The organism is Pseudomonas sp. FG98 (genome assembly GCF_057808595.1).
Genome location: NZ_JBMDIJ010000031.1, coordinates 1 through 57671 on the forward strand (window position 1 = coordinate 1; position 57671 = coordinate 57671).

Consider the following 57671-nt stretch of genomic DNA (forward strand, 5'->3'; position numbering starts at 1 on the left):
GCGATTACGTTGGTGACTTCACTACTGTAATCGCGGGTGAACCCGCTCCCACAGGGGCCGCGTCTTAAATCTCCTCGAACATCTCCATGAACGTCGCCACCAACCGCCGCGAGCGCTGTTCGTTGAGGCACACCAGGGTCTCCTTGAGGCGGCGCTGGCAATCGACGATGGGCAGGGCGCAGACCCGTGCATCGGCGCCGAACTCGGCAGCCGACACCACCCCCACGCCAATCCCCACCACCACTGCCTCCCGCGCTGCTTCACGGCCTTCCACCTGGATCGCCGGGCGGATGCGCAGCCCGGCGCGGCGCATTTCCTCCTCCAGGGTCTGCCGGGTCACCGAGCCGGGTTCGCGCAGCACCAGCGGGGTGTCGTCGAGGTCTGCCAGGCGGATCGATTCGCGTCCAGCCCAGGGATGGCTGCGGGAGACGAAGGCGACCATCGCCTCGTCGCGCAACGGCAGACAGTACAGCCGCTCGTCCTCGACATCACGGCCGAGCAGGGCGATATCCGCCTGGTAACTGAACAGCCGGGCCAGGGACTCGTCGGTGTTGCCGGTCTCGATCTTCACGCTGATCCCCGGATATGCCAGGCAGAACCGCGCCACCTGGCCAAGCACATGCACCGGCGCGTCGACCGCCAGCACCAGGGTGCCGGTCTGCAAGGCACGGGAGTCGCGCAGCAGTTCATCGGCCTCGGCCTCGCAGGCGAACAGGCGCTGGGTGATGCCGAGCAGGCGCTCGCCAAGGTCGGTCAGTTGCACCGAGCGCTTGTTGCGATGAAACAGCAACACGCCGTAGCGCTCCTCCAGCTTGCGCACCTGGTCGGAGATGGCCGGTTGGGTGAGGAAGAGTTTTTCCGCCGCACGGGTGAAGCTGCCGTGCTGGGCCACGGCGTGGAATGCCTTGAGTTGAGCCTGGGAAACCGACATCGGAGCACCTGTAACAAGCTGAACTTATATTTGAAATACGATAAATCGATTTTATTTATCAGTGTGCAATTTGTTTCCATCTTCCCACCCGCCGACAGCCAGGGAGTGACTGTCCGGTCATGGGGAACTGGCCGCAGTGCCGGACACCCATCTGACCCGGTGACGGCCACTCGTCACCGGAGTGCGCAACACAACAACAAAACAGGCGTTTTTTTCAATTCTGCCGGCACACTCAGCTCCGAGGTCAGACTCATGAACAAGCACACCCCCGATATCCAGCGTTGGCGCGTGCAGATCTTTGCCATCACCTGGCTCGCCTACGCCGCGTTCTACTTCACCCGCAAAGCCTTTTCCGTGGCCAAGCTCGGCATCGGCGAAGACCCCGATTTCACCCTCGACAAAATGGCCATGGCCAATCTCGACGCCATCTACCTGGCCGCCTATGCCGTGGGCCAGTTCACCTGGGGTATGCTCGCCGACCGTTTCGGGCCGCGCGTGGTGGTGCTCGGCGGCCTGCTGATTTCCGCGGCGGCGGCACTGGTGATGGGCAGCTACGCGACCTTCCCGGTGTTCGCCAGCTGCATGCTGGTCCAGGGCCTGGCGCAGTCCACCGGCTGGGCCGGGTTATGCAAGAACATCGGCAGCTTCTTTCCCGCCGCGCAGCGTGGCCGGGTGCTCGGGCTGTGGAGTTCCTGCTATGCCTTCGGCGGCCTGGTGGCATCGCCTTTCGCCGGCTGGTGGGCCTATACCCTGGTCGGCACCTGGCACGCGGCATTCTTCTCCAGTGCCGCCGTGGTGGCCGCAGTGGCGCTGCTGTTCTTCTTCCTGCAACGCAACAAGCCCGAGGATGTCGGCCTGCCGGCGGTGGAGCCCGAGCCGCAGAGCATGGCTCCGGCCGGCCAACTGTGCAGCATCTGGGCGCCGCTGCGCGACATTCTGCGCAACCGCACGGTGCTGGTCCTGGGCCTGGCCTACTTCCTGCTCAAGCCGGCGCGCTACGCCATCCTGCTGTGGGGGCCGGTGATCGTCTTCGAGCAGATGCCCTCTGTGGGCAAGGTCGGCGCGGCGATCATCCCGACCGCCTTCGAACTGGCCGGGCTGCTCGGCCCGATCATGATCGGCCTGGCTTCGGACAAGCTGTTCGGTGCCCGGCGCATGCCCGCCTGCGTGATCAGTCTGCTGGTGCTGACCCTGGTCCTGGCGCTGTTCATGGGCGCCCTGCATACCGGCAGCGTGGCGCTGGTGGTGGCTCTGCTGTTCGTCATGGGGCTGACCCTGTACGGGCCGGACTCGATGATCAGCGGTGCCGCCGCCATCGATTTCGGTACGGCGAAAGCGGGGGCCACTGCTGCCGGGTTCGTCAACGGCTGTGGCTCGGTGGGGGCGATACTTGGTGGCTTGCTGCCGGGCTACTTCGATGGGGTCACGGTGTTCATCATTTTCGCCGGCTGCGCGCTGTTTTCCGCGCTGGTGCTGGTGCCGCACTGGAACAGCCGGCCGGCAACACCCGAGCATGACCCCGAAGTCGCACCGAATACCGCCATGGCGATCAAGCCGCTGCGCACCTGAGGCGGGAAGCGGGGCGGGCACTCATATTTTTTGTCGATTGCCCGCCTTCGCGCGTATAAACTGCTCGCCACTTTGTCGGTCGTTTCCTGAACCGACACCTGAAACAAGAGAGTCGAAATGGGCGCACAGTGGAAAGCCAAGCATAAAGAAGCAGCTGCCAATGCCAAGGGCAAGATCATGGGCAAGCTGGCCAAGGAAATTCAGATCGCCGCGCGCAGCGGTGCCGACCCGGACATGAACGCGCGTCTGCGTCTGGTGATCGAGCAGGCCAAGAAGGCTTCCATGACCCGCGAGACCCTCGAGCGCGCAATCAAGAAAGGCGCCGGTCTGCTGGGTGAGCAGGTGCAGTACCACGCGGTGAAATACGAAGGTTTCGCCCCGCACCAGGTGCCGCTGATCGTCGAGTGCCTGACCGACAACGTCAACCGCACCGTCGCCGAAGTCCGCGTGCTGTTCCGCAAGGGCCAGCTGGGCGCCGAGGGTTCGGTGTCGTGGGACTTCAACCATGTCGGCCTGATCGAGGCCACCCCGGACAGCGCCGATGCCGATCCTGAACTGGCGGCCATCGAAGCCGGTGCCCAGGACTTCGAGCCTGCCGATGAAGGCGCGACCCTGTTCATCACCGAAACCACTGACCTCGACAGCGTGCAGAAAGCCCTGCCGGAGCAAGGTTTCACCGTGATCTCGGCGAAGATCGGCTACACCCCGAAAAACCCGGTCAGCGCCGCTGGTCTGAGCGCCGAGGCCCTGGCCGAAGTGGAAGCCTTCCTCGATGCCATCGACGGGCATGACGATGTGCAGAACGTCTATGTCGGTTTGACTGCCTGACTCTGGATTGCATGACAAAGGGGCCGCTTGCGGCCCCTTTGTCATTGGGTCTTGTGGTGCCTGTCGCGGCCTCATCGCTGGCAAGCCAGCTCCCACAGGTATTGCACAAGATTCAAAGTCTGTGCTGACCCTGTGGGAAGCTGGCTTGCCAGCGATTAGGCCATCAGTTCAAACGCAGGACGACCTCGGCAAACCCAGGCCGCTCCAGCCCATCTTCCTGCACGCACTCGCGCTGCAACTCCCGCACCCACGCCAGTTCCTCGTCACAGCGCTCCAGCAACTCGCCCAGCAGAATGCCGAACGCCCGCACTTCGATGCGCTCCAGCAGCCTGGCCTCAAGACCGCCATCCCGCGGATGGAACGACGCCGCGCCAAAGTCGCCGAGCAGGCTGTGCCCGTGGGCGTCGCAGAGGATGTTGTGGGCGTACAGGTCGCCATGACTCAGCCCCCGACCATGCAGATGCTCCGCCACCGAGGCAATCGACAGGGCCAGGCGGCGCAGGCCGGGGCCATCCAGGCGGCGCTCGGCGGGGTAGATGTCGCGGGTACAGCTGTCCAGGCTCGGTGGACCGGCGAGGTTGAACCAGGCCGGGTCGATCAGTTCCATGACCAGCGCCGGAATGCCCTGGGGATGGTCGTCGATACGGCCGAGCAAGGGGATCAGGTGCGGGTGATCGCCGGCCTGCATGCAGGCGCTCATTTCGTCGAGGGGTGTGCCGTCGCTGGTGATATCGCCCTTGTACAGCTTGACCGCCACGGCGTCGTCGCGACCGGCCAGGTGCGCACGATGGATGATGCCCGAGGCACCCTGACCAAGACGTTGTTCGAGGTGAATGTCCGACCAGGCGATGCGCTTGAAGGCGGCGGGCGCTTCGGGCGTGCGCAGGCCCGGCGGCAGCGGATTGCCGGCGTAGGCCAGCCAGGCCAGCCTGGGCATGCGCAGCAGCCACTCGGGCAGGTGCTCCAGGCGGTTGGCGGCCATGCGCAGCAGTTCCAGCCTGGTGCAGCGTTGCAGGCTGTCCGGCAGGCCGGTCAGGCGGTTGCCGGAGAGCATCAGCTTTTGCAGCTCGGCGCAGTCGCCAATGGTCTCGGGCAGGCTTTCCAGGCAGTTGTCGGTGAGCACCAGGGAGCGCAGGCGCGGCGGCAGGGCGGCGGCGTCAACCCGCTCGATACGGTTGCTCTTGACCCCGACCACCTGCAACTGCGCGCAACCACCGATGCCGCGCGGCAACTCGCTTAAGCGATTCTCCGAACAAAACAGCACTTTCAGCTTGTGCAGGCGGCCGAGGTCGTCGGGCAGGCTGGTCAGGGCATTGCCGGTGAGGTTGAGCACTTCGAGGCTGTCGGCCAGGTCGTAGATTGCTGGCGGAAACCGCTCAAGGCCGCAGGCCAGGTCGAGGCGGGCGGTGCCGGCCAGGCGGCCTGATTCGAGGTCGTCGAGGCTGTGCATGGGAGCTGCCTTAGGAAAAAAGGCCGCCATCATAGCGGCAAAGCCCGCCGGCCATGCGACTTAAGTTCGATAGCGGGCTGGTGCCAGCGGGCCATACTGCGGATTCGCCCTTTAATAACAACAAACGTAGGGTTATTCATCGATGAGTTATCAGCAGTGCTATGACCGCTCCATCGCCGCGCCCGCCGATTTCTGGGCCGAGCAGGCCCATGAGCTGGGCTGGTTTCGCAAGCCCACGGAAATCCTCCGCGACAACCCTGACGGCACCCACCAGTGGTTCGCCGACGGCCGCCTGAACAGCTGCTACCTGGCCCTCGACCAGCAGATCGAGGAGGGCCGTGGCGATCAGTTGGCGCTGATCTACGATTCGCCGGTCACCGGCAGCCAGCAGACCTTCACCTTCAACCAGATGCGCGACGAAGTGGCGCGCCTGGCCGGCCTGTTGCGCGAGCTGGGCGTACGGCAGGGCGACGGTGTGGTCATCTATATGCCGATGGTCCCCCAGGCGGCGATGGCCATGCTGGCCTGCGCGCGGATCGGCGCGGTGCATTCGGTGGTGTTCGGCGGCTTCGCGCCCCACGAGCTGGCCCTGCGCATCGACGACGCGCGGCCGACCCTGCTGCTGACCGCCTCCTGCGGCCTGGAATTCGACCGGGTCATCGAATACAAGCCGCTGGTGGACCGCGCCCTGGAGCAGTCCGCGCACCAGCCGCGCCAGGTACTGGTGCTGCAACGCCCGCAGGCCCGGGCGACGCTGATCGAAGGACGCGATCTCGACTGGCAGGCGGCTATGGAAAACGCCGTTGCGGTACCTCCGGTCGAGCTGCGTGCCGGCGACCCGCTGTACATCATGTACACCTCCGGCACCACCGGGAAACCCAAGGGCATCGTCCGTGAAAACGGCGGCAACGCCGTGGCCCTGCGCTTCGCCATGAAGAACATCTACGGCATGCAGGCGGGGGAGGTGTGGTGGGGCATTTCCGATGTCGGCTGGGTGGTGGGGCATTCGCTGATCGTCTACGGCCCGCTGATGAGTGGCTGCACCACGGTGTTCTACGAGGGCAAGCCGATCCGCACCCCGGATGCCGGGGCCTATTGGCGGGTGGTCGAGCAGTACCGGGTCAACGGGCTGTTCTGCGCACCGACGGCGATGCGCGCGATCCGCAAGGAAGATCCGGACGGCCTGTTGCTGCGCCGCTACGACCTGAGTTCGCTACGCCAGTTGTTCCTCGCTGGCGAGCGTCTCGACTCCAGCACTCACCAATGGCTGGAAAACGTCAGCGGCAAGACCGTCCACGATCACTGGTGGCAGACCGAGACCGGCTGGCCGGTGACCGCCCCCTGCCTGGGCCTGCATGGCAGCGGCGGGCGCGCCGGTTCCAGCAACCGGGCGGTGCCGGGTTATCACGTGCAGGTGCTGGACGAGGACGGCCAGGTACTCGGTGCCAACCAGCAGGGCGCCATCGTCATCGCCCTGCCGTTGCCGCCGGGGTGCAGCCAGACCCTGTGGGGCGATCATCCGCGCTACCTGGAGTCGTACCTGCAGGCCTATCCGGGCTACTACCACACCGGGGACGGCGGCTATCTCGACGACGACGGCTTCGTCTACATCATGGGCCGCACCGACGATGTGATTAATGTCTCCGGGCATCGCCTGTCCACCGGCGAGATGGAGGACATGGTGGCTCGTCATCCGGCGGTGGCCGAATGTGCCGTGGTGGGTGTGCGCGACGAGATCAAGGGCCAGGTGCCGCTGGCCTTGCTGGTGTTGAAGGATGGGGTGGACAGCAGCGAAGCGCAGTTGCAGGCGGAGCTGGTGGCCACGGTGCGCGAGCAGATTGGTGCGCTGGCCTGTTTCAACCGGGTGCGGGTGGTCAAGCGCCTGCCCAAGACCCGTTCGGGCAAGATCCTGCGTGCGGTATTGCGCAAGATCGCTGACCAGCAGCCTTATGTGGCGCCGTCGACCGTGGATGACCCGGCGGTGCTGGTGGAGATCGAGGAGGTGCTGGCGGGGCTGGCGAGGAGTGCCTGAGGCTTTTCGGTGAGCTTGATGGCCTGATCGCTGGCAAGCCAGCTCCCACTGGGATCGCGTCGAGCACCGGTACTGTGGTTGACGCAGAACCCTGTGGGAGTCGGCTTGCCGACGATAAGGCCATTAGCCGCGCCACATCACTCCGGCCCAACCTGCTGCAATTGCCCCAGCCGGCTGCGGGTCCGCGCCAGGTCGGCGACGCTGCCGCCCAGGCTCTGTGCCAGCGGCCGTTCGCCGATCAGCAACAGTTGCTTGTCGCGGTCATACAGCACGTCGACCAGGTTGATGAAGCGCTGCTGGGCGGCGATGGTGCAGTCCTCCAGGTCCGGCAGCCCTTCGAGGGTCCAGTGCTCGAAACGCTGGATCAGCTCCAGGTAGTCGATCACCGCCGTGGCCTGCTCGCAGAGGCTGGAGAAGTCGAACACCACGCTGCGCTCGTCACGGATCCGGGCGCGCAGTTCGCGTTTGTTGACGTGCAGGACCGTGTCCCGGGCCGGGGCGTCGAAGCCGAGGCGCTGCAACTGCTCAGGAGTGCCGGGCCAGAGGTAATGCCCCTGGGTGAAGCGCTGCTGCCGACCGGCGTCGGGAAGGGCGCGGTAGTCCTGCTCGCCGCCGACCTCGAGGACCTCCATGCGCTCCTCGATCAAGCGGATCACCGGCTCGAAGCGCTGGTGATAGAGCGGGTTGGGCAACAAACCCTTGGGTGGGTAGTTGGAGGTCACCAGTACCAGGATGCCCCGGGCGAACAGGGCCTTGTACAGGCGCGTGAGCAACATGGCATCGCCGATATCGTGGACATGGAACTCGTCGAAGCACAGCACCCGGCAATCGCCAAGCAGCGCTTCGAGGGTCAACGCCAGGGCGTCGTCTTCCCGACGGTGCTCGAACATGCCCTGGTGCAGGCGGGCGAAGAAATCATGGAAGTGCAGGCGGCGCTTGGGAATGTCGCCGAGGGCGTGGAAGAAGCCGTCCAGCAGCCAGCTTTTGCCGCGTCCGACCTGGCCGTACAGATACAGGCTGCGGGCCTGGCCGGTGGGGAGGCGGGCGGCCTGCTCGGCCATGGCGGCGACGACCCGCTGCTGGCCCTGGCTCAGGGTGTAGCCCTGCTGTCGGGCCTTGTCGGCGAAGAAACGCTGGATCCCGCTGTCGGCATCCGGCCCGCTCGGGCGAGCGGCGGTCAGGCGGTGACGCAGGGCGCGCAGGGGCGAGCGGATCCAGGCGGGCAAGACGGGCTCCTCAGGGGTAATGGCATGAGCGGCGGCAATATTAACCAGATAGTGAAAAGTGCCGCCAGCCACGCCTTGGATGTTCGTCGGATATTTCCTGTACAAGAGCTGTACATTTCTTGATCGACTGGCAGCATTTTTCTCGGCTGCTAACCTGAATTTTCAGTCACTCCTGCAAGGAAGGGAGGGAAGGTGAAGGGACGGTCACTGGTAGCGCTGTTTGGACTTTGTACAGCCCAAGGCGTTGCTGCCACGGATTTTCTCGTCGAAGTGCGTATCGACGTGCAACGCGGTTGCCTGCTCATCCACGAGCCAAGGTCAGCCTCCGCGCAGGCCCTGGGTGTGCTGGATTTCGGCCAGGGTCCGCGTCTGGACGCGCCTGCCGGACCGTTGAGCAGCCAGTTGCTGGCACAGCGGCCGCCACGGCTGGAATGCAATCCCGATACTGCTTACCAGGTGCAGGTCGATGGCGGCCTGCACGGTGGTACCGGTGATGTTCGTTACCTGGTTTCTGCCGATCCCCGGGCCAAGCCCATTCCCTATCGCCTGTTCCAGGATCCGGGCTGGCGTGTGCCGCTGTCGGTGAACATCGCCCAGCACGGCCGCGTACCGGACAGCGGATCGGTTGAACTTCCCTTGTATGCACGTATCGACACACAGACCGAGCTTCCACGGACGGGGCGCTATTCGGACTTGTTGAAGGTGACCGTCACCTGGTGACGGCCGACAGAGACACTGCTTAAGGAGCGAGCAGCATGCAGACATCGCGCATTCTCCTGCTGAGCCTGGGACCGCTCCTGCTCAGCACCAGCGTCCATGGCGCCATGAGCGGGCATATCCAGGCACGCCTGGTGCTGACCTCGGCGTGCCAGATCAGCAACGATCCGAGTGTCACCTCGCCGGCAGCCGGCGGCGGTGTGCTCGACTTCGGCCAGCAAGGGCCGCTGTGGAACCAGACGTTGCGCGCCGCCGTCGACGACCCTGGTGGCACCGGCAACCTGCAGATCAGCTGCAATCCGCAAGTCCGCGCTTTCACCGTGACCATCAACGGCGGCAGCAATCCCGACGGCGCCACCCGGCGGCTGAGCAATGGCGGCGTGCTGATTCCCTACCAACTGTCCACCGACCCGGCCGGGCGCAGCAACTACGGCATCGGCCAGCAGCTCAATTTCACGGTGAGCAGTGCGCAGCAGATCCCCATCCCCATCTACGGCGTTGTCGTAGCCAACCCCAAAGCCCTGCCTGCAGGCGTATATCGCGACACCTTGACGGTGACGCTGGACTGGTAACAGCCAAGGAGTGAACCATGAAACCGACACTCTCCCGTTTTCTCTTCGCCAGCGTAGGGCTGTTGCTGGCATCCCAGGCCCAGGCGGCATCGGTCACCGGAACGATCAACGCCTCGTTGGTGCTGATCTCCAGTTGCCAGGTGAACGGCTCCACCGCCACCAGCGGCGTCAACTTCGGTGCCCTCAACTTCGGTACCCAGACTGCACTGTTTACCACCGCGGGCGCCCAGGTGCTTGCCACCGGGGGCGGAGCGATGAGCGTGCTCTGTTCCAATGGCGCGATCCCGGTCATCAAGGTCGGTGCCGGGGCCCATGACGGTCAGGGCACTGGTGGTACCCGCGCGTTGAGCGACGGCGGTACCAACTTTGTGGCGTATGACTTCTATACCGATTCCGGGCTGACCACGCCCTTGCCGATCAACGGCACCATCACCCTGCCTACCAGCAGCGGGGCGGCACAGACGGTCAATCTGTACGGCAAGGCCGTGGGCAAGTCCGGCCTGCCGCCGGCGACCTATACCGACACCGTGGCGGTCGAGCTGAGCTTCTAGCCATGCACGGGCGGCTGGCGCTGGCCCTGGCGGTGTGCGCGGTGGCCGCGCCGATGCCGCTGGACGCCGCGCTGACCAGCACCTTCCTGGTCAATGCAACGATCCAGGCCGGGTGCCTGGTGGTGGGCGGGGTGAGCAACTACGGCAATCTGGACTTCGGCAGCTACTCGGCGCTGTCCAGCGCTGCGGTGACCACCCAGCTCAGCGGCACCACGGTGACCCTGCAATGCACGCCGGGGGTGGCCCTGAGCATGAAGATCGGCGGCGGACAGAACAACAACGGCAGCCGCAATCTCAAGCGCAGTACCGGCAGCAACCTGGTGACCTACCAGTTGTACAGCGATTCGGGCTTCAGCCAGGTATTGGGCATCGACCAGACAATCACCGTCAGCTACGCCGATCCCACTGCGATCAAGTTGCCGGTGTATGCCCGGGCGCAATTGACCGGTGTGCTGCCGGCTGGCAGCTACAGCGATGTATTGCAAGTGACGTTGACCTTTTGACGGCGTTCGCGCCCGCATAACAAGAACACGACGAAGGAGAGTTGCATGGTCAGGGACGCGCTGCGTCGTAATGGGGGGAGGCTGGCGCTGGGCATGCTGCTGTGCTGGGCCGGGCTGGCGCAGGCAGCGACCTCGGTGCTGATCTGGCCGATCGATCCGGTGATCGAGGCCGAGCAGAAGGCCGGCGCTCTGTGGCTGGAGAATCGCGGCAACGAAGAAGCGAGCCTGCAGGTGCGCATCTTCGCCTGGCGCCAGGGCGAGTTCGACGATCAATACCAGAGCCAGCGCGAGATCATCGGCAGCCCGCCGGTGGCGAAGATCGCCCCGGGGCAGAAGCAACTGATCCGCCTGGCTCGCACAGGTACCTCGCCGGTGGGCCAGGAGCAGGCCTACCGCATCATCATCGATGAGATTCCCCCCGCGCTGCCGCCGGACACGGCGGAAAAGCCGCAGGCGGCGATCCGTTTCCAGATGCGCTATTCGGTGCCGCTGTTCGTCTACGGCCAGGGCCTGTGGGGCAAGGCCGATCCCAGCGGGCAGCGCAGCGATGCCGGGGTTGGCAAGCCGCAACTGAGCTGGCGCCAGGTCTCGGCACAGGGCCGTTCCTACGTGGAGATCCGCAATACCGGGCCGGTCCATGCGCGCCTGACCGATGTGGTGATGCAGCAGGGCGGGCAGAGCCGTCCGGTAGTGGAGGGCCTGCTCGGCTACGTGCTGCCCGGCGCGACCATGCGCTGGCCTGCACCGGTGCAGGCTTCGGCGTCGACCGTACTCAAGGGCCGCATCAATGGCGGCGACACGGCGCAGACCATCGGTCAGGGTGGCCAGTGAGCTGAGCGGGCAGAGGATGCATCAGGGTTCAGGGAGTACCCGACAATGGTGGGACGAGGTGCGTGAAGGGATTTCCGGGCAGTACCCGCACGCTGGTAGTGGCGGGCGGCATGGCGTTGTGCCTGATGGCGCCGCTGTGGGCCGGCGAGCTGCCACCGCCGCCGTCCGGGCAGGAGGCGGTGAGCGATGCCGAGCTGTACCTCGAACTGGTGGTCAACCAGATGAACAGCGGTAACGTGATCGTCGTGCATCAGCGCTCCGGGCGCATTTATGCGGCGGCCAGCGACCTGCATGCAGTGGGCCTGGAATTTCCCGTGGCGGTGCCGGACGAGGTGGCCCTGGACAGCATCGCCGGGCTGCACGCCGACTACGACAGCCAGGCCCAGCGCCTGATGCTGCAGGTGCCCCCGGCCTGGCTGCCCAACCAGCGCATCGGCAATCGCTCGCTGGGTCCTGGCGGTCAGGCTTTCAGCAGCTTCGGCGCGTTGCTCAACTACGATGCCTACCTGAACGATACCGATGACGTCGGCAGCAGCCTGTCGGTGTGGAACGAACTGCGGGTGTTCGACAGCTGGGGCACCTTCTCCACCACCGGACAGTGGCGCGAGCCGATCAGCGGGCGCAATTTCGCCGATGACCGTCGTGGCTTCCTGCGCTACGACACCACCTTCCGCTACACCGACGAGGAGCGCCTGCTGACCTTCGAGGCCGGTGACGTGATCAGCGGGGCGCTGCCCTGGACCAGTTCGGTGCGCCTGGGCGGGGTGCTGGTGTCCCGGGACTTCTCGGTACGCCCGGACCTGGTCACCTATCCGCTGCCGGCCTTTGCCGGCGAGGCGGCGGTGCCGTCCTCGGTGGACCTGTTCATCAACGGCTACAAGAGCGCCAGCGCCGACCTGCAGCCCGGCCCCTACACCCTGACCAACGTGCCGTACATCAACGGCGCCGGCGATGCTGTGGTGGTCACCACCGACGCGCAGGGGCGTCAGGTGTCCACCACGCTGCCGTTCTATGTCACCAGCAGCCTGTTGCAGAAGGGCATGAGCGATTTCTCCGTGGCTGCCGGCGCCCTGCGGCGCAACTACGGGATCAGCGATTTTTCCTATGGCAAGGCGCTGACCTCTGCCAGCCTGCGCTACGGCGTCAGCGACAGCTTCACCTTGGAGACCCACGCCGAGGCCGCCGAGTCCCTGGCTCTGGGTGGCGTCGGCGGCAACCTGCTGATGGGCACCTTCGGGGTGGTCAACGCGGCGGTCAGCCAGAGCACCTTCGACAGCCGCAGCGGTCAGCAACTGAGCCTCGGCTACCAGTACAACAGCCAGCGCATCGGCTTCAATTATCAGCGCCTGGAGCGTTATGGCGACTACGCCGACGCGTCCTTGCTGGACAGCCCCTGGGTGCGCCTGAGCCAGCGCAGCGAGCAGGTCACCGTCAGCCTCAACCTGGAGCGCTACGGCAGCCTTGGCGCCGGCTACTTCGATGTGCGTGCCGGCGACAATACGCGCACCCGGCTGTTCAACCTGAGCTGGAGCAAGTCGCTGTGGGGCAATACCAGCCTGTACCTGTCGGCCAACCGCGAGATCGGCGGCGAGCAATGGGCGACCCAGGCGCAACTGGTGATTCCCTTCGATCTGCACGGCACCCTCAGCCTGAGCACCGAGCGCAACCAGAGTGGCGAGAATGTCCAGCGGGTCAACTACAGCCGCGCGGTGCCCAGCGATGGCGGCCTCGGCTACAACCTCGGCTATGCCAGCGGCGGCGACCAGGATGCCTACCGCCAGGCCGACCTGACCTGGCGCCTGCAATCGGTGCAGCTCCAGGCTGGTACCTACGGCACCCGCGACGGCATGACCCGCTGGGCCGAGGCCAGTGGTTCGCTGGTGTGGATGGACGCCGGGGTGTTCGCCGCCAATCGCATCGATGACGCCTTCGTAGTGGTCAGCACCAACGGCTTCGCCGACGTGCCGGTGCGCTACGAGAACCAGACCGTGGGTCATACCGATAGCAAGGGGCATCTGCTGGTGCCCTGGAGCAGTGCCTATTACCGCGGCAAGTACGAGATCGACACCCTTGAACTGCCGGCCGATGTCCGCGCCGAGAACGTCGAGCAGCGCGTGGCGGTGCGCCGCGGTGCCGGTTATCTGCTGAATTTCCCGTTGAGCCGGGTGCGTGCCGCGAGCATCGAGCTGGTGGATGCCAGGCACCAGGACCTGCCCCTGGGCAGCCAGGTGCGTCATCAGCAAGGCGGCGGGCTGGCGGTGGTGGGGTGGGACGGGCTGGTCTATCTGGAGGGGCTGGCCGAGCAGAACACCCTCGAGGTGCAGATCGCTGGGGGTGGCAAATGCCTGGTGCAGTTCAACCTCGATGCCGGGCAGTCCGATATACCGCTGATCGGCCCGTTGGTGTGCAAATGAAGCGCTTGCTGCTGGGGCTGCTGCTGGCCTTGGTCATCCAGCGGGTAGAGGCCCAGTGCACGGTAGTCCAGGCCACCAACGCGGCGTTCGGCAGCGTCGCCTCGACCACCCTGGCCTCCACCGTGCAATCCAGTTCCAGCACCAACGCCGGTTTGCGTTGCAGCGGCTCGCTGCTGACGTTGCTGCGCAGCGACGACTTCTTCAAGGCAACTTTCACCTCGACCAACAACACCACCGGCCTGGTCGGGCCTACCGGCGACGTGATCCAGTACACACTCTACGCCGACAACACCACCTCGCACCCCATCACCCGCGGCCAGGCCTACGACTTCGCCCGCAACGGCATTCTCGATGCCCTCGGCATCCTCGGCAACGTGGTGCCCGGGACCATCCCGGTGTACGTGCGCACCCTGACCGGCAGCAATGTCGCCGCCGGGACCTATTCGGAAACCTTCAGCGTGTTCTGGAACTGGGACTATTGCTACGGCATCGGTGTCGGCGGTCTGTGCCTCGGACGCCAGACCACCAGCGGCACCACCACCATGACCGTGACCCTGACGGTCACCGCCGATTGCCAGATCACCACCCCGACCATCAACTTCGGCACGGCGCCGGTGGTCAGCGGTTTTTCCACGGTGAGCCAGAGCGTCAGCCTCAGTTGCACCAAGGGCAGTGCCTATACCGTGGGGTTGAACGATGGCTTGTATGTCTCGGGCGGTCGCCGGCGGATGAAGTCGCCGGCCAACAACTACCTGGCCTACGACATCTTCAAGAGTGCCGGAGTGGTGCGTTGGGGGGCGCTGACCACGGCCCGGCGTTCCAGCAGCGATGCCGATATCAACCCCGGCAATGGCACCGGGACCGGCAGCCAGGTATTCAACTACAACGCCAAGGTCTACACCGACCAGACCACACCGCCGGCGGGGGCGTATCAGGACAGTGTGATTCTCGACGTGGCGTTCTAGTCGCTTGAAATGCGGACACTGTGGGAGCTGGCTTGCCAGCGATGATGTCGGTGAATTCACTACCGCAATCGCTGGCAAGCCAGCTCCCACTGGGTGCGCGTATGCTGCTTTTTGGGTCAGCGCAATTCGCCGACCATCTGCCCGATCGTGTCCAGCACCGCCGAGGCCAGCTCTTTCGAACGCTTGCCCGACCAGCCGGTAGCCGGGTTCGGCGCGTCGTCGTGGTCCTTGAACGGCATTTCCAGGGTCAGCGACAGGCAGTCATGGGCCTGGCCGACGGCATTGCAGGCCAGGGTCAGGTTGGCCTGGCCCGGGGCGCTGCGCGGGTAGCCATGCACATCCTGGAAATCGCTGGTCAGGCTGCACAGGGTCTTGCGGAAGCGCTCTTCGAGGGCGGCGATACGCGGGGTGTAGCCGGGATTACCCTCGCAGGCGGCGGTGAATACGTGGGGGATTTCCTCGTCGCCATGGGCATCGAGGAACAGGTCGACACCATGCAGCTTCATCTGCTGCTGGGCGAACAGCACCTCCGGGGTCTGCTCGCTGCTGGCGTCCTGCCAGGCGCGATTCAGGTCGAAGCCCTTGGCGTTGGTACGCAGATGGCCGCGGAAGGCGCCATCGGGGTTCATGTTGGGGATCAGATAGAGATCGGCGGCGGCCAGCAGCTGTTGCAGTGTGGCATCGTTGCCGGCGACGCGGTCGATCACGCCTTCCATGAACCACTCGGCCATATGCTCGCCGGGATGCTGCTGGGCGATGATCCATACCTTGCGCTTGCCAGCAGCGCCGTCACCGACCCGCAGCAACGGGATATCGCGGCCTTCGACGCTGCGGCCGGTGGCCAGCAGGCTGACGTTGGGCAAGTGCCGGGCACGTTCGATCAACTGGTTGTGGCGGGCGCGGGAGTAGGGTTCGAAATAGGCGAACCAGGCTTGCGGGTGTTGGGCTTCGAGGCTGAAGTGCAGGGCCGTGCCGTCAAAACGCGAGGGCACGCGGAACCAGTTCTGCTGATCGTAGGACGCTACCGCGTGGTAGCCATCCCAGGCCTTGTTGTAGGAGGACTCGCCGGCATTTTCCAGGGAGAAGGTGTAGGTCTGGCCGGGTGTCAGCTCGCTGGCCTTGAAGTGGAACCACTGGAAATGAGCGCTGGCGGTATCGGGGCGGATCGCCAGGCGTACCTGGGCGGGATTGCTGGCATCCCGGACGAGGATGTTGCCGGAGTCGAAGTCGCAGTCGATGCGCAGTGCGGTCATGGCCTGGGTCCTGTGTAGAGTTGTTGTGGGCGACAACTCTACACAACCCGGTCAGGACCAGAAACCCAGGGCCAGCAATGCGGCGAGGCCGAGGCCCATGGCCACGCTGCAGCCGCCGAGGGAAAACGCTGCGCGGCTCTGTCTGTACCAGAGGTTTTCGCCCAGGATCCGGGCCGGGGCGAGCAGGCTGCGCCAGCGCAGTTCGGTGGCATGGAAGGCGGCGAGGTGTTCGGGGGCGGCGTCCAGCCAGCGGCGGAAGTCGATGCGCTCGCTGGCGGTGACCTGCGGGCTCTGTAGGCGCACATACCACTGGCCGGCGGTACGCGCGGCCGGGGTGGACGAGGGCAGGGTGGCGTGCAGGACCTGGTTCATCTGCCGCTCGACCGTGGCGTCGGGCAGATCAAGGCGTTGGGCGATGACGGCATAGGACAACTGGTCGAGGCGGTTCAGCAAGAACACCTGCTGGACCCGGCGTGGCAACTCGTTCAAGCGGTGCAGCAGCGCCAGTTCGGCGGCATCGGTGCATTCGGCGTGATGATCCAGCGGCAGCAACAGACGGGTCATGGTTTAGCTCCTTGCTGTGGAAACGGAGGAGGCGGGGAATGGGGGGCATCTTCCTTGACGCGGTTGAGAGCTTAATCGTAACGAGATTGATTCTCAAGTGCTAATTTCAGCAAAGATTTGTTACGGGGTTACCGCAGCGATAGTCCTTTGCTATCATCGCCACATTCAGTAACACACCGCCTTCATTAGCCTGAAGAGCCCAAAAAAAGACCCGGCAAAAAGCCGGGTCAAAAACCGTGATTAGCCTGATGAGGAGATAATCTGGAGTCCGACCTAAGGGCTCCGGGTTATCCAACCAGTCTCGCGACCAGTTGCGTTCAATAATAATCGTTCTCATTTTCAAGTCAAATGAATTTTCTGTAATTCTACGAAAATTCTTTTTCCTTATGCCTGGGCGCCAGGCAGTCCGGCCCTTCCACGTTGTTGTTATGTCTTCCTGATACCTATCCCGGCAGTTGCGCTTCCTCCTCCCTTTTCGTGCGGTTGTGGCTGTGGTCGCACATCGCGCGCGCCAGATTGACCAGGTGCATCACCATCAGAATCTGATCGCGGGTCCGGTCGCGGGCGTTCTGCGCAGCCTCGTAAGCAGTGGAGGAGGCGCAGCGCAGCAGCCAGGCGGCTTGCTCGTCGGCGGCCTGCGCAGGCAGGTCGTCGCGAGCGACCACCAGTTGCATGTCCTCCAGCCCGGGCGAGGTTTCCGGAGCAGGGTTGAAGTAGTAGTCCAGGGCGCGGCGGACGGAGTCGCTCTGCAGGTGGTCGGCGGTGGTTGCACTCATGGGGATGGCCTTCCTTGTAGGGGTTGGAGGAGTGCGGAAAAATATAGTACTGGTCGTATTTTTTACTTGATTTTAAATACTACAATTTGTGTATTGAGCCGTGATGGGCAGTCCGTATCGTGCCTGCGATGGAAAAATGGATCGCACTAGTCAAAGATCGGATGCGTGAACTCAAGCTCACGCAAGAGAAACTGGCCGAACGCGTCGGGGTCACCCAGGGCTGCGTGGGCTTGTGGTTGCGTGGCGAGCGTGAGCTCACCCTGACCCGCATGAATCACGTGCTGGTGGCCCTTGAGCTGCCGCATATGAGCATGAAGGCCACGCCGGACAGCGAGGAGGAACCGGCCAACTACGGTTTGCCCACCACCTTCCGCTATGCCCTGTCGGACTGGGAACTGCTCGCCGATTACCCCGAGGACGCGCCGGGCGCACCGGAAATCACCGACTACAAGGCCCTGGGCAAGGCGTTCTGGCTGCGGGTAGAGGGCGATGCCATGACCGCACCGAGTGGCCTGAGCATCTCTGCCGGCATGCTGGTTCTGGTGGATACCGGGGTCGAGGCCCAGGTAGGGCGCCTGGTGATCGCCCGGGTGCCGGGTAACCCCCTGGGGCTGTTGCGCCAGTTGGTGGTGGAGGGCGGGCAGCGCTTTCTCAAGCCGCTCAATCCCACTTACCCGATCACCCTGTGCGGTGATGACTGCGAATTGCTCGGAGTGGCCATCCAGGCCGGTATCCGCTTCTGATACCAGCACCAATGAAAACGGCGCCTCCGAGGCGCCGTTTGTGTTTCTGCAAGCATCGCTGGCAAGCCAGCTCCCACAGGGGTAGCGTCGAACACGGATTCTGTGGGGCAGCTCAGCTCCCTGTGGGAGCCGGCTTGCCGGCGATGGGGCCGATACTGACAACCTGTTACCCGGCGCTGTCCTCCAGCGCCACCAGCACGCTGCCTTCACTGACCATCTCGCCTTCCTGGCAGTACAGCGCCGTCACCGTCCCGGCATGGGGCGCGCGGATGCTGTGTTCCATCTTCATGGCTTCCAGCACCACCAGTTGGGTCCCGGCTTCGACCATCTGACCTGGTTCCACCAGCACCCGCACGATGCTGCCGTTCATTGGCGCCGTCAGGCCGCCCTGGTGAGCGTGGCCGGCCTCGGCTTCGGCGATCGGGTCGTAGGCGGTGACCGCATGCAGTTCGCCGTTCCAGCGCAGGTACAGGGTGTCGCCGCGGCGGATCGCCTGGTACTGGCGACGCAGGCCATTGTCATCGACGCGCAGTTGCTCGCCGTCCAGCACGAAGTGCGATGCCGCCGCCCGTTCCAGGCTCACGGCCTGCTGCTCGCCATTGCTGCTCAGGTGCAGGCTGACATGCGCCGGCCGTCCGGCCCTGAAGCCCTGGCGCGAAGCCCAGGGCGAGCAGGCGTCGTCACTGCGCGAGGTCTGTGGCAGCCCTTGTACCCAGGCCTCTGCCGCTGCCTGCCAGAAGTCGGCGGGCAGGGCGCTTGCCGCTGGCAGCAGGTCGTCGTGGTAGCGCGGGATGAAGCCGGTATCCAGCTCGGCCGCAGCGAACGCCGGGTGGGCGAGGATACGCCGCAGGAAGCCGATATTGGTCTTCACCCCGCCGATGGCGAATTCGTCGAGCATCGCCAGCAGCCGCAGGCGCGCTTGCTCGCGGTCCTCGCCCCAGGCGATCAGTTTGCCCAGCATCGGATCGTAGAACGGCGAGATGGCGTCACCCTCGGCCACGCCGCTATCGACCCGGCGCCCGTCGCCAGCCGCGCTTTCGCGGTACAGCGCAAGCCTGCCGGTGGCCGGCAGGAAGTCGTTGCCCGGATCTTCCGCATACAGCCGCACCTCGATGGCATGGCCCTTGAGCGGCACCTGCTCCTGGCTGATCGGCAGGGCCTCGCCACGGGCGACGCGGATCTGCCAGGCGACCAGGTCGAGCCCGGTGATCGCCTCGGTGACCGGATGCTCCACCTGCAGGCGGGTGTTCATCTCCATGAAGAAGAACTCGCCACGGGCATCGAGCAGGAATTCCACGGTGCCGGCCCCGACGTAGCCGATGGCCTGGGCCGCGCGTACCGCCGCTTCGCCCATGGCCCGGCGCAGTTCGACACTGAGTCCGGGGGCCGGGGCTTCCTCGACCACTTTCTGGTGACGGCGCTGGATCGAGCAGTCGCGTTCGTTGAGGTACAGGCAGTTGCCATGCTGGTCGGCGAACACCTGGATTTCCACGTGGCGCGGCTTGAGCACGTACTTTTCCACCAGCATCCGTGCATCGCCGAACGACGACAGCGCCTCGCGCTGCGCCGAGGCCAGGGCTTCGCCGAGCTGGCTTTCCTGCTCGACCACCTTCATGCCCTTGCCGCCACCGCCTGCGGTGGCCTTGAGCAGCACCGGGTAGCCGATTTTCTCGGCGGCCGCGCGGAAGGTTTCCAGGTCCTGGGCTTCGCCGTGATAACCCGGCACCAGGGGAACTCCGGCGGTCTCCATCAGCGCCTTGGCCGCCGACTTGCTGCCCATGGCCTCGATGGCACTGGCCGGCGGGCCGAGGAAGATCAGCCCGGCCTCTTCGATGGCCTTGGCGAAACCGGCGTTTTCGGAAAGGAAGCCATAGCCCGGATGGATGCCCTGGGCACCGCTGGCCTTGGCGGCGGCGATCAGCTTGTCGATGACCAGGTAGCTCTCCGCCGGCTTGGCGCCGCCGAGGTCGACACGGATATCGGCTTCGCGGCTGTGGCGGGCTTCGCGGTCCACTGCGCTGTGCACGGCGACGGTGGTCAGGCCCAGGGATTTCGCGGTACGCATCACCCGGCAGGCGATCTCGCCACGGTTGGCGATCAGCAGGGTAGTCAACGGGGGACGGCTCATGGACGAGGCTCCTTGGCGGATGAGTCGGCCAGCCAGGCCGGTTGGCGTTTTTCCAGGAAGGCGCGCAGGCCTTCCTGGCCTTCGGCGCTGACGCGGATCCGGGCGATGGCGTTTTCGCAATAGCGGCGCAGGGCCGGGGTCAGCTCGCCGGGACCGACTTCACGGAGCAATTCCTTGCTGGCGCGCATGGCTTGCGGGCTGTTCTGCAGCAGGTTGGCGATCCAGTCTTCCAGGCGCTCCTCCAGTTCCGTCGCCGGATAGGCCTCGGCCAGCAAGCCCAGTTCGCGGGCACGGATGCCGCTGAAGCGCTCGGCGGTCAGGGCATAGCGCCGTGCGGCGCGCTCGCCCATGGCCTGGACCACGAACGGGCTGATCACCGCTGGTGCCAGGCCGATGCGCACTTCCGACAGGCACAACTGGGCGTCCTCGGTGCCGATGGCCATGTCGCAGCAGGCGATCAGGCCGAGGGCGCCGCCGAAAGCCGCGCCCTGGACCACCGCCAGGGTCGGCAGCTTGAGTCGGGCCAGGTTGTACATCAGTTCCGCCAGTTCACGGGCGTCGTCGAGGTTGCTCTGGTAGTCGAGGGCAGCGCTCTGCTGCATCCAGGCCAGGTCGGCGCCGGCGCTGAAGTGGCGGCCGCGACCACGCAGGATGACAAAGCGCAGGCTGGCATCGGCGGCCAGTTCGTCGATGGCGATGATCAGTTCGCGGATCATCTGCGCGTTGAACGCGTTGTTCTTGTCCGCGCGGCTCAGCCACAGGGTGGCGAAGCCGCGCGGATCCTTGAGCAGTTCGAGGGTGCTGAAGTCGGTCATCGGTCACATCCGGAAAATGCCGAAGCGGGTGGCTTCGATCGGTGCGTTGAGCGAGGCGGACAGGGCCAGGCCGAGAATCTCCCGGGTCTGCGCCGGGTCGATGACACCGTCGTCCCACAGACGGGCGCTGGAGTAGTAGGGGTGGCCCTGGTGCTCGTACTGATCGAGGATCGGCTGCTTGAGTTTCGCCTCGTCCTCGGCGCTGAACGCCTGGCCGCTGCGTTCGCTCTGTTCGCGCTTGACCTGGGCCAGCACGCCGGCCGCCTGTTCGGCGCCCATCACGCCGATCCGCGCGTTTGGCCACATCCACAGGAAGCGCGGGTCGTAGGCACGTCCGCACATGCCGTAGTTACCGGCGCCGAAGCTGCCGCCGATGATCACGGTGAACTTCGGCACCCTGGCGCAGGCCACTGCGGTGACCAGCTTGGCACCATGCTTGGCGATACCACCGGCCTCGTACTTCTGCCCGACCATGAATCCGGTGATGTTCTGCAGGAACAGCAGCGGGATGCCGCGCTGGCAGGCCAGTTCGATGAAGTGCGCGCCTTTCTGCGCGGCTTCGGCGAAGAGGATGCCGTTGTTGGCGAGGATGGCGATCGGGTAGCCGTGCAGGTGGGCGAAGCCGCACACCAGGGTGGTGCCGAACAGCGCCTTGAACTCATCGAACAGCGAGCCGTCCACCAGGCGGGCGATGATCTCGCGCACGTCGAAGGGTTGCTTGGCATCCGCCGGAACCACGCCATACAGCTCGTCGGCGCCATACAGCGGGGCGATCGGCGCGCGTTGCTGCACCTCGCCCTGCTTGTGCCAGTTGAGGTTGGCCACGCAACGGCGGGCGATGGCCAGGGCGTGTTCGTCGTTGTCGGCGTAATGGTCGGCCACGCCGCTGGTCTTGCAGTGCACGTCGGCACCGCCCAGATCCTCGGCGCTGACCACCTCGCCGGTGGCAGCCTTCACCAGCGGCGGGCCGGCGAGGAAGATGGTCGCTTGCTGGCGGACCATGATGGTCTCGTCGGACATCGCCGGCACATAGGCGCCGCCGGCGGTGCACGAGCCCATGACCACGGCGATCTGCGGGATGCCCTGGGCGCTCATGTTGGCCTGGTTGAAGAAGATCCGCCCGAAGTGCTCGCGGTCGGGGAACACTTCGTCCTGACGCGGCAGGTTGGCGCCACCGGAGTCCACCAGGTACAGGCAGGGCAGGCGGTTCTGCTGGGCGATGGCCTGGGCGCGCAGGTGTTTTTTCACGGTCAGCGGGTAATAGGAGCCGCCTTTCACCGTGGCGTCGTTGGCCACGATCATGCACTCGACGCCTTCGACCCGGCCGATGCCGGCGATCACGCCAGCGGCGGGCACGTCCTCGCCGTAGACCTCATGGGCGGCCAGCTGGCCGATTTCGAGGAACGGCGAGCCCGGGTCGAGCAGGCGGTCGATGCGCTCGCGGGGCAGCAGCTTGCCGCGCGAGGTGTGGCGCTCCTGGGCCTTGGCGCCGCCGCCCTGGCTGACCTGAGCGAGCAGGTTGCGCAGGGCATTGACCTGCTCAAGCATGGCCGCGCTGTTGTGGGCGAATTCCGCCGAACGCGGATTGATCTGGGTATGCAAGATAGCCATGGATGTCCGTCCTTCGTGCTCAGCGGGTTTCGTTGAACAGTTCGCGACCGATCAGCATGCGGCGGATCTCGCTGGTGCCGGCGCCGATCTCGTACAGCTTGGCATCACGCAGCAGGCGGCCGGCCGGGAATTCATTGATGTAGCCATTGCCGCCGAGAATCTGGATCGCCTCCAGGGCCATCTGCGTGGCGCGCTCGGCGGTGTAGAGGATCACCCCGGCGGCGTCCTTGCGCGTGGTCTCGCCACGGTCGCAGGCCTGGGCCACGGCGTACAGGTAGGCGCGGCTGGCGTTGAGCTGGGTGTACATGTCGGCGATCTTGCCCTGGATCAGCTGGAACTCGCCGATGCTCTGGCCGAACTGCTTGCGGTCGTGGATGTAGGGGACCACCAGGTCCATGCACGCCTGCATGATCCCGGTCGGGCCGCCGGAGAGGACCACACGCTCGTAGTCCAGGCCGCTCATCAGCACCTTCACGCCGCCGTTGAGCTTGCCGAGGATGTTTTCCTGTGGCACCTCGACATCGTCGAAGAACAGTTCGCAGGTGTTGGAACCGCGCATGCCCAGCTTGTCGAACTTGTTGCTGCGGCTGAAGCCCTTCCAGTCCCGCTCGACGATGAACGCGGTAATGCCGTGGGGGCCCTTTTCCAGGTCTGTCTTGGCGTAGATCACGTAGGTGTTGGCGTCCGGACCATTGGTGATCCAGGTCTTGCTGCCGTTGAGGACGAAGTGGTCGCCGCGCTGGTCGGCGCGCAGCTTCATCGATACCACGTCGGAGCCGGCGTTGGGCTCGCTCATGGCCAGGGCGCCGATATGCTCGCCGCTGATCAGTTTCGGCAGGTACTTGAGCTTCTGTTCATGAGTGCCGTTGCGGTTGATCTGGTTGACGCAGAGGTTGGAGTGGGCGCCGTAGGAGAGGGCGACCGAGGCCGAACCGCGGCTGATTTCTTCCATCGCCACCACATGGGCCAGGTAACCCAGGCCGGCACCACCGTATTCCTCGCTGACGGTGACGCCGAGCAGGCCCATGTCGCCGAACTTGCGCCACATGTCGGCGGGGAACAGGTTGTCGTGGTCGATCTGCGCGGCGCGTGGCGCCAGTTCGCTGGCGACGAAGGCCTGCACCTGCTCGCGCAGCATGTCGATGGTTTCACCAAGGGCGAAGTTCAGGGAGGGATAAAGCATGCTCGGGCACCTTCTATTGATTGTTCTTGGATGGGGCGGTCTGGCGGGAGTCGCGACCCAGGAGTCTAGCCGCGCTGTGTATTTCACCTTTACGTTAACGTAAACCTGAGGCGGGGCAGTGTCAATCGTCAAGGTGACCTTTACGTTAACGTTAATTTAGGCGAGAGTAGTTCCCGCCCCGATCAGCTCCCAGAACAACCACAAAAAGGGAACGCCATGAATCAACCGAGCTACACCCAGGGTCGCCAGGACAAGCCCTTGCTGGCCATGACCATCGGCCAGGCCTTCGACCGTACCGTGGCGCGCTTCGCCGACCGCGAGGCGCTGGTGGTTCGCCACCAGCAACTGCGCTACACCTGGGCCGAACTGGCTGCCGCCGTCGACAGGCATGCGCGCGCCTTCATGGCCCTGGGCATGCAGAGTGGCGATCGCCTGGGTATCTGGGCGCCCAACTGCGCGCAGTGGTGTATCGCCCAGTTCGCCTGCGCCAAGGCCGGGATCATCCTGGTCAACATCAACCCGGCTTATCGCACCAGCGAGCTGGAGTACGCGCTGAAGCAGTCCGGCTGCCAGTGGCTGATCTGCGCCGGAGCGTTCAAGAGTTCCGACTATCACGCCATGCTCGCCGAGCTGCTGCCAGAGCTGTCGCACCAGGCCCCGGGGCAGTTCAACTGCGAGCGCCTGCCCGACCTGCGCGGGGTGATCAGCCTGGCCAGCACGCCGCCGGCGGGCTTGCTCGCCTGGGACGCGCTGGCGCCGTGGGCCGAGCGGGTCAGCCTCGATGACTATCACGCCCGCCAGGCCAGCCTGCAGTTCGACCAGGCGGTGAACATCCAGTACACCTCCGGCACCACCGGCTTCCCCAAGGGCGCCACCCTCAGCCACTACAACATCCTCAACAACGGCTACATGGTCGGCGAGAGCCTGGGCCTCACCGAGCACGACCGCATGGTGATCCCGGTGCCGCTGTACCACTGCTTCGGCATGGTCATGGGCAACCTCGGCTGCATGACCCACGGCAGCACCATGATCTACCCCAACGACGCCTTCGACCCGGCCCTGACCCTGCAGGCCGTGGCCGAAGAGCGGGCCACCGCGCTCTATGGCGTGCCGACCATGTTCATCGCCGTGCTCGACCAGCCGCAGCGCGCCGACTTCGACCTGTCCTGCCTGCGCACCGGGATCATGGCCGGGGCCATTTGCCCGATCGAGGTGATGCGCCGGGTGATCAGCGAGCTGCACATGAGCGAAGTGCAGATCGCCTACGGCATGACCGAAACCAGCCCGGTATCCCTGCAGACCGGTCCGGACGACGAGCTGGAATTGCGCGTGACCACGGTCGGCCGAACCCAGCCGCAACTGGAAAGCAAGATCGTCGACGAACACGGCTGCGTGGTGCCGCGCGGGCAGATCGGCGAGCTCTGCACCCGTGGCTATAGCGTGATGCTCGGCTACTGGGGCAACCCTTCGGCCACCGCCGAAGCCATCGACCCGGCCGGCTGGATGCACACCGGCGACCTGGCGAGCATGGACGAGCAGGGCTACGTGTGCATTGCCGGGCGCAACAAGGACATGATCATCCGAGGTGGCGAGAACATTTATCCACGCGAGCTGGAGGAGTTCTTCTTCGGTCACCCGGCGGTTGCCGACGTGCAGGTGATCGGCATTCCGGACGAGCGTTATGGCGAGGAGATCGTTGCCTGGATCAAGTTCCACCCGGGCCACAGTGCTACCGAAGGCGAGCTGCAGGCCTGGTGCAAGAGCCGCATCGCCCACTTCAAGACCCCACGCTACTTCCGTTTCGTCGAGGAATTCCCCATGACGGTCACGGGCAAGGTGCAGAAGTTCAGGATGCGCGAGATCAGCATCGAGGAACTCAAGCAGAACTGAGTTGTTCTTTCGGGCCTCATCGCTGCGGTTCGGCGGTCCGACAAGCCAGCTCCCACAGTATCTGCGGCGCCGCTGAACCTGTGGGAGCTGGCTTGCCAGCGATGAGGCCCTCCAAAACAACATCTTCCCTGAAGCCAGGCACACCCTGGCAACCCGTCTACTCTGTCACTTTCACCGGAGGCTCTTCACTCGGCGGATCGCCCACGGTCGGCGGCATGGTCGGCTTGACCGGCACGCCCTCCGGATCTTCCTGGGGCTCCGGTGGTGGCAGGGTCGGGTCGTCGATGTTCGGATCGGGTGTTTCCGCCGGGATAGGAATGTTCATCGGGATACCTCGCACGCTTGAGGGTGTTCCGGATTGGACTGCACCCGTGCGGCAATGCTCATTTTTTATTGAACCCCCACGCCTGCCATTGCTCTGAACCCTTACCGTCACGCCGTAACGGAGCGATGTTCGATGACCCGCAATGAGCCTTTCGAAACCGAGCGCATGGCCGCCGCCGACACTCCCGCCGATGATCCCGTGACCCTGTCCCAGGCCCTGCTGTTGCCACGGGTGGTGATCGAGAACACCACGCCGGTGCTGGACGCCGGGGTGCATGCGGTAAAGACCGAGGTGGGCCGCACGGTCACCGTGGGCAGCACGGTGTACGCCGATGGCCACGACGTGCTGGCGGTCACCCTGAACTGGCGCCAGGCCCATGGCCGGCGCTGGCACAGCCAGAACATGACCTTCCTCGGCAACGACCGCTGGGAGGGCAGTTTCAGCATCGACGAGCTCGGTCGGCACCTGTTCGTGATCGAAGCGTGGATCGATGCCTACGCCACCTACTGCCACGACCTGGAGAAGAAATTCACCGCCGGCGTGGATATCGAACTGGAACTGGAGGAAGGCCGCCTGCATCTGGAACATGCTGCCGAACGCAGCGCCGGCCCGCTGCGCGAGGAGCTGGCGGGTCTCGCCCGGCGCTTGAACAAGGGCTTGCCGCCAGCGGCCCGGGTGGAAGTCCTGGTGGCCAGCGCCACCCGCGTGCTGATGGCCCAGGCCGATCCGCGCAGCTACCTCAGCCGCAGTCCGGAGTTCCCCCTGGACGTGGAGCGCGAGCGCGCCGCCTTCGCCAGCTGGTACGAGCTGTTTCCCCGCTCGGTCACCGACGATCCCCGGCGCCATGGCACGTTCAACGATGTCCACGCGCGCCTGCCGATGATTCGCGACATGGGCTTTGATGTCCTGTACTTCCCGCCGATCCACCCGATCGGCATGAAATTCCGCAAGGGCCGCAACAATTCGTTGACCGCCGGCCCGGACGACCCCGGCAGTCCCTATGCTATCGGCAGCCCCGACGGCGGTCATGACGCTATCCACCCGCAACTGGGCAGCCGCGAGGACTTCCGCCGGCTGGTCGCTGCCGCTGAAGAACATGGCCTGGAAATCGCCCTCGACTTCGCCATCCAGTGTTCCCAGGACCACCCCTGGCTCAGCGAGCATCCCGGCTGGTTCTCCTGGCGCCCGGACGGCAGCATCCGCTACGCCGAGAACCCGCCGAAAAAGTACCAGGACATCGTCAATGTCGACTTCTACGCCGCCGACGCCATACCGGCGCTATGGCTGGCCCTGCGCGACGTGGTGCTGGGCTGGGTCGAGGAGGGCGTCAAGCAGTTCCGCGTGGACAACCCGCACACCAAGCCATTGCCGTTCTGGCAGTGGCTGATCGCCGATATCCGTGCCCGTCACCCCGAGGTGATCTTCCTCGCCGAGGCCTTCACCAAGCCGGCGATGATGGCGCGCCTGGGCAAGGTCGGCTACAGCCAGAGCTACACCTACTTCACCTGGCGCAACACCAAGGCGGAGATCCAGGAGTATTTCGAGACCCTCAACCAGCCGCCCTGGTCGCTGTGCTACCGGCCGAACTTCTTCGTCAACACGCCGGACATCAACCCCTTCTTCCTGCACCACTCCGGCCGCGCCGGATTCCTGATCCGCGCCGCCCTGGCGACCATGGGCTCGGGGCTGTGGGGCATGTACTCCGGCTTCGAGCTGTGCGAGGCGGCGCCGATTCCGGGCAAGGAGGAGTACCTCGATTCCGAGAAGTACGAGATCCGCCCGCGGGACTTCTCCCAGCCCGGCAACATCATCGCCGAGATCGCCCGGCTCAACCTGATCCGCCGCCAGCAGCCGGCCTTGCACAGCCACCTCGGGGTGCGCTTCTACAACGCCTGGAACGACAACATTGTCTACTTCGGCAAGCCCGCGCCGGATGGCCAGAGCTTCGTCCTGGTGGCGGTCAGCCTCGATCCGCACAACGCCCAGGAGGCGCACTTCGAACTGCCGCTGTGGGAGCTGGGCCTGGATGACCACGCCGTGACCCGCGGCGAAGACCTGATGAACGGCCACCGCTGGGAATGGCATGGCAAGACCCAGTGGATGCGCATCGAGCCCTGGCACCTGCCGTTCGGTATCTGGCGCCTGGACAAGATTGAATAGAAGGGAAACCGAGCATGGCGAAGCAAAGCCGCCCTGCGGCCTTTATCGATGATCCGCTGTGGTACAAGGACGCGATCATCTACCAGATCCATATCAAGTCCTTCTTCGATTCCAACAACGACGGCATCGGCGACTTCCCCGGCCTGCTGGCCAAGCTCGACTACATCGCCGAGCTTGGCGTCAACACCCTGTGGCTGCTGCCGTTCTACCCGTCGCCACGACGCGACGACGGCTACGATATTGCCGCCTACAAGGCGGTGCACAGCGACTACGGGACCATGGCCGACGTGCGCCGTTTCATCGCCGAGGCGCACAAGCGCAACCTGCGGGTGATCACCGAGCTGGTCATCAACCACACCTCCGACCAGCATCCCTGGTTCCAGAAGGCGCGGCGGGCCAAGCCCGGCTCGGCGGCGCGGAATTTCTACGTGTGGTCGGACAGCGACGACAAGTACTCTGGCACGCGGATCATCTTCCTCGACAGCGAGAAGTCCAACTGGACCTGGGACCCGGTCGCCGGCCAGTACTTCTGGCACCGTTTCTACTCGCACCAGCCCGACCTGAACTTCGACAACCCGCAGGTGATGAAGGCGGTGATCGGGGTCATGCGTTTCTGGCTGGACATGGGCGTCGACGGCCTGCGCCTCGATGCGATTCCCTACCTGATCGAACGCGACGGCACCAATAACGAGAACCTCCCGGAGACCCACGCCGTCCTCAAGCAGATCCGCGCCGAGATCGATGCCCACTACCCGGACCGCATGCTCCTGGCCGAGGCCAACCAGTGGCCGGAAGACACCCAGCAGTACTTCGGCGAAGGCGAGGGTGACGAATGCCATATGGCCTTCCACTTCCCGCTGATGCCGCGCATGTACATGGCGGTGGCCCAGGAAGATCGCTTCCCGATCACCGACATCCTGCGCCAGACCCCGGAGATCCCGGCCAACTGCCAGTGGGCGATCTTTCTGCGCAACCACGATGAGCTGACCCTGGAAATGGTCACCGACCGCGAGCGCGACTACCTGTGGAACTATTACGCCGCCGACCGCCGGGCGCGGATCAACCTGGGCATCCGCCGGCGCCTGGCACCGCTGATGCAGCGCGACCGACGGCGGGTCGAACTGCTCACCAGCCTGCTGCTGTCGATGCCCGGTACGCCGACCCTGTACTACGGCGACGAGATCGGCATGGGCGACAACATCTACCTGGGTGACCGCGATGGCGTGCGCACGCCAATGCAGTGGTCGATCGACCGCAATGGCGGTTTCTCCCGGGCCGACCCGGCGCGCCTGGTGCTGCCGCCGATCATGGATGCGCATTACGGCTATCAGGTGATCAATGTCGAAGCCCAGGCCGAAGACCCGCACTCGTTGCTCAACTGGAACCGCCGCCTGCTGGCGGTGCGCAAGCAGCAGAAGGCCTTCGGGCGCGGCACCCTGAAGATGCTGAGCCCCAACAACCGGCGCATCCTCGCCTACCTGCGCGAATACACCAGCCCGGAAGGCGTCAGCGAAACCGTACTGTGCGTGGCCAACGTGTCCCGTGCGGCCCAGGCGGTGGAACTGGACCTGGCGCCGTGGATCGAGCGGGTGCCGGTGGAAATGCTTGGCGGCTGCGCCTTCCCGCCGATCGGCCAGTTGCCGTTCCTGCTGACCCTCGCTCCCTATGGCTTCTACTGGTTCCTCCTCGCGCCCAAGGACCAGATGCCCAGTTGGCATGTCGAGGCGGCCCAACCCTTGCCGGAGTTCACTACCTTGGTCGTCAAAGAACGCATGGAGGAACTGCTGGAGGCTCCGGCCCGGCAGACCCTCGAACAAACCGTCCTGCCCCAGTACCTGCCCAAGCGCCGTTGGTTCGCCGGCAAGGACCAGGCCATCGACCAGGTCCAGCTGGCCTACGGTGTGCGCTTCGGCACCTCGACCAGCCCGGTACTGCTGGGCGAGCTGGAGGTGCACAGCGGCGGTCAGCAGCGACGTTATTTCCTGCCGTTCGGCTTTATCGGCGAGGAGCAGATCCACAGTGCCTTGCCCCAGCAATTGGCCCTGGCCCGGGTCCGCCGTGGGCGCCAGGTCGGCCTGATCACCGATGCGTTCAGCCTGGAGACCTTCGTTCGCAACCTGCTCGACGGTTTCCGCGAGCATCTGCGCCTGCCTGGCAGCGAGGGCGAGTTGCAGTTCGAATCGACGCCGCAACTGGCGGCGCTGAACCTGGGCGAAGAGGCCGAAGTGCGCTACCTGTCCGCGGAGCAGTCCAACAGCTCGGTGGTGGTGGGCGGCAGCCTGGTGCTCAAGTTGATCCGCCGGGTCAATGGCGGCGTGCATCCGGAGCTGGAAATGGGCGCTTACCTGACCGCCGCCGGCTTCGCCAATATCTCGCCACTGCTGGGCTGGCTGAACCGTGTCGACGCCAATGGCCAGCCGCACCTGCTGGCCATCGCCCAGGGCTACCTGAACAACCAGGGCGACGCCTGGGACTGGACCCAGAACAACCTCGAACGGGCGATCCGCGACGAAATGCAGGGGGCGCCATTGCACGGCGAAGGCCACGCCCATGCCCTCGAAGACCTCACCGGCTTTGCCGCTTTGCTCGGCCAGCGCCTTGGCGAGATGCACCAGATCCTCGCCCGGCCGAGTGAAGACGAAGCCTTCAAGACCCGCATCAGCGACAGCGAGGACAGCCGCCGCTGGGGCGAGCAGATCGCCGATCAGTTGCGCACCGCCCTCGACCTGCTGGCGCAGCACTGCGGCGAGCTGGACGAAGAAAGCCAGGTCCTGGCCGGGGAACTGGAGCAGCAGCGCGACGGCCTGCTGCGCGAGGTCGGGCAACTGGCACGGCAGGCCGAAGGTGGCCTGGTCATGCGCGTGCATGGCGACCTGCACCTGGGCCAGGTCCTGGTGGTGCAGGGCGATGCCTACCTGATCGATTTCGAGGGCGAGCCGGCCCGGCCGCTGGAAGAGCGTCGCGCCCGGCACAGCCCGTACAAGGACGTCAGTGGTGTCCTGCGTTCGTTCGACTACGCTGCTGCCATGGCCTTGCGCGGCGCCGCCGGAGCCGGGGCACTACCGGACAACCTGCAGGCCCGGCAGCGGGTGACCCGGCGTTACCTGCATGCCTCGCGCCACGCCTTCGTCCAGGCCTATGGCCTGGCCACCGCCAGCCTGCCGCACGCCTGGCTCAAGGAAGGGGGCGAGCAGGCGGCACTCGAATTGTTCAGCCTGGAAAAGGCTGCCTATGAAATCGCCTATGAAGCGGAAAACCGCCCGAGCTGGTTGGCCGTGCCCTTGCATGGCCTTCACGGGCTTGTCAGTACTTGGGGAGAGCAGTAGATGAGCGTGCACAAGAGGGAACAGGGCGGACTGGGCCGTAGCGATATCGACGACCTGGTCAATGCCCGGCATGCCGATCCGTTCGCGGTGCTCGGCGCGCACGCCGATGGTGCAGGAGGCACCTGGCTACGGGCTTATCTGCCGGAGGCCCTGAGCGTTCAGGCGCTGGCCGGCGAAGGCGAGCAGGTGCTCGCCGAACTGCAGCAAGGGGCCGTGCCGGGGCTGTTCACCGCGCACCTGGAGCAGGGCGTGGAACGTTATCGCTGGCGGATCCACTGGGCCGGTGGCGAGCAGGTCACCGAGGACCCCTACAGCTACGGGCCGCAACTGGGGGACATGGATCTCTACCTGTTCAGCGAGGGCAATCACCGTGACCTGGCCAACCGCCTCGGCGCCCAGCCGATCGAGGTCGACGGAGTGACGGGGGTACGTTTCTCGGTGTGGGCGCCGAATGCGCGGCGGGTCTCGGTGGTGGGCAATTTCAACAACTGGGATGGCCGCCGGCATCCGATGCGATTGCGCCATGCCAGCGGCGTGTGGGAACTGTTCATTCCGCAGTTGGCGGCAGGCGAAACCTACAAGTACGAGGTGCTCGGGCGTGACGGCGTGCTGCCGCTCAAGGCCGACCCGCTGGCCCGCGCCACCGAGCTGCCGCCGAGCACTGCGTCGAAGGTCGCCGGGCCCCTGGCCCACGAGTGGCGCGACCAGGACTGGTTGCGCGAGCGCGGCGAAGTCCAGGGCATCGCCGCGCCGCTGTCGATCTACGAGCTGCATGCCGGCTCCTGGCAGTGCGAGCTGGACGAGGCTGGTGAAGTCAGCCGCTCGTACAACTGGCGTGAGCTGGCCGATCGGTTGATCCCCTACGTGCAGGAACTGGGCTTCACCCATATCGAACTGATGCCGATCATGGAGCACCCGTTCGGCGGCTCCTGGGGCTACCAGCCGCTGTCACTGTTCGCGCCGACCTCGCGCTACGGCAGCGCCGAAGACTTCGCCGCCTTCGTCGACGCCTGTCACCAGGCGCGGATCGGCGTGATTCTCGACTGGGTGCCGGCGCATTTCCCCACCGACAGCCATGGCCTGGCGCGCTTCGACGGCACCGCGCTGTACGAGTACGACAACCCGCTGGAAGGCTTCCACCAGGACTGGGACACGCTGATCTACAACCTTGGCCGTACCGAGGTGCACGGCTTCATGCTGGCCTCGGCGCTGCACTGGTTGCGCGAGTTCCATATCGACGGCCTGCGGGTCGACGCGGTGGCCTCGATGCTCTACCGCGACTACTCGCGCAAGCCCGGCGAATGGGTGCCCAACCGCCATGGCGGGCGGGAGAACCTGGAAGCCATCGACTTCCTCCGTCATCTCAACGAGGTGGTGGCCGTGGAGGTGCCCGGTGCACTGGTCATCGCCGAGGAGTCCACCGCCTGGCCGGGAGTAAGCCAGCCGGTACAGCAGGGCGGGCTGGGCTTCTCGTACAAATGGAACATGGGCTGGATGCACGACACCCTGCACTACATCCAGAACGACCCGATCCACCGCCAGCATCACCACAACGAGATGAGCTTCGGCCTGATCTACGCCTATTCCGAGCACTTCATCCTGCCGATCTCCCACGACGAAGTAGTGCACGGCAAGCGCTCGCTGATCGACAAGATGCCTGGCGACCGCTGGCAGAAGTTCGCCAACCTGCGGGCCTACCTGGCGTTCATGTGGAGTCACCCGGGCAAGAAGCTACTGTTCATGGGCTGCGAGTTCGGCCAATGGCGCGAATGGAACCATGACAGCGAGCTGGACTGGTATCTGCTGCAATACAGCGAGCACCTGGGCGTGCAACGGCTGGTCGGCGACCTCAACCGCCTGTATCGCGAAGAGCCGGCGTTGCATCAGCAGGACTGCCAGCCTCAGGGTTTCCAATGGCTGATCGGCGACGATGCGCACAACAGCGTGTATGCCTGGCTGCGCTGGAGTGCCAGTGGCGAGCCGTTGCTGGTGGTGGCCAACTTCACCCCGGTGCCGCGTGAGGGCTACCGCATCGGCGTGCCGTTCGGCGAGCGTTGGGACGAGGTGTTCAACAGCGATTCGCAGCGCTATGCCGGATCGAACTTCGGCAATGAAGGCGTGGTGCAGGGCAGTGCGGTGCCCAGCCATGGGCAGCCGCTGTCGCTGTCGCTGAACCTGCCGCCGCTGGGGGTGCTGATCCTGCGGCCGGCGCGCTGATCCGGTCGACAGTACCGGCCTCATCGCTGGCAACGCCAGCTCCCACAGGTACAGCGCACGCCGGCCTGTGGGAGTCGGCGTTGCCGACGATGAGGCCAGTACTGTCATCGAAGATTCAGAGCACAATCCACCCGCCAACCAACCCCAGCACTGCCACCACGCCCCCCAGCAGCACCACGCCGAACACCACCCATTCCCGCCCGGTGAATGCCGCCGCTCCCTGCTCATGTCGCGCTTTCAGGTACAACAGCGTCCCCGGCGCATAGATCACCGCCGACAGCAGCAGGTACTTCAGGCCCCCGGCCAGCACCATCAGCACCGCATAGGCGGTGGCCAGCAGGGCGATCAGCAGGTCCTTGTTGCGGCCGGCGCCGTCTTCATAGGTCTCGCCACTGCGCGCCAGCTTCACTCCGTAGGCCGCCACCAGCAGGTAGGGGATCAGGGTCAGCGAGCTGGTCAGCTCCAGCGCCAGGGTAAAGGCCGCCTCGGTGAAGAAGGTCAGAATCAGGAACAGCTGCACGAACAGGGTGGTCAGCCATAGCGCGGCACTGGGCACGCCGTGGGCATTTTCCCGGCTCAACAGCCTGGGCATGGCCTGGTCCTCGGCGGCCGCGTGCAGCACTTCGCAGGCCAGCAGCGTCCACGACAGGAAGGCACCCAGTACCGAGATGATCAGGCCGATGCTGATGAAGATTGCCCCCCAGCGCCCGACGATCATCTCCAGCACCCCGGCCATGGACGGCTGGCGCAGCGCCGCCAGCTCCGGGCGCAGCAGCACGCCATAGCTGAGCAGGGTGATCAGGATCAGCAGGCACAGCACACCGACGAAACCCAGCACGGTGGCGATGCCGACATCCTTCGGACTGCGTGCGTAGCGTGAGTACACACTGGCACCCTCGATGCCGAGGAACACGAATACCGTCACCAACATGGTGCTGCGCACCTGCTCGAACAGCGATTCCCCGGGCAGCACCGCCAGTTCGGCGGCGGCATGGCCGACCCGGCCGTAGTCGTCCAGGTGGGCCAGGTCCGGGTCGGGGCTGACGGCGACATGATTCCCCCAGAAATTCAGCACGAACAGATCGCGATCGAAGGCCACCGCGACCACGATGATGAACGCCAGGATCGGGATCATCTTCGCCACCGTGGCGATGCTGTTGATCACCGCCGCCGCCTGCACCCCGCGCAACACCAGCAGGTGAAAGCCCCACAGCAGCAGCGAGGAGACCAGGATGGCGGTCACCGTATTGCCGTCGCCGAACACCGGGAAGAATGCGCCGAGGGTCGATTTGATCAGGATGAAATAGGACACGTTGCCGATGCAGGTCCCGGCCCAGAAACCGAAGGCCGAGGCAAAGCCCAGGTAGTTGCCGAAACCGGCGCGGGCATAGGCGTAGATGCCTGAATCCAGGTCCGGCTTGCGCTGCGCCAGACTCTGGAATACGAACGCCAGCATCAGCATCCCGGAGCCGGCGATCAGCCAGGCGATGATCGCGCCGAAGCCGCCGCTGGCGCGCCCGAAGGTGGCCGGCAGGGAGAAGATGCCGGCGCCGATCATCGAGCCGACCACCAGGGCGGTCAGGGCGCCGACGCTGAGTTTTCCATCGGTGGCTGAGCTCATCGGACCTTCCTTGGTTTGTGGCGGAAGTCCATGAGTTAAGACCCGGAGGGGCGATTGTGCCAGTACTGCCGCGGTGCTCTGGCGATGCAGGCCTACCGCTCTGGCACGCGCGTTTGCGTATTGTGATCGAGGTCAACCTCTGCGGATGTCGGCCGCGCGGGCGGCCAAGGACTGCCGAGAGGCAGGCAGGGCTTGCAGAAGAACACCCGGCCGCAGGAAGGGGGCATCGAAGGGCGGCGCGGGATCGAGGGTGGCCTGGTAGGGTGGTGGCAACTCATCCGGCAAGGGCGCCGGCGCACGTTGCCGTACCGCCTCGTCATAACCGGGAGGCCGATCATTGGGCGTGTCCGGAGCAGGCGTGCTGCTGCGCCGTTGCCCTTCGAGGGTCGAGCGGGTCGCCGAGTCACGATGCAGCGGTGGCAGTCTGGCCCGTTCCCGCCACTTGTCCCGGAGCGCAAGGTAGCGGGATCTCGAGAGGTTTTTCAGGATATACGGGGCGGCTGCGGTGGCGCCTGCCAAGCCACCGAACAATATGGCCATGGGCATCAGCGGACGCTTGATATCGTCGTTCGGCGCCGCCAGTGCTCCCACCAGGGTGCCCACTGCAAGGGCGGCGGGGACCATGGCGATCCGTGCCGGGGTCAAGACTCGCCACAGTAGCCATGGCAAATGTCCGGTCGGGTCGATCAGGTTTACCGGGTCGCCCAGGCAGTAGGCATAGGCATTGAGCCCGCCGCGCCGGAAAGGGCTCAGGTTGTCCGCACCGTGAAAACGCATCAGGCAAGGGTTGTAGGCCCGGTAGCTGCCGAGAATCTGCAGGCCGCTGCGCTCCTGGTACTCACCGTTGAAGCCCAATCGCCCATGGATGGCCGGAGGATGGCTGTGTCGGGAAGGGATGCTCATGGCGAACCACTCCGTTCAGTCGAAAACCGGGTGGGGCGGCGCCCGGTGGGGTGCGACCCATGCTAGAAGCGCCTGCCCATAGCGACAACTGGCAGAAATGACAGGTTCGCGCGCCGTGACAGGGAGGAGATCAGTCTCTCGGGGAAATCCGCCCGTGGCCCTTTTGCTGCGAATGAGATAAATTCTCAACCCCATTCCTGCCCGAGCCTGCCACCGTGGCCGATTCCAACAAGCTGATGCATGACGTCTACAGCGAGCACCACGCCTGGGTGTATGGCTGGCTGCGCAGGAAACTCGGTTGTGCGCACAACGCGGCGGACGTGGCCCAGGACACCTTCCTGCGCATTCTCTCGTCCCGCGATGCCTTGCTGCTGGCGAGCAAGTCCCGGGGCTATATCGCCACCACCGCGCGCAACCTGCTGATCGATCGGGCGCGCCGCCAGCGTCTGGAAAAGGCCTATCTGGAAGAACTCGGCCTGCTGGCGCTGGATCACCCGGGGGCACCGAGCGCCGAGCGCATCTGGGAAACCCTCGATGCCCTGGAGCAGATCTGCGCGCTGCTCGAAGGCCTGGGCGCTAAGCCGCGCCAGGCGTTCCTCCTGCATTACCTCGAAGGCCAGCCGCAGGCGCTGGTCGCCGAACAACTGGGCATCAGCGTGCGCATGGTGCAGAAGCACCTGGTGCAGGTGCTGCTGCACTGCCAGAGCGTGCGCGACCCGCAATGAGCGAGCACGACGACCTGGCCCGGCAGGCCGCCGAATGGCTGGTGCTGCTCAGCGCCGACGATGATCACGAACGAGCCCTTGCCGAACAGGGTTACCAGCAATGGAAACAGCAGGGCCCGGCCCATGCCGCGGCGGCGCAGGACATGGAGCGCCTGCTGGCCGGTCTGCGTGACCTGCGCGAGCAGCCGGCCAGCGAGCGCCAGCTGCACGCAGTGATCGACAGCGAGATCCGTTTCAGTCAGCGCAGCCGGCGCAACAAGCGCTTCGGCGTGGCGCTGGGGCTCGGCCTGATGCTGCTGGTACCCGGCTGGCTGGGTTGGCAGCACTACCCGAATGCCTTGCTGTTCGCCGACCTCGATACCGCTACCGGGCAATGGCGTGAAACCCGCCTGGAAGATGGCAGCCGCCTGATCCTGGCGGGTGGCAGTGCGGTGGACCTGCATTTCACCGCGGCGGGGCGCGAGGTGCGCCTGCTGCGTGGCGAGATCCGCGTCGAGGTGGCCGCCGATGCGCAGCGGCCGTTCGACGTGGTTACCGCGGATGGCAGCATCCGCGCCCTGGGCACCCGTTTCCTGGTCAGCAAGCAGGCCGCCGCCACCGACCTGAGCATGCTTGAGTCCAAGGTCCTGGCCCGCTCCAGCGAGGTGCCTGCCGAAGCCGTGGTGGCTGCCGGGCAACAGTTGCGCATTCGCCACGATGGCCTCGATCGCCCGCAAAGCATCGACGCCGAGTCCATCGACCAGGCCTGGCAACAGCACCGCCTGCTGGCACGCGGCCTGCCGTTGCCGCAGGTGCTGGAGCAACTGCAGCGGCAGTACGCCGGGGTGCTCAGCTTCGATCGCGAGGCGCTGGCTTCCATCCAGGTGTTCGCCTCGCTGCCGCTGGACGATCCGCAGCGCGCCTTGCAGTTGCTCGAGACCAGCCTGCCGATCGAAGTCACCCGGCTGACGCCCTGGCTGATCCGAGTGAAGGTACGCGAGCACTGAGCCGGAAAAAATCTTGCGCGGGGTGGTTCGCCTTTTTCCCGATGGTCCGTTGAGGTTCATGAGAATGAAAATCGACACAGGGAGACGCTTCACCATGCCGCAACCATGTATCCGCACCCGGATCAAACCACTGCTGCTTGCCGTCCAGCTGGCCTGCGTGCTGCCGCTGGGCATGGCCCAGGCCGAGCCGGCAGCGGCGCAGTACGACATCGCTGCCGGGAGCCTGGGGGATGTGCTCAGCCAGTTTGCCGCCCGCGCCGGCATCGACCTGGCCGTGGACGGGCGCCTGGTGGCGGGGCTGCGCAGTTCCGGCCTGCACGGCAGCTACGCTGCGGAGGAGGGGCTGCGCCAACTGCTGGCGGGCAGCGGCTACGGCTTCGCGCGCACCTCGGCCGGCTATGTGCTGGTACCGCAGCCGGAGCAGGGCACCCTGCAACTGGATGCCACCAGCATCACCGGCTTGGCCGCCCAGGATCCCAAGGGGCCGATCGAGGGCTACCTGGCGACCCGCGCCACCAGCGCGACCAAGACCGACACCCCGCTGCTGGAAACCACCCAGACCATTTCGGTAGTCACCCGCGACCGCATGACCGCGCAAGGCGCGCAAAGCGTCAGCGACAGCCTCGGCTACACCGCCGGGGTGCATGCCAACGTCGCCGGTAACAATCCGACTGACAACACCATCATGGTCCGCGGCTTCCAGCAGTTGAACACCAACGCCTACACCGACGGCCTGCGCAACAACCAGATCGGTTACTACGCGCCGGAGCCGTGGGGCATGGAGCGCATCGAAGTGCTCAAGGGCCCGGCCTCGGTGCTCTACGGCCAGGGTTCGCCGGGCGGTACGGTGAACTTCGTGTCCAAGCGCCCGACCTTCACCAGCCACCGCGAAGTGGGCCTCTCCACGGGCAGCCATGACCGGTTGCAGGCCTATACCGATGTCGGCGATGTGCTCGATGAACAGAAAACCCTGGCCTGGCGTTTCGTCGGCCTGGGCCGCGATGCCGACAACGCCATCGACGGCATCAAGGACGACCGCATCTATATCGCCCCGAGCCTGACCTGGGCCCCGGACGAGGACACCAGCCTGACCGTCCTGGCCTCCTACCAGCGCAACAAGAACCTGTTCACCAGCAACCTGCCGTACTCGCTGTTCGACGGCTCCAACCCCAATGGCCGGGTGCCGCGTCACCGTTCGCTGAACGAGCCCGGCTTCGACGCCGAGAAATCCGAGCAGACCAGCCTCGGCTACGAGTTCAGCCACAACCTCAACGCCGACTGGACCCTGCGCCAGAACGCCCGCTACACCCATTTCACCGGCTATGAACACCAACTGTTTCGCAACAGCGGGGTGATCGCTGGCAGCGACATTGCCCGCTATTACCAGTTGCGCGGCTACGGTAACGACAACTTCGCCCTCGACAATCAGTTGCAGGGTCGCTTCGATACCGGTCCGCTCAACCACACCCTGCTGGCGGGCGTCGACTATCAGCACAGCCGGCGGAGCAACGCGGTGCAGACCGGCAACGCCCCGGCGATCAACATCTATGCGCCGGACCGCAACGTGACGATCGACACCTCGCGCTACACCAGCCTGATGGACGTCGCGGAAAAAAGCCGGCAACTGGGCGTCTACCTGCAGGACCAGATCAAGCTGGACCACTGGATCCTCTCGCTCGGCGGCCGCTACGACTGGGCCAGCCAGGACACCGACACCCGTACCTTCATCGCCTCCAGCGGCCTGACCACGGTCAATCCGCAGCGGGTCGACGCCGAGGACTTCACCGGGCGGGTCGGCCTGGGCTACCTGTTCGACAACGGCCTGTTCCCCTACGTCAGCTACACCGAATCCTTCGTCCCCACTGCCGGCACCGACCGCAACGGCGCCGCGTTCGAGCCGGAAACCGCCAAGCAGTATGAAGCGGGGCTGAAATACCAGCCGAACGGATCGGACAACTACGTCACTGTCTCGGCCTTCGACCTGCGCCGGCAGAACGTGCTCACCACCGATGTCTCGGCGCCGAGCTACAGCGTCCAGGAAGGCGAAGTGACTTCCCGCGGGCTGGAAGTGGAGGGCGTGCTCAAGCCGCTCGCAGGGCTTAACGTCATCGCCTCCTGGACCTTGAACAAGGTCGAGGTCAGCAAGGACAACCCCAACACCGCGGGTATCAGCAACAAGGGCAAGACCCCGGTGCGCACCCCCGAGCACCTCGCCTCGCTGTGGACCGACTACACCGTCCAGGGCGGCCCCCTCGCCGGGCTCGGCTTCGGCGCAGGCGTGCGCTATACCGGCTCGACCTATGGCGACGCGCAGAACACCTTCAAGGTGCCGGACTACACCCTGGTCGATGCCATGGTCAGCTACGACTTCGGCAAGCTCGATGCAGGACTGGACGGGCTCAAGGCCCAGGTCAATGTGAAGAACCTGACGGACAAGTACTACGTGGCGGGATGTTTTGCGACGGTGGGTTGCCTGTTGGGGGCGGAGCGGACGGTGACGGCGGATTTGACTTACAAGTGGTGAGGTGCAGCCGGTAACACTGTTATAAAGCCTCTTCCACCTGTTCATGGAGAACGCTATGACCGCTTCCGTCCTGCTGCTCCCGGGTATCGGCAATTCCGGCCCGGGCCATTGGCAATGCCTGTGGGCTGCCAGCGACCCAACCCTGCAACTGATCGACGGCCAGGACTGGGACAACCCGGTGTGCGGGCAGTGGGTCGAGAATCTTGAGGCGGCAGTACGACGCATGGGGCCGGACACTGTGTTGGTCGCCCATAGCCTGGGCTGCCTGCAACTGCTGCATTGGGCGCAGCGCAGTGACACGCCGGTTCGCGGTGCCTTGCTGGTGGCGGTGCCGGACCCGCAGGGACCTGAATTCCCGGCCCAGGCCCAGGGTTTTGCCGGTGCGGCGCTGACCGCGTTGCGTTTCCCGAGCGTGCTGGTGGCCAGCAGTGACGATCCCTACGGCAGTCCCGGTTATAGCCGTCACTGCGCCGAGGCATGGGGCAGTCGTCTGGTCGAAGTTGGGGCGCTGGGGCATATCAACGCCGCTAGCGGGTTGGGGGATTGGGTGCAGGGAAGGGAGTTGCTGGAGGCGTTGCGGGTGGGGCATCGATCTGGCTGAGCTGTGCTTGATCATTGCAGGCGAGCATCGCTGGCAAGCCCCCAAAGGTTCTGTGGCTGGCCTGGGCCTTGTGGTTGGCCGGGATCCTTGTGGGAGTTGGCATTGCCGACGATGACGCCATCAGCCTCGACATCAATCTTCTTGGTCAGTGTTGTTCTTGCTGGCCTCATCGCTGGCAATCGGATCGCCGCCCGGCCAGCTCCCACAGACTCCTGTGTCAGGCCTGGATCCTGCGGCTGGCCCGGTACCCTGTGGGAGCCGGCTTGCCGGCGATGAGGCCATCAGCCTCACCGCCGGAAGGCGTTACTCGCCCAACACCGGCGTCCGCGGCGGAATCATCCGGCGGTTGCCGGTGGCCTCGAACGCCGCCCCCAGCTTCAGCAAATTGGAGTCGTCATAGGCCTTGCCGGCGAAGGTCAGGCCTACCGGCATGCCGATATCGGCCATCACGCCCATCGGCACGGTGACGGTCGGCACGCCAAGGTGACGGATCGCCAGGTTGCCGTTGGCCACCCAGATACCGTTGCTCCAGGCGATATCCGCCGACTGCGGGTTGACATCGGCGTCCGCCGGGCCGACATCGGCGACGGTGGGGAACAGCACGGCGTCCAGGCCCTGGGCGTCCATCCAGTCTTCCAGGTCGAGCTTGCGGGTCTGCTCCAGGCCACGCAGGCCGTCCGGTACGGTGCTGATCTCGTTCCACGGGGTGATGCCGCGCTCGGCCATCTTCACGTATTCGTCCATGCCCGCCGCGAGGTCGCCCTCGCGGTTGGGCAGGGTGCCCGGGTCGTGGGGGAAGATCTTCGGTCCGTCGACGTCCACCAGGCGGTTCAGCTTGGGGTCGCCGTTGGCGCGCAGGAAGTCGTCGAAGGCCCAGGCGGTCAGGTCCCAGAGTTCATGGTGGAGGAACTCCTTGGAGACGATGCCGCGGTTGAACACGGTCGGCGCACCCGGACGATCACCCTCGCAGTTGGATACCAGCGGGAAGTCCACTTCGATGACTTCGGCACCGGCCGCTTCCAGGGCCTGGCGCGCCTGTTTCCACAGTTCGATGACCGATGCGCGGGTGTTGATGCGCTGGCCGGTCGGGCCACCAATACCTGGCTCCGCCGAGGTGCCGGCCAGTTCATCGGCATTGATGTACATGCGCGGTACGCCCAGGCGCTTGCCAGCCAGGGCGCTGGCGTCCACCGCCAGTTCGGCGTAGGAGGCCGGACGCACGGAAGCCACGCTCGGGATCGGCACCCAGGGCTGCAGGCGCCACAGGTCGCCGCGGGTATCGGTGTCTTCGGCAACCACCACGTCCAGGACTTCCAGCAGGTCGGCCATGGTCCGTGCATAAGGCACCACCACGTCCATGGTCGGAGTCAGCGGCCAGTTGCCGCGTACCGAGATCACCCCACGGGACGGGGTATAGGCGCACAGGCCGTTGTTCGACGCCGGGCCGCGTCCGCTCGACCAGGTTTCTTCGGCCAGGCCGAAGGCAGAGAAGCTGGCGGCGGTAGCGGTACCGGCACCGTTGGACGAGCCCGAGGCGAAGGGGGCGGTCAGGTAGGCGGCGTTATACGGGCTTTCCGCACGGCCGTAGACGCCACGCTGCATCCCGCCGTTGGCCATCGGCGGCATGTTGGTCTTGCCCAGGCAGATCGCCCCGGCGGCGCGCAGACGCTCGATGGTGAAGGCGTCGCGGTAGGCCACCAGGTCGGCGAAGGCCGGGCTGCCGGAGGCGGCGGTCAGGCCCTTGACCAGGTAGCTGTCCTTGGCGGTGTAGGGAATGCCGTCCAGCGGGCCGAGGGTTTCACCGCGGGCGCGACGGGCATCGGAAGCTTCGGCTTCGTTCAAGGCCTCGGGGTTGCGCACCACCACCGCATTCAGTGCGGTCGGCGTGTCGGCGCCGTCGTAGGCATCGATCCGGGCAAGATAGGCCTTGACCAGCTCGACCGCCGTGGTCTGGCCGGACTCGAGCGCGGCACGCAGTTGGGCAATGGAAACTTCGGTGACCTCGATCATGCAGCTTGCTCCGGTGGCTGACAGGTAACAGGGAAGAGAATTCCCTCACGCAGGGACATCACGCTTTTCAAATTGTTTTCTCGTTGGATACCCCGTTGTGTGGTTTTACACAACGGCTAGGCCTAAATCGGGCGATATTTTTAACACTTGGCGATCAACAAGGGAATGGGGTGTGACGCAAACCCAATGATTTAGCCGATAACCAGCACTTTAGCCGGAGAGTGTGTAGAAAAAGATGAACAGCCGATCACCCCGTGCCAAGGCATGGAGTCAAACGAGAAGGGAAGAGTAGAAGAGAGAAAATGGCAGGGGCGGCTGGATTCGAACCAACGCATGGCAGGATCAAAACCTGCTGCCTTACCGCTTGGCGACGCCCCTGTTGCGACGGATAAATGCTTACCCGGATGCAGAATCCCGCTGCTGGCGAAAGCGATTTCGCAGTGGACGCTGTGGTCCGTCGCGGGATGGGCGGCAATTTAACAACTTTTGTTACGCCTGCAAAGCTTTTTTTCAAAGAAAAGCTTTTTTAAACAGCGACTTAGTCCCTGAGGAGGAGAAAGAGTCCTCCTCAGGGGCTGTTTCCGTTCAGTACAGGCCCTTGCTCAGTTGCTTCCAGTGACGGCCGTCATCGACGGACTCCCAGAATTCTCCGGTCTGCGAAGCGGCATAGACCCGATTGCCCTGGCGGTTATAGAACAGCTGATTGACATGGGGGTTGATCGGCATTGCGTTGATCCAGGTCGCTCCGCCGTCGTTGGTGTAGGCGATGAACGTCTCGGCGAACAGCTCTCCATTGATCGCCACGCCGTGGTTTGCATCACGAAATGCCGGGGCCGGGAACAAGGGCGACGGCTTGGCCGACTGCCAGGTCTTGCCCAGGTCACGGCTTTCACAAACGCCTTTGTCGCATTTGGAGCGCAGCACGCCATCTGCGACGACCGAGAAAGTCCCTGCGTGATGGGGCAGGTCGCGGATTTCGGATTTCCCGTTGCGCAGATCCAGGGTCGCGAGCTTGTGACCCGGAACCGTGGTAACCAACTGATCGCCGATCACCGTCGACTTCGCCGGCATCAGCATCGGGTCCCAGATGCTCACATCCTGTGCATGACGAGCGAGCAGGGTCCATTTGCTGTCTCCTTCGCTGGCGCTGTAAAGGCTGACAAACCGGTCCTCCGTGAGCGTCGCGATGACCTTGCCCTGCCATGAGCCAAGGCTGGTGATTACGCCAAAGGGCAGGTTGCCGCTAACGCTGTGCCAAGTGGCGCCCTGGTCAGCGGATTCGCGCAGCACGCCCAGTTCACCACCGGCGAGCCAGCGCCCGGAAGGGGTTGCCAATACGGACTCGACCGATACCCGGCGTCCGATGTCGTGACCCACAGGTGCCTGTCCCGGTGTCCAGCGGTACACCACTCCGTTGATGCTGCCGTAGAGGAAGGCACCTTGATCGAGCGCTTGCATGGAGTAGACGCCGACGCTTTCGCGCTTTGCCCGCTCGAACCGTTGGCTTTCGGTGTCGCTTGACGCCTGGTTCCAGGTCAGGATGGGCGTCTGCAATAGTGGTTTCAGGGCGGGTGCCAACTTCTGGACGACCGCGCTGGTGACTTCCGGCTCGACGGGTGAGCCGTAGCTATCGCCGTTGGTGCGGCTAGATACCACGACGCCGAGGTCGGTGAGCTGGCCCGGCCTGATGGTGAAAGTCATGTTGAATTTATATCTATCGGCGCAGAGCAGGTTTTCCGTGCAGGCACCGACCAGACGATAGGTGCCGGCGGGCAGGGTAGCGAGAACAAGTGTTGAAAGGGTCGTGGCCTCACGGGTGTCGGTCAGACGGTACTGAGTGGGAATACTGCGATTTTGCTGGCCGACGGCCTCGACCAGCATTTCTCCTTGCTGGCGGATCGCATTGGGGTAGGCATTCAGCAGATAGCGCATGACCAGTGCACCATCTTCGGGGCTCTCCAGATCCCGGCTGCGTGTTTCCGTGTGAACACAGCCCGATAAAACCAACAGCGAAGACAACAGCAGCAGTACAGCTCGCATAAGCATCCATTCCGGCGCCGAGAAAATGGTCCGCAGCATAGATATTGAAATGCCACTATCGCAAGCGCCACGTTCGTTGGCTGCGCAATCTGGCTTTAGGCTGAAGTTCCCCCGGTTCGAAGAACGCCGGCGCGCGCGCCGGTCTTTACGGGGCGGGCCGCTGTTTATTATTCTTGACGCCGTTTGCCACGGTAATCATTCCAAATAGACAGCCAGGTGCATGCATGACGATCAAGGTACTGGAAGCCCACGAGGTGAACGAACACCGCGTGGCCCTGCCGGGTTGGCAGGAGCAGTACACGCAGATGTCCGCCGGGCGCTTTCATGGGCGCCTGGTGCATGCCGAAACCGATGCGGTCGAGTTGTATGAAGAGAGCATGAACCTGCGGGTCGAGCAGGAGTTCCATGCCCCGGCCGACGCCCTGGTGTTCAGCTTCGACATGAGCGACAACGCCCTCTATCTCCTTGATGGCCAGACCCGCAACGGCTGGGTGACTCCCGAGAACTACCGCGAAGTGGCCGTGGTGCTGAAGCAGCCGGCGACCTGGCAGCGCTCGGCGGCGGAGTTTCGCCGGCTGATCCTGCAACCGCTGCGCTCCAGCGGCTGCAATGCCTTCGCCAGCTCGCTCAGCGGCGTACTGGCCGAGGCCGTGCGCGGGCAGGTGGATGTGCAGGCGCCCGGGTTTGCCCAGCAGATTGCCGATGGCTGTTTCCAGTTGCTTGACCAGGCCATGGACACTGACGCCCGCGGTCGCGCCGAATGCCATATGCGCCGGGTGGTGGAGCGGGTCAAGGAAGTGGTCAACGACTGCCCGCAGGACAGTTTCGGCGTGCAGGACCTGGCGGATGCGGCGGGGGTATCGGTACGCCACCTGCAGCAATCGTTCCTGCGCTACGCCGACATGCCGCCGACGGTGTGGCTGCGCAATCGCCGGCTCAATGCGGTGCGCCGCGACCTGCTGGCGGCGGACCCGGGCCAGGTCACCGTGGCCGAGGTGGCGATGCGCTGGTCGTTCTGGCATCTGGGGCGGTTTTCCCAGGCCTACCATGGGTTGTTCGGGGAGTATCCGAAGGTGACCTTGAAGCGGGGGTGAGGGCTCGGGGCCTTGTGGTGGTTTTCAGGGCCCCATCGCTGGCAAAGCCAGCTCCCACATGTTCGTCGGCGCACACAGAACCTGTGGGAGCCGGCGTTGCCGGCGATGAGGCCCTCAACTACACCACAGCAATCAGCCAATCACTTCTTTCATCCGGTACCACAACATCCCCAGCGCCAGCAGCGGCGAGCGCAACAGCCTGCCGCCGGGGAAGGTCAGGTGCGGCACCGCGCCGAACACATCCAGCCCCTTGCTCTGCCCGACGGATATAGCCTCCGCCAGCAGTTTCGCGCTCCAGTGGGTGACGTTCAGCCCGTGCCCCGAATAGCCCTGGGCGAAGAACACGTTGGGATGCTGCGCCAGCCGCCCGACCTGTGGGAAGCGATTGGCGGTGATGCCGATCATTCCACCCCATTGGTAGTCGATCCGCACATCTGCCAGTTGCGGTAAGACCTTGAGCATCTTTGGCCGCATGTAGGCGCCGATATCCCTGGGGTCGCTTCCCGAGTAGTGACAGGCGCCGCCGAACAGCAGGCGACGGTCCGCCGTGAGCCGGTAGTAGTCCAGCCCGACCTTCTGGTCACACAGCGCCAGGTTCAGCGGGATCAGGCTGGAGGCGACGGTCTCGGACAGGGGCTCGGTGACGATCACATAGCTGCCCGCCGGCAGCACCTTGCCACTCAGCTTCGGCTCCAGTTCATCGAGGTGGGCATTGCAGCCCAGCACCAGGCTGTCCGCTCGTACCCGACCCTGGGCACAGTGCACCACGACCTGGCTGCCATGTTCGATGCGCAGCACCGGGCTCTGCTCGAAGATCCGTACCCCCAGCCGGCTGGCCGCGCGGGCTTCGCCGGTGACCAGATCGAGCGGATGCAGATGCCCCGAGCCCATGTCGATCAGGCCACCGGCATAGCAGTCACTGGCGACCACCTGGTGCATGCGCTGCGGTTCCACCAGCTCGATCGGATGGGCGTAGCCGGACGCCACCAGGTCGGCATGTTCTTCGCGCATCGCGGCGAACTGCGCCGGGGTGTTGGCCAGCTCGCAGAAGCCCCAGCGCAGGTCGCAGTCGATGGCGAATTCCGCGATGCGCTCGGCCACCAGGGTCACCGAATCCACCCCGGCCCGCTCCAGGTAGCGCACGCCTTCTTCGCCGACGTATTTGCCGAAGCCGCTGACATCGTGGCCGATACCGCGGATCAGTTGCCCGCCATTGCGCCCGCTGGCGCCCCAGCCGATGCGCCGGGCCTCCAGCAGCACCACCGAGTGCCCGCGCAAGGCCAGTTCCAGGGCGGTATTGACCCCGGTCAGGCCGCCGCCGACCACGCACACATCGGCGCGGATTTCGCCGTCGAGCGAAGGGTAGGGCTGGCTGTCGCGGGCAGTGGCGGCGTAGTACGACGCCGCGTGCTCAGCGCTTGGATTCATGGAAGATTCTCGACTCATTGGTTGAACTTGACCTTGCTCCAGCTACGGGTCATCAGGCGCATGATCTTCGGCGACGGCGCCTTGGAGATGTACAGCTTGTCGAGCACCGCCTGGGGCGGATAGACCTCGGGATTGTTCAGCGTCTCGGGGTCGATGAACGGCTTGGAGTCGGCGTTGGCGTTAGGGTAGCCGACATAGTCGCTGATCCCGGCAATCACCTTCGGATCGAGCACATAGTTGATGAAGGCCAGGGCCTGATCGGGGTTTTTCGCATCGGCGGGAATGGCGATCAGGTCGAACCACAGGTTGCTGCCTTCCTTGGGAATGCTGTAGGCGATCTTGACCCCGTTGTTGGCCTCCTTGGCCCGGTTGGCTGCCTGCAGCACATCGCCGGAGAAACCGAAGGCCACGCAGATATCGCCGTTGGCCAGGTCGGAGATGTACTTCGAGGAGTGGAAGTAGGTCACGTAGGGGCGCAGTTCCAGCAGGCGCTTCTCGGCCTTGGCGTAGTCGGCGGCGTTGCTGCTGTTGGGGTCCAGGCCCAGGTAGTTGAGGATCGACGGGATCAGCTCGTCGGCGGAGTCCATGAAGGCGACCCCGCATTTTTGCAGCTTCTTCAGGTTTTCCGGTTCGTAGAGCACGGACCAGGAGTCGATATGGTCGACGCCGAGCACTTCCTTGACCTTGTCGACGTTGTAGCCGATGCCGTTGGTGCCCCACAGGTAGGGCACCGAGTGGCGGTTGCCGGGGTCGTTCTGTTCGAGCAGCTTGAGCAGTGCCGGATCCATGTGTTTCCAGTTCGGCAGCTTGCTGCGGTCCAGTTCGAGGAATACCCCGGCGTCCACCTGGCGGGTCAGGAAGTGGTTGGACGGCACGACGATGTCATAGCCGGTCTTGCCCGCCAGCAGCTTGCCTTCCAGGGTTTCGTTGGAATCGAAGACGTCGTACACCGGCTTGATCCCGGTAGCGCTCTGGAACCCGGCGAGGGTGTCCGGGGCGATGTAGTCGGTCCAGTTGTAGATACTGACGCTGGGCTGCGCGGCGGCCACCAGGGGCGCCGCCAGCAGGGCAAGCGGTGCAAGACGTTTCAAGGCTTTCATGTTCGGCTCCTGTCCATCCGTTCTTATTGGGTGCGGCGGGGTGTGGCGTCAGACGCTGAGCAGCAGGAACTCCCGCTCCCAGGAACTGATCACGCGCTTGAAGTTCTCGTGCTCGGTGCGTTTCACCGCCACATAGCCCTGGACGAACTTGCGGCCCAGGTACTGTTCCAGCACCTCGCAGTTCTCCATGGCGGCGAGGGCGTCCTCGATGGTGATCGGCAGGCGCAGGTTGCGTCGCTCGTAGGCACGGCCCTGGACCGGTGCGCTCGGCTCGATCTTCTCGATCATGCCCAGGTAGCCGCACAGCAGGCTGGCGGCGATGGCCAGGTAGGGGTTGGCGTCGGCGCCCGGCAGACGGTTTTCCACGCGCATGGCTTGCGGCTCGGACGGTGGTACGCGCAGGCCGGCGGTGCGGTTTTCCTCGCCCCACTCGACGTTGACCGGTGCCGAGGTGTCCGGCAGGAAGCGGCGGAACGAGTTGACGTTCGGCGCGAACATCGGCAGTACCTTGGGAATGTACTTCTGCAGGCCGCCGATGTAGTTGAGGAACAGCTCGCTCATGCCGCCGTCTTCGTTGACGAAGATATTGCGGCCTTCGGCATCGACCACGCTCTGGTGGATGTGCATGGCGCTGCCGGGTTCGTCGGTGATCGGCTTGGCCATGAAGGTCGCCGCCACGTCGTGCTTGAGCGCGGCTTCGCGCATGGTGCGCTTGAACACGGTGATCTGGTCGGCCAGGGACAGGGCGTCGCCGTGGCGGAAGTTGATCTCCATCTGTGCCGGGCCGTCTTCGTGGATCAGCGTATCGAGGTCCAGGCCCTGGGCTTCGCACCAGTCGTAGACGTCCTCGAACAGCGGGTCGAATTCGTTGGCAGCGTCGATGGAGAAGCTCTGCCGGCCGCTTTCCGGGCGGCCGGAGCGACCGATCGGTGCTTCCAGCGGGAAGTCCGGGTCGCTGCTGCGCTTGGTCAGGTAGAACTCCATTTCCGGTGCGACGATCGGGTTCCAGCCCTTTTGCGCGTACAGGCGCAGCACGCGCTTGAGCACGTTGCGCGGCGACAGCTCGACCGGATTGCCGCGCTTGTCGTAGGTGTCGTGAATCACCATCGCGGTGGGCTCGATGGCCCAGGGCACCAGAAAGATCGCCTCCGGGTCGGGGCGGCAGAACATGTCGATGTCCGCCTCGTCGAGCAGGTCGTAATAGATGTCGTCCTCGACGAAATCGCCGGTGACGGTCTGCAGCAGGACGCTCTCCGGCAGGCGCATGCCGCCTTCGCCGAGAAACTTGTTGGTGGGGGAAATCTTGCCGCGGGCGATGCCGGTGAGGTCACTGACAATGCATTCGACTTCGGTGATCTGGTGTTGCTTCAGCCAGGTGCTCAGCTGATGCGCGGGGGTGTTCATGCAAACCTCTAGCGGGTTAGTTGGAAGGCACGCGACCGGCGTGTGCCGGTGGGCGCGGACCTAGTCTTGGCTAGAGGCGGGGGGCGGTTCTATCCGTTTTCCGCAGGAATGGCCGTTGTCCGGGATGAAAACCGTAGGTTCAGAAGGAATTGAGCAATGCGAGTAGCAGGAGCAAATATCCCCAGCCGAGCCAACGTCGTACCGAGAAGGCAAGGTAGCCAACGCTAGCGAGCAGCACCGCTGCCATGAGCCACGCCCCCCAGGTAAGGTTGGAAGGTATCGACAGCCACCATGGGATGCGTGCCTGGTTATGGAACAACTGCCGCAGGCTCCGCTGATCGCCGGACAGGATGAAGTCGGTAATCGCGTTCATTTTGCATGGGTCGCTGGCATCCACTCCGATGCCATGACCACCGTCGGCGAACTGGATATTAGTGATTTTCCAGTCCGCCGCCGAGGCCGCCTGGAACCCGCGAAACCCGGCAGAGCCGATATCCAGCAAGCCATCGCCTGGCTGCACATCGAGCCAATCGGCGATCTGCTCGAAAAAACGCGGCAGCAAGGCCACTACCCAGTCGCCGGCGGCCACCACGTTCACCACCTGGGCGACCCGATCCTCTTCGAGCAGCGGTTTCCAGTTGTAGTGTTTCGGCATCACGCTCCCGGCAAAGTAGACCCGTCCGACCGTGAGCGTTTTGTAGTGGTGCAAGGCACTGGCAAGGATATAGGTGCCGTTGGAGTGACCAACGTAATCGGGGTAGGCCGCATTCGGATAGCGGGCGAGGTTTTCGGTGTATTCGTCCATGAAACGGCGCACGTTCTTCTGCCGGTCGGAATACAGCACGAACGGCAGCATGGGGAAGTAGCCGTACTTCTGGTTGATCACCATCAGTGTCGGTTCTTGCCCCACCTGCTTTTTCAGCGCCTGGATCTCGATGGTGTCACGCAGCACATCGGTCCACTCGCCGAAGTCGCGGATGCCGTGCATCAGGTAGACGACGTGCTTGATCTCGTCGTTTCCGCGGAAGGGGGGTAGCTTGTCCACTTCCAGTTTTTCCATCTCGCCGCGCAAAGCGTTGCTGACCACTTCATTGCGTTCTCGGTCCTGTGGCGAGTCCTCTTTGCCAAGAGCGCTGGCGATATCAGCGTGGCCAGTGTTTTCCAGGGTGACGAACGTCGTCTTTCCGGCGGCGCGCAGGTCCATGCTGTCGGCGCGGCTGACGATATCGTCACGATCCCCCAGCAGATGGATGACTTGCGGAAAGAGCTTCCGGCCTCCTTCCCGGGACATCTTGATCCATTGCACCCGTGAGTCAGCGATGAAGGGCGCCCCGCGCTGCAAGCCCAGCAGCAACCCGCCACTATGGCTGAGCCGTGCCAGGCGCTCGCCGACCCAATACATCAGGTAGGTGCCGGTGCTCATGTTCCTGGGGGCCGGGTCGATCGACCAGCCGCGGTTGATGCTCGCCAGCGAAACGAAGCGGGAAACCTTTTTGACCCATTGCCGTTCACCGCGCTTGCCGTAGTCGGCACGGTCCTGTTCCTGGCCGAGGCCCCACAGAAAACTCTTGCGCAGCAGCATGCCGCCCATGCTGTGTCCTACCAGCACGATTTCATCGTACTGGTACTTCTTCTGGAACTTGTGGATGCGGCGCTCGATGCTGTTGGCGATGGCATAAGGGCTGGCATTGGAGAAGGGCCTGCTGTCGAACTCGACCTGCAATTGGTCGTAATCGGGCAATGCCTCCCGGGTGAGCTCGATGATCGGCGCCAGCGAGTTCTTGCCGTTCAGTCCATGGACCAGCACCACCAGCTTCCTCGCGCCGTCCTTGTGTTTGAGAGTGATCCGGGTGTCGTCGGGGGCTGCCGACCAATGCAGGACGAGCAGGGAGAGTGCGGACAGTCCCAAAAGAATCGATGCAATCCTGACCCAGCCGGGAAGGAGCTTTAGGACATCCATGTCGGGAAGCTCGCTGATGGCAATATGCCCATCAGCATGGTCGAGGTCGTTGGCTTGTCAAATAGGCTGTTTCATTCAAGGACCGATGTGGGCGTCCGGATACACTGCATAGCTCATGCATCGCCAGGAACGGCCCAATGATCACCTGTCACGTCCGCTACATCATCGACCCCTACCAGCTCCCGGCCTTCGAGGACTATGGCCGCCAGTGGATCCGCCTGGTCCGGCGCCTGGGCGGGCAGCACCACGGGTACTTCCTGCCCGCCGAAGGCGCCAACAACATCGCCTATTGCCTGTTCAGCTTTCCCGGCCTGGCCGAGTACGAGCAGTACCGCAAGCAGGCCGAGACCGACCCGGAGTGCATGGCGGCGGTGGCCAAGGCTGTGCAGTTGAAGTTCATCCTCAGCTATGAACGGAGTTTCCTGCGGCCCGTGCTGGGGTGAAGCACTGCGCCTGGGGAGCGAGAGCGGGCGCATCGCTGCGTGGGTATCTACACATTTTCCGGTTTTACCCAGACTACCCATGCGGCGCGGTCTAGGTAGGAGCTGCTTTAGCTGCGATGGACCGCGTTAGCGGTCCCAAAACCTGTCAGATCGGTGAGCCTGGAGAAACGCGCCAGATCAGGCACTGTGAATCGGCAACCGGGGAGGCCAGGGGCTCGTGCGGGATGGTTTCGGGACCACTAGCGCGGTCCTTCGCAGCTGAAGCAGCTCCTACCTTGACCGCGCCAGCCTCTGTTCCAGATGTGTGCTGCGGTTTGGCGGTCAGGCTTTGGTTGCCCGCGCCGCATGCAGCTTCTTGTAGCTTTCGATCAGGCGCAGGTGGCGGTCGAGGCCTTCCAGCTTCATGCTGGTCGGGGTCAGGCCGTGGAAGCGCAGGCTGCCTTCCACCGAGGCCAGCACCGCGTCCATTCGCGGGTTGCCGAACATGCGGCGGAAGTTGACCTCGTAGTCGGCCAGCTCCAGGTCGCTGTCCAGTTCCACTTCCAGCACCACGTTCAGCGCCTGGTAGAACAGCCCGCGTTCGACGGTGTTGTCGTTGTACTGGAGGAACATCTCCACCAGTTCCTTGGCATCGTCGAATTTCTTCAGGGCCACCTGGATCAGGATCTTCAGCTCCAGCACGGTGAGCTGGCCCCAGACCGTGTTGTCGTCGAACTCGACGCCGATCAGCGTCTTGATCTCGGTGTATTCATCCAGCTCCGACTCCAGCAGGCGCTCCAGCAGGCTTTCCAGCTCGTCATCGTCGAGACGGTGCAGGTTGAGGATGTCCTCGCGGAAGAACAGCGCCTTGTTGGTGTTGTCCCAGATCAGGTCGTCCACCGAGTAGATTTCCGAGTAGCCCGGCACCAGGATGCGGCAGGCCGGTGCGCCGAGGTGGTCGTAGGTGGCCATGTAGGCCTCCTTGCCCAGGCCTTCGAGGATGCCGAACAGGGTCGCGGCTTCCTCGGCGTTGGAATCTTCGCCCTGGCCGGAGAAGTCCCATTCGACGAACTCGAAATCGGATTTGGCACTGAAGAAGCGCCACGACACCACGCCGCTGGAGTCGATGAAGTGCTCGACGAAGTTGTTCGGCTCCATCAGCGCGTGGCTCTCGAAGGTCGGCTGCGGCAGGTCGTTGAGACCCTCGAAGCTGCGGCCCTGGAGCAGTTCGGTCAGGCTGCGCTCCAGCGCCACCTCGAAGCTCGGGTGGGCGCCGAAGGAGGCGAACACGCCACCGGTGCGCGGGTTCATCAGGGTCACGCACATCACCGGGAATTCACCGCCCAGCGAGGCGTCCTTGACCAGCACCGGGAAGCCTTGTTCTTCCAGGCCCTGGATCCCGGCGACGATGCCCGGGTACTTGGCCAGCACTTCCTGCGGCACATCCGGCAGGGCCAGTTCGCCTTCGAGGATTTCCCGTTTCACCGCCCGCTCGAAGATCTCCGACAGGCACTGCACCTGGGCTTCGACCAGGGTGTTGCCGGCGCTCATGCCGTTGCTCAGGTAGAGGTTCTCGATCAGGTTGGACGGGAAGTACACCGTCTCGCCGTCGGACTGGCGCACATAGGGCAGGGCGCAGATGCCGCGCTCGATATTGCCCGAGTTGGTGTCGTACAGGTGCGAGCCGAGCAGCTCGCCGTCGGGGTTGTAGATCGCCAGGCAGTATTCGTCGAGCAGCTCCTTCGGCAGGGCGTCCTTGCGCCCCGGCTTGAACCAGCGCTCGTTGGGGTAGTGGACGAACTCGGCGTTGGCGATTTCCTCGCCCCAGAACTGATCGTTGTAGAAGAAGTTGCAGTTGAGCCGCTCGATGAATTCGCCGAGGGCCGAAGCCAGGGCGCTTTCCTTGCTCGAACCCTTGCCGTTGGTGAAGCACATCGGCGACTGCGCATCACGGATATGCAGGGACCAGACGTTGGGCACGATATTGCGCCAGGAGGCGATCTCGATCTTCATGCCCAGGCCGGCGAGGATCTCCGACATGTTGGCGATGGTTTCTTCCAGCGGCAGGTCCTTGCCCGGAATGACCGTGCGGGCACCTTCGGCAATGCTCGGCATCAGCAGGGCCTGGGCATCGGCGTCGAGGTTGTCGACTTCCTCGATGATGAACTCGGGGCCGGTCTGCACCACCTTCTTCACGGTGCAGCGGTCGATGGAGCGGAGGATGCCCAGGCGGTCCTTCTCGGAAATGTCCGCCGGCAGCTCGACCTGGATCTTGAAGATCTGCTTGTAGCGGTTCTCCGGGTCGACGATGTTGTTCTGCGACAGGCGGATATTGTCGGTGGGGATATCGCGGGTCTGGCAGTACAGCTTGACGAAATAGGCCGCGCACAACGCCGAGGACGCCAGGAAGTAGTCGAACGGCCCCGGTGCCGAGCCGTCGCCCTTGTAGCGGATGGGCTGATCGGCGATCACCGTGAAGTCGTCGAACTTGGCTTCGAGTCGGAGGTTGTCGAGAAAATTGACCTTGATTTCCATGCGGGTACCGTAAGCGGGCGAATCGATTTGGCGGCCATTATCCGGTTTTTCTCCCGGAAGTCTTGTCCTTTCGCCCGGTGCCGGGGTCCGTCCGACCGCGTCAGAAATAACGCCGCTGGATCTGTGCCGGGGTCATCGGCGGCAACTGGCGCAAGCGTTTGGCGATCAGCGGGGCGCCTGGCAGGTACGAGGTGGAATACTCGAACAACCCTTCGCAGGACTCGACCAGCCAGGTTGCCCCACGTCGGCCGTTGTTGCCGTTGCTGTACAGGAACGGGTGCAGCCGGGAGATGCAGCCGTCGTTGAAGTCCTTGCCGATCAGCGCACGCCATTGGGTCTCGACGGGGTCGGCGGCGGCATCCCGGGCAAACGCCAGCAGTGTGATGACGAGGAGGGCGGGGTATTTCATCGGGAGCGTCCATGCAAACGAAGTCCGGACTATAAGTGAAAACGCTCCCACAAGCTCTCATGCGTCGATATGGACAAGTTGTGGATTCTTGAACTGTTCCGTGCAGGGGTTCATCCTCTGACTCCGCAGCCAGCCAATCAACCCCGACGGCCCTTATGAGCGTTGATTCACACGACACCCGCGACAACGACTGGATCCATATGCGTCGTGACGCGGAAACCGGCATCGAAAGCGTCCACGCGCATTTCGAGGGCCACGCCTACGATCCCCATGACCACGACGAGATGCTGGTGGGCGTAACCCAGCAGGGCGTGCAGCAGTTCAGTTGCCACCGTGCGTTGCACGTGAGCACGCCGGGGCGGGCGATCCTCATCGAGCCGGGGGCGGTGCACGACGGCCATGCCCCCGAGGCGGAGGGCTTCACCTACGCCATGCTCTATCTGCCGCAGTCCTATGTCAGCGGCATGACCCAGCGCCTGGGCATGGGCGATGCGTCGAGCCTGCAGGCGGCCTTCCACAGTACCCTTGCCGACGACCGGCAACTGACCGGGGCGATCCAGCAGGCCTTTGTTGCCCTGCACAACAACGAGGGCCGGCTGGCGCGGGACCAGGGCATGGACCAGTTGCTCGGCGTGCTGTCGCGCCACCTCTACCTCAAGCCGGCCTCGCTGCGCCGCGACTCGCCGCTGGAGTTGCAGCGGGCGCGGGACTTCCTGCATGCGCAGATGGCCTATGACGTCAGCCTGGAAGAGCTGGCGACCTATTCGGGAGTCGATCGTTTTCGCCTGACCCGGCAATTCAAGAAGGCCTTCGGCCAGTCGCCCCATGCCTATCTTGTGCGCCTGCGTCTGCGTGCGGCGCGGGCCTTGCTGGCGCAGGGGATGAAACCCGCCGAGGTCGCGGTGGAGACCGGCTTTTCCGACCAGAGTCATCTCGGCGTGTGGTTTCGCCGGGCCTTCCGCATGACCCCTGCGGCGTATCGCCGACAGTGCACAAACCTTACAGACTGACCCGCCTGCCAACTCCGATCATGGCGCCTCGGCTTTGATTTGGAGTTTCCCGATGTTCGACAGCAAAGTAGTCCTGATCGTGCGCGACGACCTCGCCACCTGGCAGCGTCTCAACGTGGTCGCGTTTCTTTCCACCGGCATCGCCGCGGCGGCCCCCGAGGTCATGGGCGAGCCCTATATGGATGCGGCCGGCAACACCTACGGCAGGTTGTTCGGCCAGCCGATGATGGTTTTCGAAGGCGATCTGGCGGGTTTGCAGAAGGCCCACCGGGTTGGCCTGGAGCGAGGGCTGACCCTGGCGCCCTATGTCCAGGCGATGTTCGCCACGGGACATGATGCAGCCAACCGCGAGGTGTTCCTGGCCGAGGATCCGGCCAACCTGAACCTGGTCGGCCTGGCCCTGCGCGGGCCGAAAAAGGCCGTGGACAAGGCAGTGAAGGGGCTCGCATTGCATGGCTGACTTCACAGGCATGAGCCAGGCGACCTTGTGGGGCTTCTGGGCCTTCGCCATGGTCTTCGTCGTGATTCCGGGGCCGGACTGGGCCTACGCCATCGCCGAGGGTTTGCGTGGCAAGGGGGTGATGGCGGCGGTGGCCGGGTTGCTCACCGGTTATATCGCCCTGACCCTGGTGGTGGCGGGAGGCTTCGAGGTGCTGGTGGCGGGCAATAGCGTGTTGCTGACCGGGCTGACCCTGGTCGGTGCGGCCTACCTGGCCTGGCTCGGCGTCGGCCTGTTGCGCAATCCGCCGGTGGCCGAGGCGGGCGCCAGCCGGGGAGGGGTGAGCCGGTTCGGGCAGTTTGTCCGCGGTGCCCTGGTCAGCGGGCTGAATCCCAAGGGCTTGCTGTTCTTCGTCGCCTTCGTGCCGCCCTGGACCAACCCCCAGGCCGAGGTGAGCATCGCCTTGCAGATCGTTGTACTGGGGCTGATCTACACCGCCAGTTGCGCGGTGGTGTACTCGATGGTCGGCCTCGGCGCCGGAGTGGCATTGCGCTCGCGACCGGCGGCGACAAGGCTGGTCGGGCGCCTGTCGGGCGGGGCGATGCTGGTGCTGGCGGTGATGCTGGTGTGTTCGGAGAGCGGGTTGGTCTGAGGTCGATGCTGGCGGCTGCATCGCCGGCAAGCCAGCTCCCACAGTGACCGCGTCGATCACAAATACTGTGAATGGCCCAGGACCCTGTGGGAGTCGGCTTGCCGACGATGAGGCCCTCATGGTCAACCGGTCACACCCCTTGGCAATACTTCCTTGATGCATATAATGCGAACCACTCCCATTCGCATACCCTGTACCCCCATGCCCGAGTCCACCTCCAACCCCGAG

The 57671-nt window shown here is 64.7% G+C and carries 46 protein-coding genes and 1 tRNA gene (1 of these 47 running past the window's edge); 25 read left to right on the forward strand and 22 right to left on the reverse strand.

Annotation, left to right across the window (positions count from 1 at the left end; translation table 11 throughout):
- Positions 1-64: 64 nt before the first annotated feature.
- The gene (locus ACODSK_RS18240; RefSeq protein ID WP_489017994.1) at positions 65-931 is read right to left on the reverse strand and encodes a LysR substrate-binding domain-containing protein; all 867 of its coding nucleotides are present in this window, start codon (positions 929-931) and stop codon (positions 65-67) included.
- A gap of 252 nt (positions 932-1183) precedes the next feature.
- Here ACODSK_RS18240 and ACODSK_RS18245 point away from each other — a divergent pair, with 252 nt between their 5' ends.
- Positions 1184-2500: an MFS transporter gene (locus ACODSK_RS18245; RefSeq protein ID WP_489017995.1), complete on the forward strand. Its 1317-nt coding sequence runs from the start codon at positions 1184-1186 to the stop codon at positions 2498-2500.
- A 117-nt stretch (positions 2501-2617) separates the two neighbouring features.
- Positions 2618-3328 carry a YebC/PmpR family DNA-binding transcriptional regulator gene (locus ACODSK_RS18250; protein ID WP_489017997.1) on the forward strand — a complete coding sequence of 237 codons (711 nt, stop codon included), beginning with the start codon at positions 2618-2620 and terminating at the stop codon, positions 3326-3328.
- A 163-nt stretch (positions 3329-3491) separates the two neighbouring features.
- On the opposite strand, the gene ACODSK_RS18255 is transcribed toward ACODSK_RS18250, so the two are convergent.
- The gene (locus ACODSK_RS18255; protein ID WP_489017999.1) at positions 3492-4778 is read right to left on the reverse strand and encodes a leucine-rich repeat-containing protein kinase family protein; all 1287 of its coding nucleotides are present in this window, start codon (positions 4776-4778) and stop codon (positions 3492-3494) included.
- Positions 4779-4920: 142 nt separating this feature from the next.
- Here ACODSK_RS18255 and ACODSK_RS18260 point away from each other — a divergent pair, with 142 nt between their 5' ends.
- Positions 4921-6810, forward strand: a complete 1890-nt coding sequence (locus ACODSK_RS18260) for a propionyl-CoA synthetase (RefSeq protein WP_489018000.1) — start codon at positions 4921-4923, stop codon at positions 6808-6810.
- Positions 6811-6947: 137 nt separating this feature from the next.
- Here ACODSK_RS18260 and zapE read toward each other — a convergent pair whose 3' ends face one another.
- Positions 6948-8036, reverse strand: coding sequence for a cell division protein ZapE (gene zapE, locus ACODSK_RS18265; RefSeq protein ID WP_489018002.1), 1089 nt, complete (start codon positions 8034-8036; stop codon positions 6948-6950).
- 192 nt (positions 8037-8228) lie between these two features.
- On the opposite strand from zapE, the gene ACODSK_RS18270 reads away from it, so the two are divergent.
- The 7 genes from ACODSK_RS18270 (at position 8229) to ACODSK_RS18300 (ending at position 14589) form a co-directional block, all read left to right on the forward strand.
- The gene (locus ACODSK_RS18270) at positions 8229-8756 is read left to right on the forward strand and encodes a Csu type fimbrial protein (RefSeq protein ID WP_489018003.1); all 528 of its coding nucleotides are present in this window, start codon (positions 8229-8231) and stop codon (positions 8754-8756) included.
- 35 nt (positions 8757-8791) lie between these two features.
- A complete protein-coding gene (locus ACODSK_RS18275) occupies positions 8792-9325 on the forward strand; it encodes a Csu type fimbrial protein (protein ID WP_489018005.1) in 534 nt (177 codons plus the stop codon).
- 17 nt (positions 9326-9342) lie between these two features.
- Positions 9343-9876: a Csu type fimbrial protein gene (locus ACODSK_RS18280; RefSeq protein WP_489018007.1), complete on the forward strand. Its 534-nt coding sequence runs from the start codon at positions 9343-9345 to the stop codon at positions 9874-9876.
- Between the two features lie 2 nt (positions 9877-9878).
- Complete coding sequence (locus tag ACODSK_RS18285) at positions 9879-10379, forward strand: Csu type fimbrial protein (protein ID WP_489018008.1); 501 nt, start codon at positions 9879-9881, stop codon at positions 10377-10379.
- Positions 10380-10424: 45 nt separating this feature from the next.
- A complete protein-coding gene (locus ACODSK_RS18290) occupies positions 10425-11210 on the forward strand; it encodes a fimbrial biogenesis chaperone (protein ID WP_489018009.1) in 786 nt (261 codons plus the stop codon).
- A 110-nt stretch (positions 11211-11320) separates the two neighbouring features.
- Entirely contained in the window at positions 11321-13624 is a 2304-nt protein-coding gene (locus ACODSK_RS18295) for a fimbria/pilus outer membrane usher protein (RefSeq protein WP_489018063.1), read from the forward strand.
- Positions 13621-14589, forward strand: a complete 969-nt coding sequence (locus tag ACODSK_RS18300) for a Csu type fimbrial protein (protein ID WP_489018010.1) — start codon at positions 13621-13623, stop codon at positions 14587-14589. The genes ACODSK_RS18295 and ACODSK_RS18300 overlap by 4 nt, the downstream gene beginning before the upstream one ends.
- A 116-nt stretch (positions 14590-14705) precedes the next feature.
- Here the strand turns inward: ACODSK_RS18300 and ACODSK_RS18305 are convergent, their stop codons facing one another.
- The 3 genes from ACODSK_RS18305 to ACODSK_RS18315 all read right to left on the reverse strand — a co-directional run bounded on the left by ACODSK_RS18305 (position 14706) and on the right by ACODSK_RS18315 (position 17182).
- On the reverse strand, positions 14706-15842 hold the full coding sequence (locus tag ACODSK_RS18305) for a M14 family metallopeptidase (protein WP_489018011.1): 1137 nt from the start codon (positions 15840-15842) through the stop codon (positions 14706-14708).
- Between the two features lie 51 nt (positions 15843-15893).
- Entirely contained in the window at positions 15894-16406 is a 513-nt protein-coding gene (locus ACODSK_RS18310; RefSeq protein ID WP_489018012.1) for a DUF4880 domain-containing protein, read from the reverse strand.
- A 443-nt stretch (positions 16407-16849) separates the two neighbouring features.
- Positions 16850-17182, reverse strand: a complete 333-nt coding sequence (locus ACODSK_RS18315; protein ID WP_489018014.1) for a DUF6124 family protein — start codon at positions 17180-17182, stop codon at positions 16850-16852.
- A 161-nt stretch (positions 17183-17343) separates the two neighbouring features.
- On the opposite strand from ACODSK_RS18315, the gene ACODSK_RS18320 reads away from it, so the two are divergent.
- Positions 17344-17925: a LexA family protein gene (locus ACODSK_RS18320; RefSeq protein WP_489018015.1), complete on the forward strand. Its 582-nt coding sequence runs from the start codon at positions 17344-17346 to the stop codon at positions 17923-17925.
- A gap of 166 nt (positions 17926-18091) precedes the next feature.
- Here ACODSK_RS18320 and ACODSK_RS18325 read toward each other — a convergent pair whose 3' ends face one another.
- From ACODSK_RS18325 to ACODSK_RS18340, 4 genes are read right to left on the reverse strand one after another with little or no spacing between them, the layout of a single operon-like run.
- Complete coding sequence (locus ACODSK_RS18325) at positions 18092-20053, reverse strand: acetyl/propionyl/methylcrotonyl-CoA carboxylase subunit alpha (protein ID WP_489018017.1); 1962 nt, start codon at positions 20051-20053, stop codon at positions 18092-18094.
- Complete coding sequence (locus ACODSK_RS18330) at positions 20050-20868, reverse strand: gamma-carboxygeranoyl-CoA hydratase (RefSeq protein WP_489018019.1); 819 nt, start codon at positions 20866-20868, stop codon at positions 20050-20052. Before ACODSK_RS18330 ends, ACODSK_RS18325 begins: the two co-directional genes overlap by 4 nt.
- Before the next feature lie 3 nt (positions 20869-20871).
- Positions 20872-22479 (reverse strand): carboxyl transferase domain-containing protein, encoded by a 1608-nt coding sequence (locus tag ACODSK_RS18335; protein ID WP_489018021.1) that lies wholly within the window; start codon positions 22477-22479, stop codon positions 20872-20874.
- 19 nt (positions 22480-22498) lie between these two features.
- Positions 22499-23662 carry an isovaleryl-CoA dehydrogenase gene (locus tag ACODSK_RS18340; protein ID WP_489018022.1) on the reverse strand — a complete coding sequence of 388 codons (1164 nt, stop codon included), beginning with the start codon at positions 23660-23662 and terminating at the stop codon, positions 22499-22501.
- A gap of 216 nt (positions 23663-23878) precedes the next feature.
- Between ACODSK_RS18340 and ACODSK_RS18345 the strand changes: the two genes are divergently transcribed.
- Positions 23879-25552, forward strand: a complete 1674-nt coding sequence (locus ACODSK_RS18345; RefSeq protein WP_489018023.1) for an AMP-binding protein — start codon at positions 23879-23881, stop codon at positions 25550-25552.
- A 157-nt stretch (positions 25553-25709) separates the two neighbouring features.
- On the opposite strand, the gene ACODSK_RS18350 is transcribed toward ACODSK_RS18345, so the two are convergent.
- Positions 25710-25877, reverse strand: a complete 168-nt coding sequence (locus ACODSK_RS18350) for a hypothetical protein (protein WP_489018024.1) — start codon at positions 25875-25877, stop codon at positions 25710-25712.
- 132 nt (positions 25878-26009) lie between these two features.
- Here ACODSK_RS18350 and ACODSK_RS18355 point away from each other — a divergent pair, with 132 nt between their 5' ends.
- From ACODSK_RS18355 to glgB, 3 genes are read left to right on the forward strand one after another with little or no spacing between them, the layout of a single operon-like run.
- Complete coding sequence (locus ACODSK_RS18355) at positions 26010-28037, forward strand: alpha-1,4-glucan--maltose-1-phosphate maltosyltransferase (RefSeq protein WP_489018025.1); 2028 nt, start codon at positions 26010-26012, stop codon at positions 28035-28037.
- 14 nt (positions 28038-28051) lie between these two features.
- Entirely contained in the window at positions 28052-31363 is a 3312-nt protein-coding gene (gene treS, locus ACODSK_RS18360; RefSeq protein ID WP_489018026.1) for a maltose alpha-D-glucosyltransferase, read from the forward strand.
- On the forward strand, positions 31364-33580 hold the full coding sequence (glgB, locus tag ACODSK_RS18365) for a 1,4-alpha-glucan branching protein GlgB (protein WP_489018027.1): 2217 nt from the start codon (positions 31364-31366) through the stop codon (positions 33578-33580). It begins immediately after the preceding gene.
- A 115-nt stretch (positions 33581-33695) separates the two neighbouring features.
- On the opposite strand, the gene ACODSK_RS18370 is transcribed toward glgB, so the two are convergent.
- Both ACODSK_RS18370 and ACODSK_RS18375 read right to left on the reverse strand, forming a co-directional pair.
- On the reverse strand, positions 33696-35201 hold the full coding sequence (locus ACODSK_RS18370) for an amino acid permease (protein ID WP_489018028.1): 1506 nt from the start codon (positions 35199-35201) through the stop codon (positions 33696-33698).
- Positions 35202-35333: 132 nt separating this feature from the next.
- Complete coding sequence (locus tag ACODSK_RS18375; protein ID WP_489018029.1) at positions 35334-36104, reverse strand: RHS repeat-associated core domain-containing protein; 771 nt, start codon at positions 36102-36104, stop codon at positions 35334-35336.
- A gap of 236 nt (positions 36105-36340) precedes the next feature.
- Here ACODSK_RS18375 and ACODSK_RS18380 point away from each other — a divergent pair, with 236 nt between their 5' ends.
- The 4 genes from ACODSK_RS18380 (at position 36341) to ACODSK_RS18395 (ending at position 40940) form a co-directional block, all read left to right on the forward strand.
- Complete coding sequence (locus ACODSK_RS18380; RefSeq protein ID WP_489018064.1) at positions 36341-36829, forward strand: sigma-70 family RNA polymerase sigma factor; 489 nt, start codon at positions 36341-36343, stop codon at positions 36827-36829.
- On the forward strand, positions 36826-37815 hold the full coding sequence (locus tag ACODSK_RS18385) for a FecR family protein (RefSeq protein WP_489018030.1): 990 nt from the start codon (positions 36826-36828) through the stop codon (positions 37813-37815). The genes ACODSK_RS18380 and ACODSK_RS18385 overlap by 4 nt, the downstream gene beginning before the upstream one ends.
- A gap of 94 nt (positions 37816-37909) precedes the next feature.
- Positions 37910-40339, forward strand: coding sequence for a TonB-dependent siderophore receptor (locus tag ACODSK_RS18390; protein WP_489018031.1), 2430 nt, complete (start codon positions 37910-37912; stop codon positions 40337-40339).
- A 55-nt stretch (positions 40340-40394) separates the two neighbouring features.
- Positions 40395-40940 (forward strand): RBBP9/YdeN family alpha/beta hydrolase, encoded by a 546-nt coding sequence (locus ACODSK_RS18395; RefSeq protein ID WP_489018032.1) that lies wholly within the window; start codon positions 40395-40397, stop codon positions 40938-40940.
- A gap of 303 nt (positions 40941-41243) precedes the next feature.
- Here the strand turns inward: ACODSK_RS18395 and ACODSK_RS18400 are convergent, their stop codons facing one another.
- The 3 genes from ACODSK_RS18400 to ACODSK_RS18410 form a co-directional block, all read right to left on the reverse strand.
- Positions 41244-42950 (reverse strand): amidase, encoded by a 1707-nt coding sequence (locus ACODSK_RS18400; protein ID WP_489018033.1) that lies wholly within the window; start codon positions 42948-42950, stop codon positions 41244-41246.
- 303 nt (positions 42951-43253) lie between these two features.
- Positions 43254-43328 (reverse strand) — tRNA-Gln (locus tag ACODSK_RS18405).
- Positions 43329-43535: 207 nt separating this feature from the next.
- Positions 43536-44990, reverse strand: a complete 1455-nt coding sequence (locus ACODSK_RS18410) for a WD40/YVTN/BNR-like repeat-containing protein (protein ID WP_489018034.1) — start codon at positions 44988-44990, stop codon at positions 43536-43538.
- A gap of 224 nt (positions 44991-45214) precedes the next feature.
- On the opposite strand from ACODSK_RS18410, the gene ACODSK_RS18415 reads away from it, so the two are divergent.
- Positions 45215-46084: a helix-turn-helix domain-containing protein gene (locus ACODSK_RS18415; protein WP_489018035.1), complete on the forward strand. Its 870-nt coding sequence runs from the start codon at positions 45215-45217 to the stop codon at positions 46082-46084.
- A 132-nt stretch (positions 46085-46216) separates the two neighbouring features.
- Here ACODSK_RS18415 and ACODSK_RS18420 read toward each other — a convergent pair whose 3' ends face one another.
- From ACODSK_RS18420 to ACODSK_RS18435, 4 genes are all read right to left on the reverse strand, one after another.
- Positions 46217-47512, reverse strand: coding sequence for an NAD(P)/FAD-dependent oxidoreductase (locus tag ACODSK_RS18420; protein ID WP_489018036.1), 1296 nt, complete (start codon positions 47510-47512; stop codon positions 46217-46219).
- A gap of 14 nt (positions 47513-47526) precedes the next feature.
- Positions 47527-48612, reverse strand: coding sequence for a polyamine ABC transporter substrate-binding protein (locus ACODSK_RS18425; RefSeq protein WP_489018037.1), 1086 nt, complete (start codon positions 48610-48612; stop codon positions 47527-47529).
- Positions 48613-48660: 48 nt separating this feature from the next.
- Positions 48661-50016: a glutamine synthetase family protein gene (locus ACODSK_RS18430; RefSeq protein WP_489018039.1), complete on the reverse strand. Its 1356-nt coding sequence runs from the start codon at positions 50014-50016 to the stop codon at positions 48661-48663.
- A 139-nt stretch (positions 50017-50155) separates the two neighbouring features.
- A complete protein-coding gene (locus ACODSK_RS18435) occupies positions 50156-51976 on the reverse strand; it encodes an esterase/lipase family protein (protein ID WP_489018041.1) in 1821 nt (606 codons plus the stop codon).
- A gap of 137 nt (positions 51977-52113) precedes the next feature.
- On the opposite strand from ACODSK_RS18435, the gene ACODSK_RS18440 reads away from it, so the two are divergent.
- A complete protein-coding gene (locus tag ACODSK_RS18440; RefSeq protein WP_489018043.1) occupies positions 52114-52419 on the forward strand; it encodes an NIPSNAP family protein in 306 nt (101 codons plus the stop codon).
- A gap of 321 nt (positions 52420-52740) precedes the next feature.
- On the opposite strand, the gene ACODSK_RS18445 is transcribed toward ACODSK_RS18440, so the two are convergent.
- Both ACODSK_RS18445 and ACODSK_RS18450 read right to left on the reverse strand, forming a co-directional pair.
- Entirely contained in the window at positions 52741-54933 is a 2193-nt protein-coding gene (locus ACODSK_RS18445) for an OsmC domain/YcaO domain-containing protein (protein WP_489018045.1), read from the reverse strand.
- A gap of 100 nt (positions 54934-55033) precedes the next feature.
- Positions 55034-55342 carry a hypothetical protein gene (locus ACODSK_RS18450; RefSeq protein ID WP_489018047.1) on the reverse strand — a complete coding sequence of 103 codons (309 nt, stop codon included), beginning with the start codon at positions 55340-55342 and terminating at the stop codon, positions 55034-55036.
- A 155-nt stretch (positions 55343-55497) separates the two neighbouring features.
- Between ACODSK_RS18450 and ACODSK_RS18455 the strand changes: the two genes are divergently transcribed.
- The 4 genes from ACODSK_RS18455 to ACODSK_RS18470 form a co-directional block, all read left to right on the forward strand.
- Entirely contained in the window at positions 55498-56352 is an 855-nt protein-coding gene (locus ACODSK_RS18455) for an AraC family ligand binding domain-containing protein (protein ID WP_489018049.1), read from the forward strand.
- A gap of 52 nt (positions 56353-56404) precedes the next feature.
- Positions 56405-56812, forward strand: coding sequence for a DUF2000 family protein (locus tag ACODSK_RS18460; RefSeq protein WP_489018051.1), 408 nt, complete (start codon positions 56405-56407; stop codon positions 56810-56812).
- Positions 56805-57443, forward strand: coding sequence for a LysE family translocator (locus ACODSK_RS18465; RefSeq protein ID WP_489018053.1), 639 nt, complete (start codon positions 56805-56807; stop codon positions 57441-57443). Before ACODSK_RS18460 ends, ACODSK_RS18465 begins: the two co-directional genes overlap by 8 nt.
- Before the next feature lie 201 nt (positions 57444-57644).
- On the forward strand, positions 57645-57671 hold the 5' portion of the coding sequence (locus tag ACODSK_RS18470; RefSeq protein ID WP_489018055.1) for an RNA polymerase sigma factor. 507 nt of this gene lie beyond the right edge of the window; only the first 27 of its 534 coding nucleotides appear in the window; its start codon is at positions 57645-57647; its stop codon lies beyond the right edge, outside the window.

Excerpts from the sequence above, each read along its gene's own strand:
- ACODSK_RS18340 (WP_489018022.1), bottom strand. The coding sequence starts at position 23,662 with ATGCTTTATCCCTCCCTGAACTTCGCCCTTGGTGAAACCATCGACATG.
- ACODSK_RS18345 (WP_489018023.1), top strand. The coding sequence starts at position 23,879 with ATGAATCAACCGAGCTACACCCAGGGTCGCCAGGACAAGCCCTTGCTG.
- ACODSK_RS18455 (WP_489018049.1), top strand. The coding sequence starts at position 55,498 with ATGAGCGTTGATTCACACGACACCCGCGACAACGACTGGATCCATATG.
- ACODSK_RS18305 (WP_489018011.1), bottom strand. The coding sequence starts at position 15,842 with ATGACCGCACTGCGCATCGACTGCGACTTCGACTCCGGCAACATCCTC.
- ACODSK_RS18450 (WP_489018047.1), bottom strand. The coding sequence starts at position 55,342 with ATGAAATACCCCGCCCTCCTCGTCATCACACTGCTGGCGTTTGCCCGG.
- ACODSK_RS18400 (WP_489018033.1), bottom strand. The coding sequence starts at position 42,950 with ATGATCGAGGTCACCGAAGTTTCCATTGCCCAACTGCGTGCCGCGCTC.
- ACODSK_RS18440 (WP_489018043.1), top strand. The coding sequence starts at position 52,114 with ATGATCACCTGTCACGTCCGCTACATCATCGACCCCTACCAGCTCCCG.
- ACODSK_RS18245 (WP_489017995.1), top strand. The coding sequence starts at position 1,184 with ATGAACAAGCACACCCCCGATATCCAGCGTTGGCGCGTGCAGATCTTT.
- ACODSK_RS18395 (WP_489018032.1), top strand. The coding sequence starts at position 40,395 with ATGACCGCTTCCGTCCTGCTGCTCCCGGGTATCGGCAATTCCGGCCCG.
- ACODSK_RS18410 (WP_489018034.1), bottom strand. The coding sequence starts at position 44,990 with ATGCGAGCTGTACTGCTGCTGTTGTCTTCGCTGTTGGTTTTATCGGGC.
- ACODSK_RS18415 (WP_489018035.1), top strand. The coding sequence starts at position 45,215 with ATGACGATCAAGGTACTGGAAGCCCACGAGGTGAACGAACACCGCGTG.
- ACODSK_RS18425 (WP_489018037.1), bottom strand. The coding sequence starts at position 48,612 with ATGAAAGCCTTGAAACGTCTTGCACCGCTTGCCCTGCTGGCGGCGCCC.
- ACODSK_RS18330 (WP_489018019.1), bottom strand. The coding sequence starts at position 20,868 with ATGACCGACTTCAGCACCCTCGAACTGCTCAAGGATCCGCGCGGCTTC.
- ACODSK_RS18445 (WP_489018045.1), bottom strand. The coding sequence starts at position 54,933 with ATGGAAATCAAGGTCAATTTTCTCGACAACCTCCGACTCGAAGCCAAG.
- glgB (WP_489018027.1), top strand. The coding sequence starts at position 31,364 with ATGAGCGTGCACAAGAGGGAACAGGGCGGACTGGGCCGTAGCGATATC.
- ACODSK_RS18325 (WP_489018017.1), bottom strand. The coding sequence starts at position 20,053 with ATGAGCCGTCCCCCGTTGACTACCCTGCTGATCGCCAACCGTGGCGAG.
- ACODSK_RS18320 (WP_489018015.1), top strand. The coding sequence starts at position 17,344 with ATGCGTGAACTCAAGCTCACGCAAGAGAAACTGGCCGAACGCGTCGGG.
- ACODSK_RS18430 (WP_489018039.1), bottom strand. The coding sequence starts at position 50,016 with ATGAACACCCCCGCGCATCAGCTGAGCACCTGGCTGAAGCAACACCAG.
- ACODSK_RS18380 (WP_489018064.1), top strand. The coding sequence starts at position 36,341 with ATGCATGACGTCTACAGCGAGCACCACGCCTGGGTGTATGGCTGGCTG.
- ACODSK_RS18465 (WP_489018053.1), top strand. The coding sequence starts at position 56,805 with ATGGCTGACTTCACAGGCATGAGCCAGGCGACCTTGTGGGGCTTCTGG.
- ACODSK_RS18295 (WP_489018063.1), top strand. The coding sequence starts at position 11,321 with ATGGCGTTGTGCCTGATGGCGCCGCTGTGGGCCGGCGAGCTGCCACCG.
- ACODSK_RS18390 (WP_489018031.1), top strand. The coding sequence starts at position 37,910 with ATGCCGCAACCATGTATCCGCACCCGGATCAAACCACTGCTGCTTGCC.
- ACODSK_RS18285 (WP_489018008.1), top strand. The coding sequence starts at position 9,879 with ATGCACGGGCGGCTGGCGCTGGCCCTGGCGGTGTGCGCGGTGGCCGCG.
- ACODSK_RS18460 (WP_489018051.1), top strand. The coding sequence starts at position 56,405 with ATGTTCGACAGCAAAGTAGTCCTGATCGTGCGCGACGACCTCGCCACC.
- ACODSK_RS18275 (WP_489018005.1), top strand. The coding sequence starts at position 8,792 with ATGCAGACATCGCGCATTCTCCTGCTGAGCCTGGGACCGCTCCTGCTC.
- ACODSK_RS18335 (WP_489018021.1), bottom strand. The coding sequence starts at position 22,479 with ATGGCTATCTTGCATACCCAGATCAATCCGCGTTCGGCGGAATTCGCC.
- treS (WP_489018026.1), top strand. The coding sequence starts at position 28,052 with ATGGCGAAGCAAAGCCGCCCTGCGGCCTTTATCGATGATCCGCTGTGG.
- ACODSK_RS18385 (WP_489018030.1), top strand. The coding sequence starts at position 36,826 with ATGAGCGAGCACGACGACCTGGCCCGGCAGGCCGCCGAATGGCTGGTG.
- ACODSK_RS18375 (WP_489018029.1), bottom strand. The coding sequence starts at position 36,104 with ATGAGCATCCCTTCCCGACACAGCCATCCTCCGGCCATCCATGGGCGA.
- ACODSK_RS18420 (WP_489018036.1), bottom strand. The coding sequence starts at position 47,512 with ATGAATCCAAGCGCTGAGCACGCGGCGTCGTACTACGCCGCCACTGCC.
- ACODSK_RS18240 (WP_489017994.1), bottom strand. The coding sequence starts at position 931 with ATGTCGGTTTCCCAGGCTCAACTCAAGGCATTCCACGCCGTGGCCCAG.
- ACODSK_RS18280 (WP_489018007.1), top strand. The coding sequence starts at position 9,343 with ATGAAACCGACACTCTCCCGTTTTCTCTTCGCCAGCGTAGGGCTGTTG.
- ACODSK_RS18355 (WP_489018025.1), top strand. The coding sequence starts at position 26,010 with ATGACCCGCAATGAGCCTTTCGAAACCGAGCGCATGGCCGCCGCCGAC.
- ACODSK_RS18350 (WP_489018024.1), bottom strand. The coding sequence starts at position 25,877 with ATGAACATTCCTATCCCGGCGGAAACACCCGATCCGAACATCGACGAC.
- ACODSK_RS18300 (WP_489018010.1), top strand. The coding sequence starts at position 13,621 with ATGAAGCGCTTGCTGCTGGGGCTGCTGCTGGCCTTGGTCATCCAGCGG.
- ACODSK_RS18260 (WP_489018000.1), top strand. The coding sequence starts at position 4,921 with ATGAGTTATCAGCAGTGCTATGACCGCTCCATCGCCGCGCCCGCCGAT.
- ACODSK_RS18315 (WP_489018014.1), bottom strand. The coding sequence starts at position 17,182 with ATGAGTGCAACCACCGCCGACCACCTGCAGAGCGACTCCGTCCGCCGC.
- ACODSK_RS18290 (WP_489018009.1), top strand. The coding sequence starts at position 10,425 with ATGGTCAGGGACGCGCTGCGTCGTAATGGGGGGAGGCTGGCGCTGGGC.
- ACODSK_RS18250 (WP_489017997.1), top strand. The coding sequence starts at position 2,618 with ATGGGCGCACAGTGGAAAGCCAAGCATAAAGAAGCAGCTGCCAATGCC.
- ACODSK_RS18310 (WP_489018012.1), bottom strand. The coding sequence starts at position 16,406 with ATGACCCGTCTGTTGCTGCCGCTGGATCATCACGCCGAATGCACCGAT.
- ACODSK_RS18435 (WP_489018041.1), bottom strand. The coding sequence starts at position 51,976 with ATGGATGTCCTAAAGCTCCTTCCCGGCTGGGTCAGGATTGCATCGATT.
- ACODSK_RS18255 (WP_489017999.1), bottom strand. The coding sequence starts at position 4,778 with ATGCACAGCCTCGACGACCTCGAATCAGGCCGCCTGGCCGGCACCGCC.
- ACODSK_RS18370 (WP_489018028.1), bottom strand. The coding sequence starts at position 35,201 with ATGAGCTCAGCCACCGATGGAAAACTCAGCGTCGGCGCCCTGACCGCC.